The following is a 57,671-nucleotide window of genomic DNA, read 5'->3' as shown; positions in this document are numbered from 1 at the left end:
ACTCGTCAGAGATTGAGGCGAAATATCGGGATGATCTTTCAAGGGCATAATCTTCTTAGATGTCTTACCGCTGAACAAAATGTTCAAATTGGTTCTGACTTATTAGCCAGTTTTACTTATGAAGAACGTAGAGCTCAAGCAAGACAATGGTTAGAGGAAGTTGGTTTGCAAGAACATATGAGCAAACTTCCTCATGATTTGTCAGGTGGACAGAAACAAAGAGTTGCTATAGCAAGGGCTTTAGCTGCTAGACCTAAACTTTTATTGGCCGACGAGCCAACGGCTGCTCTTGATAGTGCCACTGGAAGGGAAATTGTGTCTCTTCTTAAGCGTTTGGCATTAGAGCAATCATGTGCAGTATTGATGGTTACACATGACCCTCGAATACTTGATGTAGCAGATCGTCTCTTAAAGATGGAAGATGGTAGGTTGTTGCACTTTCTTGAGTAGGGTAGAAAGATAATTACATTTTAAAAATGTCTAAACGAAGAAATCTCAAGAAAGAAAAGCAGGAGAGGAATCGTGCTTATGCCAGAAAATTTAAAAAACGTAAGCTTCGCTCCCCTGGTGAAGGAGCAGGTAATGGAGTCACAGGCACAGCAAATAATGGCGGTGCTGCAGACTGACTAGATCGCATCGATTTTAAATTAATTGCTATATATGCGTTAACTTAATAGACAAGAGATATTTCTCGGCCTTAATTTCTTCCATATTTAGGATGTTTATAAGTGTTGTTATACCTACATATAATCGCCTCCCCATACTTCAGAAGTGCTTAATAGCACTTGAGAATCAAGTATTTTCCTCTGATATAAAAGGTTATGAGGTCGTATTGGTTGATGATGGCTCTACAGACGGAACATCATCTTGGCTTAGGGGGAATTTAACCAAGTTTCCTCATTTGAAATTACTAGAGCAACTGCATGCTGGCCCTGGACAAGGTAGGAATAAAGGTGTAGAGAATTCGCTTGGTGATGTGATTATTTTTATAGATAGCGATTTGGTTGTGACTGAATCTTTCATTGATTCTCATTCGCGCAGCCTTATCAATACATGGAATAAGAGAGGTGATCGTTTCTGCTTTACTTACGGGGCAGTTATTAATACTTCTAATTTTGAATATCCTACTTCAGAACCTCACAAACTACGTGATATTTCTTTTGCCTATTTTGCTACTGGTAATGTTGCCATAGATAAGAATGTTCTAGAAGCGGCAGGATTATTTGACCCTGCTTTTAAACTCTATGGTTGGGAAGATCTTGAGCTGGGAGAAAGGCTTCGAAGGATGAATGTTGAATTGGTCAAATGTCCTAAGGCTGTTGGTTATCATTGGCATAAAGCATTAAGTATTGACCAGATTCCAAGTTTAATTCGAATAGAACATGAACGAGCAAAGATGGCATTGGTGTTTTTTCGAAAGCATCCCTCTAGAAGAGTTCGTTTTATAATTCAATTCACTTTGTTTCACAGATTTATTTGGGAAACTCTTACACTATTTGGGTTAATTAACACCACCAACTTAAAACCTTTACTTCAATACTTGATTAGGAAAGGCTATCCAGGATTAGCCATGGAGATCTTACGCTTGCCTCTTAATTTAATAGGTGTCAGAGCAATTTATCGTGAAGCATATTCTCAAGGGCTGCATTGATTCAACCTTTTTGATAGATTACCCAAGTACATAAACTCCGCACACCTGACTGTTTCGGGTGATCTAGGTTGATCTGACTCTTCAGTTCAGCATAATGTATCCCTGTCAGGTGGAGGCCAACCCGAAACTTTAAAAATGGCTGTCGTAACTCTTTCAGAGATGATGGAAGCTGGTGCTCACTTTGGTCACCAGACAAGAAGATGGAACCCTAAAATGTCTCGTTACATTTATTGTGCGAGAAATGGGGTTCACATCATTGATCTCGTAAAAACTGCTGTTTGTATGAACAGTGCTTATAAATGGACAAGGAATGCTGCCAAAAGTGGTAAGAGATTTCTTTTTGTAGGGACAAAAAAACAAGCATCAGAGGTTGTAGCACTAGAAGCTAATAGATGTGGAGCTTCTTATGTAAACCAGCGATGGCTAGGGGGAATGCTCACTAATTGGACCACCATGAAAGCACGTATAGACAGGCTAAAAGACCTGGAAAGAATGGAATCTAGTGGCGCAATTGCAATGAGGCCTAAAAAAGAAGCTTCTGTCTTGAGACATGAACTTGAACGACTCCAGAAATATCTAGGAGGCTTAAAAGGGATGAAACGCTTGCCTGACGTTGTTGTTCTTGTTGATCAGAGAAGAGAAACAAACGCTGTTTTAGAAGCTCGTAAACTAGATATCCCTTTGGTGTCAATGCTTGATACAAATTGCGACCCAGACCTTTGTGAAGTTCCTATTCCTTGTAATGATGATGCTGTCAGATCAGTTCAACTCATTCTTGGCCGATTGGCAGACGCTATAAATGAAGGACGTCATGGCTCCAATGAGCATAGAGGTGGGCAAAGACTAAAGTAGTAGCATTTAGATAAAATCTTCTGCTACATAAGCCTGCTTTCTAAAATATTAAGGTCGTCAACTTCCCCTTTAATTCATTCATCATTCTTTTAAAAAACAATGCCTGACATAACAGCAAAATTAGTTAAGGAACTTCGTGACAAGACTGGTGCTGGAATGATGGATTGCAAAAAGGCTTTAGTCGAATCGGATGCTGATATGGAGAAAGCTGTTGAATGGTTGAGACAAAAAGGTATTTCTAGCGCAGAGAAGAAATCCGGCCGAGTTGCAGCTGAAGGTGCTATAGGCAGTTATATCCATACAGGTTCAAGAGTTGGTGTTTTGCTAGAGCTAAATTGTGAGACTGACTTTGTCGCAAGAGGAGAATTGTTTCAAGGTCTGCTTAGAGATATCTCAATGCAAATTGCAGCGTGCCCAAATGTTGAATTTGTAGCTGTTGACGATATTCCTGTTGAAGTTTCGGATAAGGAAAAGTCAATAGAGATGGGCCGTGATGATCTGTCTGGCAAGCCTGATCAAATTAAGGAAAAGATTGTAGCTGGTAGAATTTCTAAGAGGCTAAAAGAACTAGCTTTAATAGAGCAACCTTTTATTCGTGATACTTCAATCACTGTAGAGCAACTCGTTAAGCAAGTTGCTGGTCAGATTGGTGAAAATTTAAGAATCCGACGCTTTACAAGATATACCCTAGGAGAAGGAATTGAAACTGACCAATCAGATTTTGCTGCAGAGGTTGCTTCTATATCCTCAAAATAGTTTTGAATATAAATCGTAATCGAGTGGCTAACCTTGACCCCTTTGAACAATTAGGATTACTACGTCAAAAAACATTAGCTTTAAGACCTACTATTTACCGCCTTTACGCTCTTTATTTGCAAATTCTTAGAAATATATTATCAAATGTGGTTAGAGAGGCTGTTCTTGAAATAGTTACTTCAGGATCTAATGAAATTACAACCCTTCCCTCAAAGGAATTACAGGAGTCATTCCAGCAAAAGATTGACGAAATCGTTTCTAACATTATTTCTCTATTAACCATTGAGCAATTGTCTGATTTCGCCAAAAGTCTAGAACTAGAGAACAATAACTATCTGGAGACGATTAAAGACCAGTTGTCTACCAACATAGGCCCTAACTATAGAAATAATCCACGGACAGGTGATTGTTCAGATTCTATTGAACTAGGTCTTTCACTTCCAATTAATGAGCAATTAAATATAGAGCGCTGGAATGACCAGAAAGCTACATCACCTCTTGGTACTTCAATTCATTTGGCTTTTGACCCCAAAGTAGAGAATGACAAGGAGACGGTAGATACAAATATAGATGATCTAAGTTATCAAAAAGCTCCAGTTACTTCAGAAAATCCAAAGACTAATATCGATTTCTTAAAATCAATATTCTCTATGGCAGGCGATGCTATCTCATCCATTAAACCATCCACCCAAAACATTGTTGAACCAGATTCTCGGGAAACACCATTATTAGATACAGAGATTTTAAATACTAATATTTTACTTCCAGAAACAGCGGAAGACCTATTTTATTGGATTAATTCTATTGACTCAGCACTAACAACAAGATTAAAAAATCTTTCACACGCAATAAACATTGAACTATTGAGAATTGGCTTGATTAATAGTTTTGTTCCTATAACACTTTTAGAAGGTGTTCTTGCTGGCCAAATTCAGTCTCTTCATTCTCCTTCTAATATTCTGAGACTTAGGTTGCCAATACAGGACAATTCTTTAGATACAATAGTAGATATTCAATGTATTTTTATTCGTCCATCGGAACTTGAATTTGACCATTTTAAATTAAGAAAATGTAGAGATAGTTTCACAAATGAACTTGTCAGATTAACGAAAATGGTGAAACAACAACGTTATTGGTCTAAACGTTCATTGGTTAATGAGGTCAGAGAAAATTGGTGGCAAAAATCAAACCAGCCTAGATCCCTTAATCAAATTAAGGAACCATAGACTTTATCTCTGATCAAGTTCTTAAATGGATAAGGTCATTGCAGCAGGCCTTGACATTAGAGTCTGAGAATGGCTTCCGTAATATTCATGGAAGAAAAGAACGATTTAATACTTTTGTAGCACGAGAGCTCATTTCATTAGATTCAAAACATCTACCAAAAGAAAAAATAGATTTTTTGATATCTTTATCAGAAGGTTTTGAAGCTTATGATTCTAGCCCTGAATCAGCCAGACGCAGGCTAGTAATAGATACAAGAAAGGCACTCTATAGTCTCTCAAAGGTATTTGACCCTCCAACAACTATAAAGCCTCCAAAACTGAGATTACCAAATCAAAAAGACTATTCCAACGTAGAAATTAATGTTAAAGACTCTACACCCTCTTTAGACTCAACACTTTCAACGGTAAAGGGAATTGGGTCCAAAACAATTGAATTGTTAGCCAGCCTGGGAATTTTTACTATACGGGATTTATTAGTACACTACCCTCGTGATTATGTTGATTATTCTCAATTAAAACGAATTTCTTCTTTGGAAGCTGGTGAAACGGCAACTATTGTTGCTTCAATTCGACGAACAAACTATTTTACTAGTCCTCGGAACCCAAACCTTTCAGTTTTGGAATTGCTTATTCAGGATTCTACAGGACGAATTAAATTAACTAAGTTTTTTGCAGGGCGTAGATTTAGTAATCGGGGTTACTTAATGAAACAGGTTAGCCAATATCCTACTGGGTCAACAGTTGCTGTGAGCGGTCTAGTTAAAGAGGGATCTTATGGTAAATGTTTTATAGATCCTATAATTGAGGTTTTAGAGAATCAAGGCACTTCTATAAAGTCAAAGAGTATTGGTAGATTAATTCCTATTTATCCACTTACAGAGGGGCTTACAGCAGTACGAATTAGAAGAGTTTTTGATTTAGTGTTGCCCTTTGCTGCTTTCTGGAAAGATCCTCTCCCTCAAGAAAGAATTAGTCATCACTCTTTGATGTCTATTCAAAATGCAATGAATCAAATTCACCAGCCTAATAATTTGGAATCCCTAAATGCTGCTAGAAGAAGAATAGTATTTGACGAATTCCTCTGTCTTCAATTAGCTCTTTTACGCAAGAGAAATCTTTTTAGAAAAAAGCCCGCCCCGCAATTAAAAAAGGTCAATCAGATTAATAGTTTAACTTCACAATTTTATTCTTTACTGCCTTTTAGTTTTACCAATGAGCAGAAAAGAGTGCTCCATGAAATTGAGTCAGATCTCGAATCCTCTGAACCCATGGCAAGGCTACTTCAAGGCGATGTTGGTAGTGGAAAAACAGTAGTAGCTATAGCTGCATTACTTTATGCAGTAGATTCTGGTTGGCAAGGAGCATTAATGGCACCTACTGAGGTTTTGGCGCAACAGCACTACAAGAATCTCTGTAAGTGGCTCCCTCAACTTCATGTAACAGTTGACTTAATTACTGGGTCAACTCCCAACTCTCGACGCAAGCAAATATTAGATGACCTTTCTACCGGTGGTGTCAATATAATCGTAGGTACTCATGCTTTAATCGAAGACTCAGTATCATTCTCTAGGCTAGGGTTGGTTGTTGTTGATGAGCAACACCGTTTTGGAGTGTATCAACGTGATTTGTTATTAAGGAAGGGGCTTCAACCTCATCTATTAACGATGACCGCGACACCAATCCCCAGAACACTTGCCCTATCAATACATGGTGATTTAGATGTAAGTCAGATCAATGAAATGCCACCAGGTAGGGAAAAGATTAAAACAAGTATGCTCCAATTCTCTCAACGGAACAAGGTTTTTGACCTTATAAGGGCACATATAAAAAAAAGGCACCAAGTATATTTTGTCCTTCCTCTAGTTGAGGAATCAGAGAAAATTGAATTAAGGTCAGCTGTTGACGTCTACCATGAACTGTCCAATGATCTTTTCCAAGAGTTTAATGTGGGTCTCTTGCATGGTCGCATGTCAAGCCTAGATAAAAATTCCACTATAAATAGTTTTGTTTCTGGTGAAGTAGATATTCTTGTATCAACAACTGTTATAGAAGTTGGTGTAGATGTTCCAAACGCTACACTAATGGTTATAGACCATGCAGATCGGTTTGGTCTCGCACAGTTACATCAACTACGTGGTCGTGTCGGGCGAGGGGCAAGCTTTTCTGAATGTATTCTTATTGATTCTGGCAAAAATAGCGATTCAAGAAAAAAATTAGAATATTTAGTTGGTTCAACTGATGGATTTGAGATCTCTGAAATTGATCTTCGTATGCGTGGTCCTGGTCAAGTATTAGGAACTAGACAGTCTGGTCTTCCTGATTTTGCATTGGCTAACTTGGTAAATGATTCTCATGTACTTGAATTAGCCCGTAAGGAGGCTCTTTATATCCTTAACAGTGACCCTGAACTTAATTCATACAAACTATTAAAAGATAACTTGGATTTACACTGGAAACGGTTTCTTGGCAACTCTCAACTAAATTAATTGTTTTTCCACAACAACGAGTCTCATATGCGACTCGTGCATCCAACTTTTTGTGGTTGGTATCTTTGGACTTTTTTATTCTTCGCTTTTACATTTATGTTTGATCTAGTGATTTTATGTTTTAACTCCTTCCAAATTTGATAGTGCTTGGAATTGCAAGGGTTTTAGTATTGAAAATTATTCGATTGAAACCTAGATTTACTATATAATTCTAGGCTCATATCATATAATTATTTATATCTACAGCTATTTATAGGGTTTCGTTTTTAGTAAAGCGAGATTACATTTGTGGAAAAACTATGTATTTTGTGGAAAGTCTTCATCTAGGGAAGTTAATTTAGTGCTAAGACCTTGGCATCAGATACCTATCTCTGCCTCTAAAGATCCTCTGGTAGAAATACCATTTAGATTATTGCGTTTAGAGCCTCATCCATATCTTTCTTTAGGTGCTCCTTACGCTAACGGATCCTCTCCGTGGAGACTGAGGTCCAAGGTTATTGATAGGTTATTTTTAGCCCAAGATCTTCTAAAAAATACCAATTCTGAGCTTCAACTTGCTATTTTTGACGCCTGGAGACCATTGGCTGTACAAAAATTTATGGTTGAATATTCGATTCAAAGAGAATGTCTTAACCAAGCAATTTCTTTTTCAGATAGTAATTATTCATCGAAATATCAAGAAATAGTTGATCAAGTTCAAAAGTTTTGGGCACCACCAAGTACTAATCCATTAACACCACCCCCACATAGCACTGGCGCAGCAATTGATATCACATTAGCTACCTCTAATGGTCTTCCTATTGACATGGGTGGGGCTATTGATGAGATTGGAGACATTTCAATGCCTAATCACTATTCACAATCAGCGAAGACTAACCCTAATTCTATCTCAGCAACTTGGCATTCCAGAAGACTTTTATTGCACGAGATGATGAGCAGCGCTGGTTTTGTACAGCATCCAAATGAATGGTGGCATTTTAGTTATGGAGATCAACTATGGGCATGGAAAAATAATTCAGCAAATGCCTTTTATGGCTCCTTGTCTTTTAGTGATAGTAACTCCATTATATTTTGATCTCCTAGTTCATTCATATGGTCACCGAAACTAATTTCTTTTTTAGAATTCTTCCAACTAATAAAGAGAGGCTTAAGTGTTTCTTCTAGTGATGTCAAAGGCATCCTTTGAATAAAAGGCTTCGCAAGCCTTTGCAAGTTCGGACTACCACCAAGCCATAGTTGATATTGATCTAAGCCACTACCTACCAAAGCTAGTTCCGCCATGTATGGCCTGGCGCATCCATTTGGACAACCTGTCATACGAAATAGCAACGTCTTTTGAATCCTCAGGTCAGAAAGCTGGGTGTTTATACGATCTAAAATTTCTGGCAGGATTCGCTCAGCTTCTGTAACAGCTAAACCACAAAGTGGTAGAGCAGGGCAGGCTAACGCATGCCTTTGAATAGGTTCAGGTGAATCAGGTTTAATAATACCAATATTGCTTAATTCCTTTTTAATAGATGACCTTTGATAACTTCCAATATTGCAGAGTAGTAGATCTTGATTAGGTGTTAGCTGAATATCTAATTTAAATTTATTAACAAGTTTACAAATGGCTTTTTTATACTCTCCACTAAGTCTACCTGATAAAAGAGGTATGCCTACAAAATATAGATCATGAGATTGTTTATGCCAACCAAGATAATCAAGTAATTTAGAGGTTGGTTCTTTCCTTAAACTTTTTATAGGGTACTTGAAGTAATTATTTTTTAGTTTGTCAATAAACCACTCAATGCCTTTGTCATTAATTAGATACTTCATTCTCGCATGTCTTCTTACCTTCCTGTCACCATAGTCTCTTTGGAGAGCAAGAATAGATTGAACCAACTCGAGCACATATTCTGCAGATACGAAACCAATTGGTTCAGCAGATCTTGCAAAAGTCTCTTCGTTATTATGTGTACGCCCCATTCCTCCGCCAACGTAAACATTGCAGCCTATAAGTTTATTTTTCGCATTAGTAAAAACAACCAAACCAATGTCTTGAGTTAGTAAGTCAACCGAATTATCACCAGGAACTGTAACTGCACATTTAAATTTTCTAGGTAAATAAGTTGATCCGTATAGTGGTTCTTTAATGTCTCCACTATAGACACCTTCCTTATATTGATTCTTTCTTACTTTTTTAACTTCATTAGAAGGGCTTATTTTATAGCTTATATCTCCGTCAACCCAAAGCTCGAGATAAGTTTTCTCAGCGTATGAGGGGCTAAGTACATCTGCAATTTGATTTGCTAAACGTCGCGCAACTGGGTAGTCACCATATGTAAAGGGCGCTGCTGGGGCCATTACATTTCTGTTTATATCACCGCAAGCCGCAAGTGTTGAACCCATTGATCTAATAATTGTTTCGATCACAGTTTTTAGGCTTTCTTTCTTAATCCCATGCATTTGGAATGCTTGTCGTGTTGTTGCTCGTAGAGTTCCATTGCCTAGCTGATCTGAAAGATGGTCTAATGCCACAAATAATTCCGGAGGTATATGCCCGCCTGGGCTCCTTAGCCTCAGCATCATTTGCCAGTCTTTCTCAACTCCTTTTTGCCTGGTATCTCTATTGTCCTGCTGATAACTTCCATGGAACTTTAAAAGTTGTACAGCATCGTTACTGAAATGATCACTATTGTTTTGTAATTCTGTTCTAAGGGGCTCTTTTAAGTAATCACTATCTGCTTTGAATTGTTCAAATTTAGTTCTGTCTTGACCATTGGCAACACAAGGAGAGAGAGGCGAATCGTCGATATCAGGCAAACTTAGTGCTTCTTTAGTCACGAAATACTTTTTTAAACACCTTAGCTAGAACAATCATACTTTTTTAACTCATTGTTCAATAAAGTGTGATATCTATCTACTTCTTTTCTCTGTGTCCACTTTTTTGCTTGAGATTGGAACAGAGGAGATGCCACCTGAGTTTGCCAGGTTGGCGCCTTCTCAACTTCATGAAATAGTGGTAAATGATCTGGCTCAGAAAAGACTTTCCCATGGACGTGTTATTTGTACAAGTACTCCAAGAAGGATCTCCTTAATAATTTCTGATCTGCTAGATAGAGCAGAAGATTTTTCTGAAGACAGGAAAGGGCCGCCTTCGACACAAGCCTTTATAAATGGGGTTCCCTCGCAAGCTGCTATTGGATTCGCAAAGAAATATCAGATCCTTCCAGAGGATTTAGAAGTTAGGGAAACTTCTAAAGGAGCTTTTGTTTATGCGAAAATTCTTGAGAAGGGTCTCCCTGCCTCTCAACTTTTAGTTGATTTAGTCCCTTCATGGGTAAACAGAGTGCAAGGAAATAGATTCATGAGGTGGGGAAGTGGAGAAACCAGATTCTCCCGACCCATTAGATGGATTGTATGCTTGCTCGACTCAGAGAAACTACCTATAACCCTTATAGGAACTGATCCACTAATTATTTCAGACAATATTTCTAGACCTCACCGCCTCTTCGATCAACCCGTAACTATTAGTTCTCCTAATAAATATTTAGAACTTTTAAGAAGTGTTGGAGTCTTAGTTGTTAGAGAAGAAAGGCAGAAGCTTATTAATTCTCTGATACAAAATGCTTCAAATGAACTTAAGGCTAACCCTGACCTTTCTTTAGATCTATTGAATGAGTTAACAGACATTGTAGAATTCCCTTCTTTAGTAAAATGTAGCTTTAGTGAATCTTTTTTAAGACTTCCTCCGGAAGTTTTAACTACAGTAATGAAGGTTCATCAGAGATATATACCCCTCTATTTGAAGAATATAGAAATAGACCCTCTAGCATTAGTTTCAGAGAAGATATTGCATCCATCTTTTTTATGTATTTCTAATGGTTTGTCAGCCGGGGAAAATACAATTCGCCAAGGTAATGAAAGAGTCCTAAAAGCACGTTTTGCCGATGCAAGGTTCTTTATTGATCTTGATTTATCAATTCCTAGTATTCAACGAAATGATCAACTTAAGAGAGTTACCTTCGCTAGTGGGCTAGGCTCACTTTATGACCGCGTTGAAAGGATTGTATGGCTTAGTAATAAGTTAAGTACCATCTTAAATATTAGTAAAAGTGACTCTCTTCATCTAACACGAGCAGCACAACTTTGTAAGCATGACCTTGTTAGCCAAATGGTAGGAGAGTTCCCAGAGCTGCAAGGTTTAATAGGCGGAAAATATCTTCTTTCAGAAGGTGAGCCTAGGGATGTTGCATTATCAGTCCTTGAGCATTACATGCCGCGGAGTTCTAATGATGATCTTCCTCAATCACATATTGGATCTCTACTGGCCATTCTTGATAAGCTAGAGCTTCTTGTTAGCATTTTTGCTAAAGGAGAGCGCCCTACTGGTTCTTCTGACCCTTATGCATTAAGGAGATCAGCTAATGGTGTTTTGCAGATTTTATGGAATAAATCCATCTCTCTAGATGTATATCAAATGCTTAATCTTTCAGTTAGTTATTGGAGAGAATTATTCCCAAACTTTAATTTCAACAGTCATCAGCTTCTAAATGAATTAACTAGTTTTTTCCGTTTGAGAATTATTAGCCTTTTGGAAGAATCAGGAGTAGATTCCGATATAGTTCAAGCTATAGCAGGAGAGTCGATCTCAATCGAACGTCTACTACGCGATCCTAATGACATTTTGGTTAGAGCAAAAGTCTTGACAAATTTACGAAGTACTGGTGATTTAAGTGGTGTACAATTTGTGGTTACTCGAGCTAAACGTTTAGCTGATAAAGGCACACTCCCTCTTGATATTCTTAGTGCTTCTGATGTAGTTGACACTTCTTTGTTTGAGAAAAATAGTGAATCAGAGATGCTAGATGTAGTTAATAAACTTGAACCTTTTGCAATATGTACATCTAGTACTCGTTATGAGCAACTGGCTACTGGCCTTAAAGATGGTAAACAGAGCTTATCTAATTTCTTTGATGGTGAACAAAGCGTACTTGTTATGACAGAAAATATACCTCTTAGAAATAACAGGTTAAATCTTTTGTCGATATTGAGAAATCAAGCTAACGAACTTGCAGATTTCGACTTAATAAATTAAACCAGTTATTTTAACTGACTTTCTGAGGGGTGTTTTTGACTTTTATTCCCCCTTTAATTGTGCTAACTGCAAGCATCTTTTTAACCTCTTCTTCATCTCTAACAGCGCTTGCAACTGGCTTATACGATTTAGGTGCTAACGCTCTTCCCCGTAGAACTGAGCCAAGTGTAAGGAATGTTAGTTTTAATTGCTGCCAAGGCTTCATTGCTACAACGGTCTTATAAAGATAGCTGTCAAAAGTTAATCTTTGTACGTCCATGTCATCACACATTTCTACAAAAGCTTCTCTTGCTCCATCATTTGAATAAAAAATATTTTGAAGTATTTCAAGAACCTTATAAGTAGTTCCGTATTTTTTATCCCACTTTTTAAGATATTTTTTTAGATCTTGTTCTGTTGGTATCTTGGCTCCATTTTTACTAGCTTCTACTATTTCTTCTGCACACATTCGCCCACTTTTAGCTGCAAAATAAATTCCCTCCCCAGAACTTTTGGTTACATAACCAGCTGCATCTCCAACTAGAGCCATCCTTCCAACGACTCTTCTTGGGCGAGGGTGCTCTGGTATTGGGTGAGCTTCAACTTTAATGACTTCCCCATTAACTAGCCTTTTTTGTGCTCTTTGCCTTACACCCTCTTGAAGACTTTTTATTAACGACTGATTCTTTTGCATTGTTCCTGTCCCTACTGCTACATGGTCATATTTAGGGAAAACCCATCCATAGAAGTCTGGAGATACATCCGTACCAACGTACATTTCAGCTAAATCTTCGTAATATCCCATTTCTTTTTTGGGGAGCTTTATACGTTCTTGAAAGGCGATTGCAACATTGTAGTCACCAGCATCCATCGCCTTGGCTACTCGACTATTGGCCCCATCTGCACCAATTATTAGATCTACTTCTAATTTTTTGTTTTCTCCGGTTGTCTCGCCATTAGAAAAATCAGAATATGAAAGGGTATATGGTCCTTGTTTGTTAGTTCCTGTCTCTATTTTAGTGACCAACCCATTTATTAAGGTCGCTCCAAGATCAGCTGCACGATTCCTCATAAAGGCATCCATTACTTCCCTTCGGCACATGCCTATATATTCATTATCATTTTCGCCATAGACCTTATCTAAGCTTATATTAACTTCTCTATTAGAGGGTGAAATCATCCTCATATTTCTAACCTTCCTGTCAATAATTGAATCAGGCAAGTCAAACTCTGAAACCATGCATAAAGGGATTGCTCCTCCACATGGTTTGGCGTTGTCCAATTTTCGTTCAAATATCCATGTCTTAATCCCTGCCTTTGCAAGAATTTCTGCTGCACAGGAACCACTTGGCCCACCACCGATAACTGCTATCCTCAACATCTTTTGAATTAAAGTTTGAATCTTATTTAAAACTTACATCTGTATTTGGATTTGCGCGCCATCTAATGGTCAAGACCGTTACGATCGAAACATGAATTTTTCTTTTAATTGTGACTCGGGCACAACCAGCTCGAAATAAAAACTTTGACGAGATTCCACTCGCACAAAGATCTAAGGCTGTCAGGACTAATGATTTAATTACTAGAAAAATTGTTTTTACAACATTTTTGTTAGTTGGTACCTTCACATTATTTTTTGGAACTAACCTTTTATCTATAAGAGATTATTTTTATAAGCAAATAGGGCTTGAGCGTCAGATAGACGACGATCGACTGCTTGGTCATTATCCTTACCCTGAGGCAATTAGCGAAGACTTGAGGACAATTTATCCAGGTCTACAAGTCCATAAAGATACATATACTGCTTTACTGAATATGAGAGCAGCCGCTGAAAGGGATGGAATATACCTCATTTTTTTAAGTGGATACAGATCTATAGACCTTCAGAAAGAAATATTTTATGACAATAAGTCTTTGAGAAATCAAGTCGCGGTTGAAAGAGCCAGAGTATCAGCTCCTCCAGGGTATTCAGAGCACAGTACTGGCTATGCAATTGATATTGGGGATGCCACTATGAGATATACAGATTTTGAAGTTGAATTTGAGCAAACACCAGCCTTTAGATGGCTACAAGAAAATGCAGCTAGATATCACTTCATACTTTCTTTCCCAAAAGGAAATTCCCAAAAAGTAAGTTATGAACCTTGGCATTGGAGATTTGAAGGTACTGTTGAGGCTCTTGAACAGTTTAAGAAAGCCAATCAGCAATTATTTTCAGAGATTTCCAATATTGATTAGAACTTTTTCTTAAGTTACCCACTTTGAGATATTGTTTCGCACTAGGCCTTTCTTTTAATTCTTTTTAGGCTTTTAAAATGAATTCAAAAAGTCAATCGATTCGCAATATTGCAATTATTGCCCACGTAGATCATGGTAAGACAACTCTTGTCGACGCACTCCTATCTCAATCGGGGATTTTTCGCGACAACGAGGCTGTACCGACCTGTGTAATGGATTCAAATGATTTAGAACGTGAACGGGGAATAACCATACTTTCCAAAAATACTGCAATTACATTTAAGGACACCCGAATAAATATTGTCGACACACCAGGTCATGCTGATTTTGGAGGAGAAGTTGAAAGGGTTCTTGGAATGGTAGATGGTTGCTTATTGATTGTTGACGCCAATGAAGGACCTATGCCGCAAACGCGATTTGTTCTCAAAAAAGCACTCGAAAAAGGATTGAGACCAATTGTGTTTGTTAATAAGATTGATCGCCCAAGAGTTGATCCTGAGATAGCTGTTGATAAAGTTTTAGACCTTTTCATTGAATTAGGGGCTGATGATGACCAGTGTGATTTCCCTTATCTCTTTGGAAGTGGTTTGGGAGGATTTGCAAAGCCGGATATGCAAACTAAAAGTGACAATATGATTCCTCTGTTTGATTCAATAATTAGACATGTCCCCCCCCCTGTGGGAGATAAAGACAAACCACTTCAGCTTCAAATAACTACTCTTGACTATTCAGATTTTTTAGGACGAATTATTATTGGAAGAGTTCATAATGGCTATATAAGAAGTGGTCAAAAAGCAAGCTTAATTAAGGAGGATGGATCTATAAAACATGGCAGAATATCTAAATTACTTGGATTTGAGGGCTTACAACGAATTGAGAAAGAAGAGGCTATTGCAGGAGATATTGTTGCAATTGCAGGATTTCCAGATGTAAATATTGGGGAAACGATAGCTTGCCCTGACGAGCCCAAAGCCCTCCCTTTAATCAAGGTTGATGAGCCTACATTGCAGATGACTTTCGTTGTTAATGATTCTCCATTCGCAGGGAAAGAAGGTAAGTTTGTAACAAGTAGACAATTAAGAGAAAGACTTTACAAAGAACTACTTACAAATGTTGCACTCAGAGTTGAGGATACAGATACCCCAGATAGCTTTGCAGTATGTGGTAGAGGTGAGTTGCATTTAGGTATTTTAATAGAAACAATGAGGAGAGAAGGTTACGAGTTTCAGGTCTCTCAGCCACAGGTTATTTTCAGAGATATTGATGAATTAACTTGTGAACCTTTTGAGACTCTTGTGTTAGATGTACCAGAGGAATCTGTTGGTATTTGCATAGAAAGGCTGGGCGAACGAAAAGGGGAGATGCAAAATATGTTCAATAGTAATGATGGAAGAACTCAGTTGGAGTTTGTAGTTCCTTCTAGAGGCTTAATTGGTTTCAGAGGAGAATTTATAAGAGCAACAAGAGGAGAAGGAATTATGAGCCATTCATTCTATGAATATCGACCAATGATAGGTGAATTTGAATCTAGAAGAAATGGAGTCTTGATTTCTTTTGAAGAAGGTGTTTCTACTTTCTATGCTTTAAAGAATGCCGAAGATCGAGGTCAATACTTTATTTCACCTGGAACAAAAGTGTATAAAGGAATGATAATTGGAGAGAATAATAGACCTCAGGATCTAGAGATTAATATTTGTAAGACTAAGCAATTGACAAACATGCGGTCAGCAGGAGCCGATGAACTTGATACTCTTCAATCACCTATTGATATGAATTTAGAAAGAGCCTTGGAGTACATTGGACCAGAAGAAATGCTTGAAGTAACACCAGACTCTATACGACTTAGGAAAAAAGTAATGAAAAGAAGAAGTAAGTAAATATGATTGATATAAACACTGAACATATTTTTAGTAAAGATAAGCGTTTTGATGATGCTATTAGTCTCTTTAATTCTCAAGATTGGTACTCTGCACACGATCTTTTAGAAGAACTTTGGCATGAAAGTAATGGTATGGAGAGAGTAACTCTTCAAGGGATCCTACAGATTGCAGTCGCACAACTACATTTAACTAGAGGTAATCATAAGGGTGCAACAATTTTATATGGTGAAGGTTTAGGAAGATTAAAAAGGCTAGGCCTTCCAGATTTCGATTTAGATATTAATAGACTTTGTATTATTGTAGAGTCTAGATTAAGGCTTCTCCAGTCAGAAGATAATCCAGATAAAGTTTCTATTCCAGTGATTTACAGAAAGTCTCACAAAGACTCATCAAAGACAGATTTAAGTTTATAATTATTAAATGAATAACCTCATCAATTAGACGTCATCAGTTAATCAATTATGAGCCTACAGCTGAAGGATGTTTCAAGATCAATTTCAGGAAGAAAGGTAGTTAATAATATCTCTTTAGAAGTTACTCCAGGGGAGGTAGTAGGGCTATTAGGGCCTAACGGCGCAGGGAAAACCACTAGCTTTAATTTGATTATTGGATTTCTTCGTCCGGACTTTGGTCAGGTCTTTTTAGAAGGCAAAAAAGTGACCCAATTATCTATGCCTTCTAGAGCAAAGCTTGGAGTAGGTTATTTGCCTCAGGAGGCAAGCATTTTCAGGCAGCTTACTGTTCATGAAAACCTCGATATAGCGCTATCACAAGCTGGAATGAGCACTTCTTTATCGCGTATTCGTAGAGAAAAGATTATTGAAGAGTTTAATTTATCTGGATTTCTTCATCGTCGAGGTTATCAGTTGTCAGGAGGAGAACGACGACGATGCGAAGTTGCTAGAGCTGTAGCATTGGGACCTAAGGGACCTAAGTATTTACTCCTCGACGAACCATTCGCTGGTGTAGACCCTATGGCAGTAGTTGATTTACAAATCCTTATCGAAAACATAAAGTCACGAGGTATGGGAATTCTTATTACTGACCATAATGTTCGGGAGACTTTGGCAATCACTGATCGCTCATACATACTTAGTGAAGGTAAAATATTGGCATCAGGGTCTTCGTCTGAAGTATCTAATAACTCATTAGTTAGACGTCATTACCTAGGAGAAAAATTTAAGCTTTGAGCTATTTTAATAAGCCAATCTCTAGAATAAATAACTATTGGCCTTATCTTATTAAGCCTTTTGTTAAGCAATGGCGAAAACTTCCATTGTTAGATCGATGGCTTTTAGGTGAATTAATACCCCCCTTATTATTTGCAATATCTGCCTTTACAGTTGTTTCCCTTTCTGTAGGCGTGATGTTTGATCTGGTAAGGCAAATAGTTGAATCTGGGTTGCCATTTAATATTGCAATTCAAGTTTTTCTGCTAAGAATACCAGGATTTCTTGTGTTGTCTTTCCCAATGGCTATGCTTATGGCAACTTTATTGGCCTATAGCAGACTTTCATCTAATAGTGAGTTAAAAGCCCTTAGAAGTCTTGGAGTATCAACAAAGCGCATGATTGCTCCAGCAATGGCTCTGGCACTGTTAATAACATCAATAACTTTTATCTTCAATAATAGTATTGTTCCTATATCTAATCGTAATTCAGAATATATTTTACAAAATTCACTGGGCAAAGCCATATCTAATCAAATAGGTGAAGATATTATTTTTTCACGCAAAGGCCGTATTGATGGCCTTAAGGATGAAAAGAAAAGAAAGAGTCTTACACATTTATTTTACGCAGGAAAAATTGATAAGAATAAGATCTCAAAGTTAACCCTGCTTGATTTTTCTAAGAAAGGTTATACCCAAATGATTGTTGCTAATAAAGCCTTATGGAATGAATCAAAAGGCATTTGGGATTTTATTGATGGAATGATGTTGACACTTTCTCCAACAGGAAATACCACTACAACTAAGTTCCAAAGTTATTCATATCCATTGGGTACAGGGCCAATAAAAATAGGATCAATACCCAAAGATGCAAATGATATGACTGTCTCAGAAGCTTTAAAAGCTGAACAATTATATCTGAAGAGTGGAAATATTAAAGAAGCTAGGAGAATGAGAGTGCGTATTCAAGAGAAATTTACCCTGCCAATGGCTTGTATAGTTTTCGGGTTGATAGGTAGTACTCTAGGAGCGAAACCAAGTACAACGACAAGTAGGAGCCAAGGCTTTGGGGTAAGCGTGTTCTTGATTCTTATATATTATGTTCTGAGTTTTAGTTTTAGCTCATTAGGTGTTAGCGGTGCCTTAACTCCATTCTTTGCCGCTTGGACTCCAGTTTTTCTTTCCTTAGCAGGCGGCGCTTTTTTACTTAAAAAAGCAAGTTGAATAAATTGATTTTTTAAGATGCAAAGATTCTTATGATATTCCTTTCACATTTCTCTAATTTAGGTGACCCAGTTTTATTAATGGCTTTCCTAGCCTTTGTACTAATTCTGGTTTCTCTTCCTTTTTCATTTTGGTCACTTAGTAGTAATTCAAATTCAAGCCTAGTAAGACTTTTAATAGGTGTTGCTAATCTTGTTCTTGCTTTTCAATTATGTACGAGATGGTTCTTGTCTGGACATTTCCCAGTTAGCAATCTCTATGAATCACTATGCTTTTTGACATGGACGTCTACATTGGTTCAATTAATTATTGAGCGAAGATACTTAAATCCAATAATACCAGCAATTTTAACTCCTTTTTCCTTACTAACAATTTCTTTTGCAAGTTTTGCCTTGCCGGGAGAACTACAAATTGCCGGACCTCTTGTCCCGGCTTTAAGGTCAAGTTGGTTGGTTATGCATGTAAGTGTAATCATGTGTAGTTACTCTGCATTATTATTGGGATCACTATTGTCACTTGCAGTACTTATATTATCTAATTCTAATGAGCTACAAATTCGAGGCTCTTCATTAGGAATTGGAGCTTATAGAACTAGTAATTCAACTAAGTCTGGCTATGTAAATTCTCGCAGTCTCCAACAATTATTTAGTAATGAAGAAAATTTAGATAATCTTAGCTACCAGACAATAACAGTTGGATTTTTATTATTAACTTTAGGATTGGTTAGCGGAGCCGTATGGGCAAACGAAGCATGGGGATCTTGGTGGAGTTGGGATCCCAAAGAAACCTGGGCGCTAATATCATGGTTAGTTTATGCTGCATATCTTCATGCTCGCATTACTAGAGGTTGGCAAGGCAGAAAGCCTGCTATGATTGCTACCTTTGGCTTTCTTATAATTGTTATTTGTTATATAGGTGTAAACTTATTGGGGGTAGGCCTTCATAGCTATGGATGGTTTTTAAGTTAAATAACTTACTCTTTTTTTAGCCTAGGTTTGTATATTTAATTAATTCATTGTGGCCGCTTACTTTCTCTTATACCTTTTATCGCTTGAGCATAGTCTGGCTGATTGAAAATGCCTGAGCCGCTAACTATTGCATTTGCGCCTGCTTCGATAACTTTCCAAGCATTGCCAGCTTTAATACCTCCATCTACTTCTATCCAAGGGTCGAGTCCTCTCTCTTGGCAGATAGTTCTCAAATCCCTGATTTTGTCAACTTGATTCTCTATAAAGCTCTGACCTCCAAATCCTGGGTTAACACTCATTATTAAAACTAAATCACAGAGTTCCAAGCAATATTCGAGAGTATCGATTTTTGTCCCAGGGTTGAGTACAGCCCCTGCTTTTTTCCCAAGGTCCTTTATCTGAGCAAGGTTCCTATGCAAATGTTGACATGTTTCAACTTGTACGTAGATATGATCTGCACCTGCTTTGGCAAAATCTGCAACATATTTTTCGGGTTCAACGATCATTAAATGCACATCTAATGGTTTTTTTGTAACAGGTCTAAGAGCTTCGACTATCAAAGGGCCAATAGTGATGTTTGGGACGAAACGTCCGTCCATCACATCTACATGTATCCAGTCTGCACCTGCTTCATCAACTGCCTTGACTTCTTCTCCTAAGCGTGAAAAGTCAGCTGAAAGAATGGAAGGCGCTATTGCAAGGGATTTCATTTTTATCGAACTTAGATATTTCTTTTAGATTCTATTAATTCAAGTCATTTTATTGAATGATGTACCTCCACTGATAAAGTTGTCCCCGCCTACCACCTAGAAATTATTTGGCACATGCAAAATTTAAGGTCATATTTTTGATCTCTTTTGCTAGTCCACTCTAGGTTCTTTAAGCAAAATTCCTACCTGCATTGTTTTACCAGTGGATCGCACATTAATTCAAGAAATTCTCGAGGTTGTTGAACAGGCAGCCATAGCATCTGCTCGGCTTACCGGCTTGGGTCAAAAGGACGAGGCAGATGCAGCAGCTGTCGAAGCAATGCGCAACCGCATGGGACAAATCCAAATGCAAGGTCGAATTGTTATTGGAGAGGGCGAAAGGGACGAAGCCCCCATGCTTTATATAGGAGAAGAAGTCGGGAGTGGAAGTGGCCCTGGAGTTGATTTTGCTGTTGACCCTTGTGAAGGAACTAATCTATGTGCAAATAATCAGAGAGGCTCAATGGCTGTATTGGCTGCCTCAGATAGAGGAGGACTCTTTAATGCTCCAGACTTTTATATGAAGAAACTTGCTGCTCCTCCAGCGGCAAGAGGAAAGGTTGATATCAGGAATTCTGCGACAGAAAACATCAAAATACTCTCTGAATGCCTTGGTTTGAAAGCTGAAGAATTAACAATTGTTGTAATGGATCGTGCAAGACATAAGGAACTTATCTCTGAAATACGTTCAACTGGTGCAAGAGTTCAGCCCATTTCTGATGGTGATGTTCAGGCTGCAATCGCTTGTGGATTCGCTGGTACAGGTACTCATTGCCTTATGGGTATAGGAGCTGCACCAGAGGGTGTAATCTCAGCTGCTGCCATGAGAGCACTTGGAGGGCATTTCCAAGGACAACTTGTATATGATCCAGCTATAGCTATGACAAGTGAATGGGCAGACTATACAAAAGAAGGCAATATTGAACGTTTAAATGAGATGGGTATAACCGATATAGACAAAATTTATGAAGCAAACGAATTGGCTTCAGGTGAAAATGTTGTTTTTGCTGGAAGTGGAATTACTGACGGTTTGCTTTTTCATGGCGTTAAGTTTGAAAATGATTGCACTCGAACTAGTAGCCTTGTAATAAGTACCCTTGATAATACTGCCAGATTTACAAACTCAGTATTCATCAAAGATGGTGCTAAAAGCATTGCTTTGAACTGATCCGCTCTTAATTATTTGGTAATTGCTTTATGAACATTGCTGTTGTCGGTCTTAGTCATCGGACAGCACCAGTTGAAGTCCGTGAAAAGTTAAGCATTTCTGATGACAATATACCTTCAGCTTTTAATACATTAAATACAAACGACCAGATTATTGAGGTATCTATTCTTAGTACTTGCAACAGACTAGAGATATATTCATTTGTCAAAAATTCTGATAATGGAGTTAAGGCAATTAAGGATTTCCTTTGCAAACACTCAGGATTAGGAATTGATGAATTAGACCCTCATTTGTTCTCTTATGACCAGGCCGAAGCAGTTAAACATGTGATGAGAGTCGCTGGAGGCTTAGATAGCCTTGTCTTAGGAGAAGGTCAAATCCTTTCTCAGGTCAAAAAGATGGTTCGGCTTGGACAAGAGAATCACTCGATGGGACCAATCCTCAATAGATTACTTACTCAAGCTGTCAGTACAGGCAAAAGAGTTCGCAGCGAGACCAATCTTGGTACAGGTGCTGTTTCTATAAGCTCTGCAGCAGTAGAACTTGCCCAATTGAAATTAGGACAGTCAGAAGGGAAGGACGAATTAATGAGCTTGGAGAGAGAAAAGGTCTCAATAGTTGGAGCTGGAAGAATGAGTCGACTTTTAATACAACATTTGCAATCAAAAGGTTGTTCAAAACTAAAGCTTATTAATAGGACATTTCAGCGCGCGGAGGCCTTAGCCTTAGACTTTCCTGATGTAGATATTCATTGTCAATTACTGGATGATCTTGATGAATCACTAAGAAACTCAACCTTAATCTTTACAAGTACTGCAGCTGAGAATCCAATAATAGATGCCGCTCGTTTAAAAGAAGTTGTAAGAGATGAAACCCTTCGTTTGATAGATATTGGTGTTCCAAGAAACATATCCTCTGATGTTAAAGGCCTTACAGGATTTGAAGCTCACGATGTAGATGATCTACAGGAAGTTGTTTCAAGAAACCAAGAAGCTAGACAGCAAATCGCCCTAGAAGCTGAAGCTCTAGTAGATGAAGAAGGAAGAATCTTCCTAGAATGGTGGGCAAGTCTTGAGGCTGTTCCTACTATTAACCTTTTAAGGTCCTCACTAGAGTCTGTACGTAAGGAAGAACTTCAAAAAGCTCTCAGTAGAATGGGTCCCGATTTTTCAGCTAGGGAAAGGAAAGTAGTTGAGGCATTAAGTAAAGGCATAATAAATAAGATTCTCCACACCCCTGTAACGAACCTTCGGGCCCCTCAAACAAGTTCTAACAGGAAAATATCGTTAGAAGTTATTGAAACCCTTTTTGAATTAGGTGTTTCGGAGTCCGAATAGGACTTATTTTTTGTTGTTTTTTCCTCTGCTAGTGAGATGACTTTTTGGACTGTCTCCCTTTATGGTTTTAGAGGACCATCTTCCATTAGGTTTGCACTACAAACGCATTCTATTTGGTCGTAATGAAGCGTGTCCTGGCCATTATCCTTGGTGGAGGTAAAGGGTCACGCCTTTATCCATTAACAAAAATGAGGGCAAAGCCTGCTGTTCCGCTAGCAGGTAAGTATCGCTTGATCGATATACCCATCAGCAACTGCATTAATTCAAACATTCACAAGATGTATGTATTAACTCAGTTCAATAGCGCTTCACTTAATAGGCATATTTCTCAGACATATAATCTAAGCTCACCATTCGCCCAAGGTTTTGTAGAAGTACTTGCAGCACAACAAACCCCAGAAAGTCCTTCTTGGTTCGAAGGCACTGCTGATGCAGTAAGAAAATATCAATGGATCTTTCAGGAATGGGATGTTGATGAATACTTGATCCTTTCTGGAGACCAGCTATATAGAATGGATTACAGTCAATTTGTTAATCATCACCGAACTACAGGTGCAGATCTTACTGTAGCCGCACTTCCTGTTGACTCTAGCCAAGCTGAAGCATTTGGTTTAATGAGAACAGATGGAGAAGGGAATATTAAAGAATTTAGAGAAAAACCAACAGGTGATTCCCTTAAGGCTATGGCTGTAGATACATCTAGGTTTGGTCTAACTGCTCAAAGCGCTAAAGAAAGGCCATACTTAGCATCTATGGGGATATATGTTTTTAGTAGAGCTACTCTTTTTGATCTTCTAAACAAACATCCGAATTATAAAGACTTTGGCAAGGAAGTTATACCCGAAGCTCTTAACCGTGGAGATGTATTGAAGAGTTATGTCTTCGATGATTATTGGGAGGATATAGGAACTATTGGCGCATTCTTTGAGTCAAATCTTGCACTTACTCAACAGCCAAAGCCCCCTTTTAGCTTTTATGATGAAAAATTTCCTATTTATACAAGAGCTAGATATTTGCCTCCATCAAAATTGGTAGATGCACAGATAACTGACTCTATTGTTGGTGAAGGATCCATTTTAAAGGCTTGTAGCATTCATCATTGTGTATTGGGCGTCAGAAGTCGAATAGAAAGTGATGTTGTACTTCAAGATACCCTAGTTATGGGTTCCGATTTTTACGAATCAGGAGAAGAGAGAATTGCCCTAAGATCTGGTGGGGGAATACCTCTGGGAGTCGGTCAAGGAACTACTGTAAAAAGAGCAATTCTTGATAAAAACGCCCGTATTGGTGAGAATGTTGCCATTGTCAATAAAGATAATGTAGAAGAAGCAGATCGCCCTGAAGAAGGTTTCTATATACGTAATGGCATTGTTGTTGTAGTAAAGAATGCAACCATCTCTGATGGAACAATAATTTGAAGATTGTTTTTTGGGTATATCAGCTCGATTTATTTAATTTGGGAGGCTTTATTCATTTTTGTATTTACAGATGGATGGTTCATTCCTGACATTTACCAAGAATAACCAGCAGATTCTCATTGCATTGGTCACACTATTCAAAGTAAAAAAATCTCTTATTCATGTCCAAGGCTCATTTTGGTTTAGTTGGTCTTGGCGTTATGGGAGAAAATCTCGTACTTAATGCTGAAAGGAATGGTTTCTCTAGTGTGGTTTATAACCGCACTTACTCCAAAACAGAGTCTTTCTTGCTCGGTCGTGGATTAGGAAAGTCGATATCAGGAGCAAAAGATCTTAAGGAATTAGTAAATAAATTAGAGCGCCCTAGAAGAATATTGATGATGGTTAAGGCTGGCCCTGCTACTGATGCTGTGATAAGTCAAATATCTCCTTATCTTGAGGAAGGTGACCTACTAATAGATGGTGGTAACGCACTTTTCTCAGACACAGAAAGACGAGTGGAAGAATTAGAAAGTAAGAGCTTTGGCTATATAGGAATGGGTGTTTCCGGAGGGGCAAAAGGAGCTTTAGAAGGGCCAAGCATGATGCCTGGAGGAACAAAATCTTCCTATGAATCAGTAGAGCAATTGCTAACTAAAATGGCAGCACAGGTTGATGATGGCCCTTGTGTTAGCTACATAGGCCCTGGTGGTTCAGGACATTTTGTCAAAACAGTCCACAACGGAATTGAATATGGTATCGAGCAGATACTCGCTGAGTCATATGACTTAATGAAAAGAATGTGTGGAATGACAGGTGATCAGATGGCTGACGTCTTTGCATATTGGAATAGCACAGAAGAACTGTCCTCTTATCTTGTTGAAATTACTGAAACTTGTCTTCGCACTAAAGATTCAGTTGACGGCACGGATCTTGTAGAAAAAATCATGGATAAAGCAGGGCAGAAAGGTACAGGACTCTGGACTGTAATTAGTGCTTTGGAGTTAGGTGCTTCCGTTCCTACAATTTATGCATCACTAAATGCACGAGTGATGAGTTCTCTTAAATCTCAAAGAGTATATGCATCGACTTTACTAAAAGAACCTTTAATTGGGAGTTATGAACTTGGCACTCCTTCAGATGGGATGTCTCCAATAATGGATGCAGTAGTATTGTCAACAATTGCTAGCTATGCACAGGGTATGGAGATAATGCGCATAGCTTCCCATGAATATAATTATGACCTACATATGCCTTCGATAGCTCAGATATGGAAAGGTGGTTGCATCATCCGTTCCAGGCTTCTAGTTCATATACAAAATGCTTTTCAAAAAGATCCTCAATTAAAAAACCTTTTATTAGATTCCTGGTTCCTCAATCAAGTTGACAAACGAATTGCTGGATTGGCAAAGGTGGTCTCATATGCATCACAGGCAGGTATACCAGTACCTTGCTTTAGTAGCACACTCGATTATATAAATAGCTATCGAACTTCGCGCTTGCCTCAAAACCTAGTTCAGGCTATGCGTGATTGTTTCGGCTCTCATACTTATGAACGGACAGATAAGGAGGGTTTTTTCCATACAGAATGGTTGAATTAATTAGACCCAATGGCTAGTTACAAAATTGATATTGCAGAGAATAAAGATCAAGCTGCTCAACTTGCAAGCCAACTTATCTGCAACCATATACGTTCTACTCTCACTCACAAAGAACGTTGTCAAATAGCACTTTCAGGAGGGTCAACTCCAGCTAAAGCTTATACTCTGCTAGGACGTGAACCTATCCCTTGGGACAGAGTAGATGTTTTCTTGGGCGATGAACGTTGGGTAGGATCTGATGATGAATCTAGCAATGCTCTTATGATTCGACGTACGCTTCTTGCTAGTCAACCAGGCTGCAACGCATCATTTTATCCAGTTCCAACTCTTGAATATCAAACACCTGAGGAGAGCTCTTTAGCTTTTATCAAGATTATTAAAACAATTTGCCAAGGTAATCCACCAGTTTTCGACTTGATTTTACTTGGACTTGGAGAGGATGGTCATACAGCTTCCTTATTCCCCGGTTCTCAAGCCTTAGCTGAAAAAAAATTATTTACTGCAGTTTCTGTAGGCAATGCTAGAAGGCGCATTACCCTAACGGCACCTGTTCTCTGTGCAGCTAACAAGGTTGTGTTCTTGGTCACTGGTCAATCTAAGCAAATTGCCCTTAAACGATTAGTTGACCCAACTGAACTACCCTCTAGAACTCCCGCAAAGCTGGTTCAACCAAATTCTGAAATACTCGTCCTTGCTGATGCTGATGCAGCTACACAGATTTAAATTACATCTTTTATGACTACTCTCTTGTGATGATTCCACCTGCTCGTCTAAGGTAGGGAAAGAGCTTTCTGTTATTTCAATAATCTCAATATCAGAAACATTTCCATTTAAAGAATGGACTCCTTTGAATGACACTATCATGGGGGGTATGAGCGACGCGTCATGTAGCTCAACTCCGGATGGTCTTTTAGTAAAAGGTTGCCTAGTAGAGGAAAATGGAGGCTTTGTAAGTTGTAGGTCTAGAATTCTATTTAAACCTATTGACTTGTCTATGTATGAAGGCATTCAGATTGAAATTGATGCAGAGGGTCAGACCCTTAAATTTGCAGTAAATTGTAACGACAGCTTTCTTCATGCCTCTTCTTTGTTTTTTGACCGTATTAGATGGGTCGCCGAGGTTAAAACGAAAAAGTCTGGTACTACACGAATTAATATTCCCTTTCACAATTTCCAGCCTACTTTTAGGTCAGAACCTTTGTCTTATAATCCGAAGTTTCGAACTGATGCGATTAATCAACTACAGTTATTATATTCAAAATTTGGTATGCCTGGTAAGCAGAACAATACTTTTATGCCCGGTCCTTTTAGAATCCTTTTGCGATCATTAAATGTCTACAACTGATACCTCTACTCATAATTTGCTGAACCAGGTAGCCAAGGCTGCTGATCTTTGCCTAATTCCTTGGAGACATTCTGTTGTTGACAAATCGTCTAATACCAACAACGGTAACTCGTCTTCTATTGATTTAATTTTACATATAGAAAATCGAAATATAGAAGGAGAACGCGTGCCAGAAGAAGATATTGATTTAGAAATTTTTAAAAGTGGTCTTGATTTAAGCATTACTTTGGCTTGGAGTTATTACGAACAAAGACCTATCCTTTGGCATGGTCAACATTCTGTTTGGATGGACGCTGGGACTGGTAAGCAGTGTGATGCTCCATCTTATAGTGCATCATTCGAGGCTTTTGTAAGGAGAGTTAGATCTCTCCTAATACCAGATGAAAACCATTAATATCATGGTTGATCAGTTACAGCACCCTTGCTTGAACTGCTAACTAAACGCGCATATTTACCTAGTATTCCAGTCTTATATTTAACTTCTGGTTTTTCCCATAAAGTCCTCCTTTTTGAGAGCTCCTTTTCATCTACTTCCAATTGAATCAACTTTTTGTGCGCGTCAACAGTAATCATGTCACCTTCTTTGACTAGGGCTATATTCCCTCCCACTGATGCTTCTGGTGCTATATGTCCCACTACCAAACCATAAGTACCACCGCTAAAACGTCCATCTGTTATTAGAGCAACCTTATCCCCTAGGCCTTGTCCAACTATGGCAGAGGTTGGTGCTAACATTTCTCTCATTCCGGGTCCTCCTACAGGGCCTTCGTTTCTAATAACTATTACATCTCCTTCTTGTATCTGTTCTTTTAAGATTGCGTCGAGACAGTCTTCTTCACTTTCAAATACTTTTGCTGGACCTTTCAACACTGGGGTCCTAATCCCACTTATTTTGGCTACGCATCCTTCGGTTGCGAGATTTCCTTTTAAGATTGCTAGATGTCCTTTTTTATATATTGGCTTTGTGATTGGAGATATCACATTTTGGTTCGCTGGTGGCTCTGAAGGGATATTTTTTAAGGACTCATCGATAGTTATACCTTCAATAGTTAAACAATCACCATGTAATAAGCCCGCATCTAAAAGCAGCTTCATTACCTGAGGTATTCCACCAGCTTTATGTAGATCTACAGTGACATATTTGCCACTTGGCTTTAAATCACAAATCACAGGTACCTTCTGTCGAATTCTTTCAAAATCATCTATGCATAAGTCCACTCCTGATGACCTAGCAATAGCTAATAAATGTAATACGGCATTTGTCGACCCGCCAACAGCCATGACTACGGCAATAGCATTTTCAAATGATTTCTTGGTTAGGAGGTCTAAAGGACGTATATTTTTTTCAATTGCATCTACCAGGACTTTGGCACTACGCTCAGCACTCTCTATTTTTTCCTTATCTTCAGCAGCCATTGTTGAGCTATAAGGCAAGCTTAATCCGAGCGTTTCTATTGCTGCGGACATGGTATTAGCTGTGAACATTCCTCCACAACTTCCTGCTCCAGGAATACAATTCTTTTCTACAGCAATAAGTTTATCTTCAGTAATCTTTCCACTTGTTAATTGCCCAACGGCTTCAAATGCACTTACTACTGTTAAATCACAACCGTCTAATTTCCCTGGTTTAATTGTCCCTCCATACACGAAAATTGCGGGTATATTCATTCTTGCCATGGCAATCATGGCTCCAGGCATATTTTTATCACATCCTCCTATTGCAAGAACACCGTCCATGCTTTGAGCATTACATGCTGTCTCTATTGAATCGGCTATAACCTCTCTTGAAACTAGTGAATATTTCATCCCTTCGGTCCCCATAGATATTCCATCGCTAACAGTTATTGTGCCAAACATTTGTGGCATAGCGCCTGATACTTTTGTTGAGGCTTCTGCGTGTAGGGCTAGGTTATTTAATCCAACATTGCATGGTGTAATTGTGCTGTACCCATTAGCAATACCAATTATTGGCTTGTTAAAATCATTATCATTAAATCCAACCGCTCGGAGCATAGCCCTATTTGGTGATCTCTGAATTCCTTGGGTGATTGCACTGGATCGAAGCATAATTGTTTTGATTTTCTGTTACTTATATTTTATTAAGCCTTTTATTCTTGCTCTCCAAGCTCTTCTAGTTGTCTTCGAACATCAGCTATAGCTGTATTTAATTGTTCCACTCTTTTCTCAAGGTTTTCATTTCTGTTTGTTCCTAGGTTGGAGGAGGAACTATCTAACGCTTCAGAACCATCTTGAATTCGAGGGGCATAGAGCATTGCTTTCTGCTTTCTTGCTTGTTGTCGTCTATCTGCTTCTGAGAAAAGCCATAAAGCAAGTCCTGCTGCTCCTAGTACAGCTCCACTTATCAAGGACCCCAAGGTGCTTGATGTTGACTCTCGATATCGATTCATAATAAATGTCATCTATGAACAGTCTAATGCTGCTCTGTCATTCGTGTATTAAGTCGCTCCAGTGGATTGCCAATTCCAGGAACCAATTCATTTGTTTCTGTTATCTCAGGATCAATACAAGCTGCATATATTGTGAGTTCAGGGAATAACTCTCCAATATCTTTAAGACCTTGACTTGAGGCTACAGCAGTAATAACTCTTATCTGTACTTGCTGTATTCCTTGCTCTTTAACTAACTTTAAGTTTGCCAATAGGCTTTTCCCAGTACAAATTTGATCCCAATAGAGAATTACGCCTGCAGTATTTTCTATAGAATTTGGAATTTTTCCTATGCATAAGGTCGAATTTGGGATCAGTTCCCTTGCGCCCTGCCAAAGCTCAAAACCTCCGGGCATATTTGGCAACACATAAATTGGAATGGCCTGATCAACGAGCAAGCCTTCAGTTTGCCCTCTCTTTGTAATAATTTTTTCTTTTTTGTATGGTATCCAGTCTCTTATTGCTTCGTAGCTCAACCATTTGCCAATCTGCGCTAAACCCGCTGCGTAGATAGGAGGAGGTGTTGATTCGATCCTTAGAATTGACAACCAATGACTTATCAAAGGGTGTGGAGGGATAACTACACGTAGTGTCATTGACATGATCTTTTGTGCTTATTTGCAATAACGTGAATAAATAAACTACTAGCTTTGTGCTCTATTTATCTTCTATGCCAATAAAAAAAATGCTTTTACGTCTTTTCAAAACCTTTGTTGTTGTCTTTTTGTTTATGAGCTTTTTTATCTCAGGTCAATTGGTATGGGCAAAACGACCACCTGAAATTCGAAATCAGGATGATTTAAATATTAGTCAAGACATGCACGCTCAAGACCTAAGTGGACGGGAATTTGTGAAATTTGATCTTCGTGGGATTAATTTCAAGGATAGTGACCTCAGTGGAGCAGTATTTAATAACAGTAATTTGACTAACGCTCAATTTAATGGGGCAGATATGCATGATTCCCTTGCTTATGCAACTAACTTTGAAAACACCGACTTATCAGATGCAAATTTGACAAATGCTCTTTTAATGGAAAGTACTTTCGTTAATACAAAGATTGATGGAGCCGATTTTACTGATGCGGTCTTAAGTCGGATACAACAAAAGCAACTTTGCTCTATCGCGAGTGGTACAAACTCAAATACAGGCATAGATACTGAATATAGTCTTGGTTGCTAATAAGTACTAGATCATCTGTTATGTCAAAACGTCTCCCTGTAACAGTTGTTACTGGCTTCTTAGGTTCAGGTAAAACGACTTTATTACGCTATCTTTTGCGAAATAGTAATTTAAGACTTGCTTTCATAATTAATGAGTTTGGAAGTGTTGGCCTTGACGGTGATCTCATTAAAAGTTGTGGGATTTGCCCAGAAGATGAAATTCAGGAACGTCTTGTTGAACTTAATAACGGATGTTTATGTTGCACTGTTCAAGAAGATTTTTTGCCCACAATGGAGGCATTGCTTTCAAAGTCAGATAGTTTAGATGGAATTATTGTCGAAACTAGTGGTCTTGCGTTGCCAAAGCCATTGCTTCAAGCACTCGACTGGCCAGAAATTCGTACAAGATTATTCGTAAATGGCCTTGTAACAATGGTGGACTCAGAAGCATTGTCTTTTGGATCCCCGGTAAGTGACTTACTTGCTTTGCAAAAACAGCGTGATGCAGATGACAGTATTGATCATTTAACTCCTGTTAACGAATTGTACGAAGACCAACTTAAAGTTGCCGATTTGGTTTTGCTTTCTCGATCAGATCTCTTGTCAAAGAATACTTTAGAAAGTATTAGATTAGAAACTTTAAAAAAGGTACGAGATGGTACTCCCATTTTACCTATCAGTAATGGTCAGATAGATCCTTCAATTATTCTTGGGATTAGAAATTCTGATTCCCTCCCGAATTTCTTTGATAATAAAAATAATCATGATGATCACTCGCATCTTGATGTTTTTAGTAATCATATTAGGTTAGAAACAGACATTGATATCTCTATTTTTCAGGAAAAAATAGCTCCATTAGTTTCTGAATTTCAAATTTTGAGATTAAAAGGGCGTATCTGGGTTAAAGGTAAAATCCTTCCTCTACAAGTTCAAATGGTTGGATCAAGATTTGATAGTTGGTTTGAGAAAGCTCCTAGTCAATCATGGCAACCTAAACAGTCTGGAATAGATATTGTCGTTTTAAGCCTCAAGGATGGAATAGAAGACTCTTTTACTAAAAGCCTTTCTCAATAGCTCCTCTTTTAAACAAAAATTGGAATTTATATTACTTTTTGCTTGCATAAACTTTCAAAACCTGTGAACCTTTATAAGAAAATTATTTTTCATTTAGCTCTCTCTGGATTCTCCTAATTGAACCTTTCTATAGCTAAAACCAAAGAAATTTCCGAAAACTTGGAAAATAGTTCAACTCTTAACTGGATTACCTGCTCAAATTGTGGTGGTAATGGTTATATGAAAACCAGTCCGAATTGCTATCACACTTGTCTACCTTGCCTAGGAAGGGGTCTTGTAGAAGACGATCGTTAGATAAAACTTCATTTTATTGATAAAACAAACTGAAGACCTATCTTTATCAATGACTCCCACAAGAAAATTTGGGAATCCATAAATTACTTTTTTATTTTCAGTAAGTGCCGAACTTTCAAGCAAAGGTATTTGTTAGCCTACGACCCTCAGTCTTAGACCCAGCAGGAGAAGCTGCTAAGTCTGCAGCAACAAGGCTTGGCCTTCAAGGGATTACAAGTATAAGAATAGGTAAAGCGATTGAGCTGAATATTTCTGCACCTTCTGAAGAGGAAGCTAGAAATACTGTTGAAACTATTAGCGATAGGCTACTGGCGAACCCTGTAATAGAAAATTGGAGCTTTGATCTTAATCAAATAGATCCTTCCATACCTGGCAAGAACTTATGACTATTGGCATTGTCGTTTTTCCAGGATCAAATTGTGATCGTGATGTTAAATGGGCTACAGAGGAATGCCTCGGCATACCAACAACTTTCCTTTGGCATGAGACAAGAGACTTGAGTCACCTTGACGCAATTGTTCTTCCTGGAGGCTTCAGTTATGGTGATTATCTAAGATGTGGAGCAATTGCCCGCTTTGCTCCTATTCTTGAGTCCCTACTTGAATTTGTAGATAATGGAGGAAAAGTATTAGGGATATGCAATGGCTTTCAAATACTCACTGAACTTGGAATATTACCTGGAGCATTAACTAGGAATCAAAACCTTCATTTTATATGTAATTCTATTGACTTATCGATTTCAAGTCATAGGACTGATTGGTTTGCGAAATACCAACTTGGTGAAAATATTAGACTTCCTATAGCTCATGGAGAAGGCCGTTACCATTGCAGCCAGGATGAAATAAAAAAACTAGAGGATGAAGATTCGATTGCTATTCGCTATAAAGAGAACCCTAATGGTTCAATAAATGACATAGCTGGTATTACCAATAAAAAAGGTAATGTTTTAGGAATGATGCCACATCCTGAAAGAGCAACAGACCCTGTTCTTGGCTGTATTGATGGAGCCAGAATTTTACAGAACTTGATTTCTAGCTAGTACTTATTTTATCAATGGCATTTATTTCTTAGTGAAGAGACTGAAGCAGTCAGCCCCTCACTATTTTCTCTATTAGGCAGTTACTGATGTTTTTGGCTCTAATGCTCCTTTCCCATAAAGGTCAGCATAGTAATTGGTGCTTTGTTGCTTGATTTTGCTTGCGTGACCTGCACACCAGAATTGTTGATAGCGGTCAAGGCAAACTTGTTTCATGTATTTACGTGCTGGCTTGTTGAAGTGTCTTGGGTCAAAATTAGTTGGATCTGCAGCCGCAGCCTCTCTTACAGCTGCAGTAAAAGCCAACCTATTATCAGTATCAATATTCACTTTTCTTACACCATTGCGTATACCCTCTTGAATTTCTTCTACTGGTACTCCATATGTTTCAGGAATTGCCCCTCCAAATTTGTTTATCATATCTAGCCATTCTTGAGGCACTGAACTAGAGCCATGCATCACTAGATGAGTGTTTGGAAGAGCTTTATGTATTTCAGCAATTCTGCTAATTGCTAATACTTCACCTGTTGGCTTTCTTGTGAATTTGTATGCTCCATGGCTTGTTCCAATAGCTATAGCCAGAGCATCAACTTTGGTTTTTTGAACAAAATCAGCAGCCTCCGCTGGGTCTGTAAGCAACATATCTTTTGATAGCTCACCTTCAAAACCATGGCCATCCTCAGCCTCACCTTTTCCAGTTTCTAATGATCCAAGGCATCCAAGCTCACCCTCAACACTGACTCCAACTGAGTGGGCAAAATCAACTACAGTCTTTGTTACTTGTACGTTGTAGTCATAACTTGCTGGTGTTTTTGCATCTGCTTCTAAGGAGCCATCCATCATCACTGATGTGAAACCATTTATTGCAGCTGAGTAACAAGTTGATGGCTCATTCCCATGGTCTTGATGCATTACTACTGGAATATTTGGATAAGTCTCTGTTGCAGCGATAATTAGATGTCGGAGAAATATCTCCCCTGCATAACTTCTTGCTCCACGAGATGCTTGCAAAATTACAGGGCTGTCAGTTTCTGATGCAGCTTCCATAATCGCCTGAACTTGTTCAAGGTTGTTCACATTGAAAGCGGGTATTCCATAGCCGTTTTCGGCTGCATGATCAAGAAGAAGTCTTAGTGGAACGAGAGCCATTTTGATTAAATGTTCAGATATAGACCCTGCCTGGAATCAGCCAAGGTCAAATTGACCAGGACTTTAGAAGATAAAGGTAGGAAATGTCACGCATTAAATAAATAAAGATCGTTCTTAGCTGCAAAAGTTATCTTTAATAAGTGTTCTGAATTCGCAGATCTTTATATTCGTCTCAAAATAATTCCTCACGAGACGAAGGTGAGATCCTTTTTGGCAAAGCTATTCTGATGGTTTTGAACTGCCTTTTGACCTGGAGATAAGAACCCTTTTTTGCACCTTTTATGAACTTCTGCCTAATTTTTAAGAAATTAGTGCCTTAAAGCACTTTCATATGAATAATCAACTTGCCATCCCTCGCCTTTCTACCAAACTTTTTTAAAAATTTAGTTAGAAAGAATTTTTTTCAATACTAACCAAACCAATAAAAAAATTAGGGATTATAGTCAGGAACTCATGTTATCTTACTATTCTATTTTCAACTTCTTAAGTACAGACTAAGTTTGTATAATCTGAACCTCAAATGAAATAATTTTCTTTAGTATTTGATTCTTAAGCAAAATCTGATCTTATTGGAAAGCAATCTAACCCTGTCAAATAATTATTAGATCAGGCTATTCATACTCATATCAATAGAATTTAGGTTGGATTCTATTATCTTGTCACATACTTTTTGGCTCTCTAGTCCTTCCATAAGGCCTGGTATAACTGGAGTTTTCATTTTAATACTTTCACACCACCGGTCATGTATCCTTTTAACTGGTGCTATACGCCCATCATCCCATGTTTTCGAAAAGCAGAACTTTTTTTTAGGTTGGACTGATTGGAGTTTCGTTTCATTGTTTGATAACCAGAGGCCAAAACCATGAACGTAGTCTTTCTGATTGTCACTGCCAAGTATTAGTGTCCCTTCGCTTCCGTAAACTTCTAGCCAAAACCCTCTTCCTTCTTTAGAAACTGCTGACAGAGTTACTTGTGCAGGAATTATGGACTGAATAGAATTAGATTTGAGTTGCAACTGAGCAAGACAGATATCCTCGCTAGTTACAGGTTTTAGTTCAGAACTATTGCTAGCTGGCCTCTCTTTTATAGATGTTGATAATAGACTGGTTACAGACGTCGTTGGCCCAAAGAACCAATGAAGAATGTCAAAAGCATGTGTTCCTAGGGCTCCAATTACACCTCCTCCTTTTTCTCTTTCTGAATACCAATTCCACTCTCTTTTCTTGTTTGCTCGACTACCCATTAACCAATCTAATTTTATAAGCCAGGGTGTTCCTATTGTATTGTTAGAAAGGAGTTCTTTTGCTTGTTGGAAATGTGGTACTGCCCTATATTCAAAGTCAACAGCAACAGTAAGTCCTTTAGATATAGCTAATTTTTGAAGGTTTATTATCTGTGAACTGTTTAGTGCTATTGGCTTTTCTAAAAACAAATGTTTACCAGCATTTAGAGCTTTGATAGCCAGCCCATAGCGTGGCTCGGGTGGTGTTGCAATTATTATTGCTTCTATATTTTTATCTTCAAGAAGTAAATCCCAATCAGTGTAGCCTGGGATACCATACTGTTCGCTTGCAATAGTTAAGCGATCAAGCCTAGGGTGCCATAGCGCAACTGGCAGCATTAAATCACTTTCATTTAAAGCCTTTAAGTGAACTTTCTCACCAAACCCTAAGCCAGCAATTGCAACCTTAATCTTATTCTTCGTGGATTCTTCTATAATCATTTTCTAACCGAATTTATTGCATGATTCCTCTATTATACTTTGTGTAAGACGATCATAAATTGATTCTTTCCAATAAGTTTTTTCTTGCCTTATCCCATCTATAACAATATCCTTATATCTTTTTCTTGAACAATCTATAGACATAGTGTAATATATCTCTCTTAACTTATTATTGTTATCATCCTCAGCTGGTAAATATTTAGTATTTACAGATATATAACCTTGGTGATCTTCCTTGATACTTAGGCTGTCCCACCATTGTCTTCCGTTTTTAGCGCTTTCCACTTCTACCCAGTCTGGACTTATCGCTTTTACTTTGACTACATTTAAATTAAAAATAAACAATGCTAATAGACATGGTATTAGGAAGGGAGAAAGTATTCTCTTGACTAAATTATTCATCTAGAAGCTTTTACTTTCTCTTTTCTCTATAGCCATGAAGCCTAAGTAGAACTCCTAATGTTTTCTTTAACTGGGTGCGAGGTATTATCTTGTCAACAAATCCATGGTCAAGCAGATATTCTGCTGTTTGAAAATTATCAGGTAACTTTTCTCTAAGAGTTTGCTCAATTACTCTTCTTCCAGCGAAACCTATTAATGCTTTAGGTTCTGCAAGGATTAAATCTCCAAGCATAGCAAAACTTGCTGTTACTCCACCTGTTGTTGGATGAGTAAGTAGAGGCATATATAGCAATTCAGCTTCTCGATGCCTTTCTAAGGCCCCTGAGATCTTTGCCATCTGCATTAGGCTTAGCATCCCTTCTTGCATTCGTGCCCCTCCAGAAGCGCAGACAATTAATAATGGAAGCTTTTGATTAGTTGCTTTCTCGATAAGCCTGGTGATTTTTTCACCAACTACAGATCCCATAGATCCACCCATAAAACGGAAATCCATAACGGCAAGTGCCAAAGGAATTTGCTCTACTTGGCATACACCTGTAGTCACACCATCTTTCATTCCTGTACTTGACTGACTTTCTCTTAATCGATCTGCATATGCTCTTCTGTCTTTAAAACCAAGTGGATCTACAGGACTTAGATGTTTGTCTGTACTTTTGAAGCTATTTTGATCCGCTATTAGCTTAATGCGTTCGTCACTATTTATTCGATTATGGTGACCGCAATTACTGCATACATTTGCATTCTCTAGGAGGTCTTTCCTATAAACAACTTGACTGCATTCCGGGCATTTGCCCCATAGGCCATCTGCTTCCTCTGCCTCTTGGATGACCTTCCCAACAAACTGGTCTTTTCTTCTAGCTGCAAACCAATCAAATAAAGACACAATAGTAAGCTTCTTTGATTAAATATATTTTGATTATCTTACATCTTTGCGTTTTAAAATTTCGACTTTACCATTAATCAAATATTTATTCGTTATTTTGCTTTGCTTTTTTCTTCTATCATTCTGTGAATTATAGGTGTAAGTATTAATTCCATTGCAAAACCCATTTTCCCTCCATTGACTACAATGCTTGTAGGACTTGACATGAATGATTCATTAATCATTCCAAGTAGATATTGAAAATCTATACCCCATTTTTCTCTAGCTCCTTTTCTGAAATGTATTATTACAAAACTCTCATCTGGAGTTGGGATATTTCTGCAAATAAAAGGGTTAGATGTATCTATCGTTGGTACACGTTGGAAGTTAATATCTGTACGGCTAAATTGTGGGCAAATATGATTTATATAATCTGGCATTCTTCTTAGAATAGTATCAACAATTGTTTCTGCTGAGTAACCTCTTTCTGCGTTATCTCTATGTATTTTTTGTATCCATTCTAAGTTTGTAATAGGTACTACTCCAACCAGAAGATCAGCGAGGGATGCAACGTCATAACCATCTCCAACTACACCACCATGTAGACCCTCGTAGAAGAGTACATCAGTTCCCGTTGGGATCTCTTCCCATGGCGTAAATTGCCCTGGACTTAGTTCAGTCCCTAGTCTGGCATTGTGTTCATCGGCTTCTTCTTGGCTGTGAAGGTAATATCTTTTTTTCCCACCTCCTGTTTGACCATATTCCTTGAATAATTCTTCCAGTTTGTCAAACAAGTTTGCCTCAGGTCCAAAATGAGAAAAGTTCTCTCCTTTTGCAAGCGCATCTGCCATCGCTTGTTTCATAGGGTTCCTTTCAAAGCGGTGATAACTATCCCCTTCCACAACTGCAGGTACTATTTCCTCACGAGCGAAGATATGCTCGAAGGCTCTTTTGACTGTGCTTGTTCCAGCTCCTGATGAACCAGTTACAGCTACTACTGGGTGACGCTTCGACATCGACGCTAAAGAGATTTACTTAATAATTTTCGCAGGTCGTCTGTCACTCTGATTATTTTTATTAGACAGTTATTGATCTTGTTATTTATGCAGCTGCAAGACTCATAAGAATTTGCTCCCCCATTTCCCTGCATCCAAGCACCTTTTTGCCATTAGTCATAAGATCTGATGTTCTATAACCATCTTTAAGGACCTTATCTATCGCATTCTCTAGGTCATCAGCTGCGTTGTTCTCTTTTAGACCAACCCTTAACATCATTGCTGCTGAAAGGACCATGGCCATTGGGTTGGCGATATCCTTATTTGCTATATCTGGAGCTGATCCATGAACTGGTTCAAAAAGTCCAGGACCTTCAAGTCGTAATGATGCGGAAGGAAGCATTCCAATTGAACCAGTCAACATAGCTGCTTCATCACTAATAATATCTCCAAACAGATTGCCAGTTAGAATTACATCAAATTGGTCTGGTTGTCTTATAAGTTGCATTGCTGCATTGTCTACATATAAATGATTTAATTCAACTTTTGGAAAGTTGTAGCTTAGTTCTATTACTCTTTCTCTCCATAATTGGCTTACATCTAAAACATTGGCTTTATCTATAGAACATAGTTTCTTTTTTCTATCGGTAGCAAGTTCAAATGCAACTCTGGCAATCCTATCTATTTCCATTGTTGAGTAGGTCATAGTATTAAAAGCTCTCTCACCATTCTCACTTTGTAATCTTCCTTTTGGTTGCCCAAAGTAGATGCCGCCTGTTAGTTCTCTTACCACAACAAGATCAACATTTTGGACTATCTCCTGCTTTAGAGAACTTTCACTAATTAGTGCTGGCCAGACTTTTACTGGCCTAATATTTGCAAATAATCCTAGACCTGATCTTAAATTAAGTAAACCAGACTCAGGCCTTTTTTCTCTGGGTAGAGCATCATATTTTGGGCTGCCTATTGCTGAAAGTAAGACAGCGTCACTGCTCTTACAGGCTTTTAAAGTTTCTTCTGGCAACGGATCATTATATTTATCTATAGCTGAACCACCTATTAGTTTTTGTTCATATTCAATTCCAAAGTTATATTTCTGAGCTACATAATCTATTGTTTTTGTTGCCACATCCATTATTTCTGGACCTATTCCGTCGCCTGGTAATAAAACAACATTGTATGTTTTCATCTTTAAGGATCAGTAAGGTAAATAATTTCTAAGAGATTAACCTCTATGTGATTTTGTCAGATCCCTTATTGATTTAGCAATTTCAGGGAGTTTTTTGAAATTTGCTGAACATCTCAGCCATAGCTTATTTGGCATGGCTGGGAAGCCACTTATGACCTCACCAGGAGATACATCTGCATGAACACCACATTTTGAACTCGCTATAACACCGTCCCCAATGGATACACGATTTCCTACACCAACCTGTCCAGCAAGAATTACTCCATCTCCTAATGAGGCTCCTCCTGCAATTCCTACTTGAGCTGCCATAGCGCAATTTCTTCCTGTTACGACACCATGGCCAATTTGAACAAGGTTATCAATTTTCGTACCTGAACCAATTCTTGTTTCGCCAACAGATGGTCTATCTATTGTGGATCCTGCTCCAACCTCCACATTATCTTCAATAACAACAATTCCTATTTGTGGCATTTTTCTCCAGCCATTTTTGCTTGGGATAAACCCAAAGCCTTCTGATCCAATAACAGCATTTGATTGAACAGTACAATTATTGCCGATATTTGTATTTTCATGGATTACAGCGTTTGCATGTAATTCACCCCTGATTCCTATCTGTACATTGTTGTAAATGACAACCCCAGGACTAATAACTGTTCCTTCTCCTATTTGACAGTAATCACCAACTGTTACATTTGCTCCAATTGAGACTTCCTTCCCAATCTTCACATTTTTTCCAATGACTGCAGTTTTATGAATTCCTATAAGAGGCTGTGATTGAGGATGAAGATACTCTAATGTTTCTGCAAAGGCTAATTTTGGATCTCTGAATGATGCCCAGGCAATCCCCCTGGAATTAGCTATATCTATCAATTGATTATTGTTAGGAAGCAATAAAGCAGAAGCATTTGTTGAACTCATGTGACTTAATAGATAACTATCATTCTCTAAAAAGCTAATTTCATCTGGATTAGCAATATCTATTGAAGATGCTTTAGTTATTTCCGGGTCATCTCCAAAATTAAAATCTTGAATATGTGCTTCTCCAATTTTCAGGAAGTCAATTAATTGGCTGAATTGCATGGTTTTTCGTATGAAAGATTTGACTAGAATTTCTACGTGAAGAGGTCGCTTGTCAAAACTAGGACATCTCTATGAATGACAACAGGTGAATTCTTATTATTTGTTGGATTATTAATTGAATTTCCTAGAGAATCACTACTTAATGAACTAATACCTCTAGCCAACTCTTTCCCTTTTGAGTTAATTAGTTTGACTGGTTGGTTGGCAGTAAACTCACCATGTATTTGCCTTATTCCTACAAGAAGAAGTGATGCTCCATTATTTTGGATTGCTTTACATGCACCTTCATCGACTTCTATAGCTCCCGCTGGATCTAAAGCATGTGCCAGCCAGCTTTTTCTATTTCCTATAGGTTTTGGACTTGGGTGAAATACCGTCCCACCTCTAGAGCCCTGAAGAATATTAGATAATGTTTCTGGTTTTCTTCCGTCTGCAAGATGAACTTTTATACCACTTTCAGTGGCTATTCTTGCTGCAACAAGTTTTGTCTTTATTCCTCCAGTACCCCAATTAGTTGGCTTTTGAATGGTCGATTCAATATCTTTTAATTGGTTTGGATTAAGAACATCTGTTATTGGCTTTGCTTCATTACTAACTTTTGGGTCTGTTGAATAAAGACGATCTATGTCGGTTAATAGAACTAATTGATCAGCATTAATGGCTGTAGAAACAAGCGCAGATAATGTATCATTATCCCCATATAGTAATTCCTCATTAGCTATTGCGTCATTTTCATTGACTATTGGAAGTACTCCCCAATCTAAAAGTCTTTTTAGAGTCATTGAGGCATTCCTATAACAATTACGTGAGCTAAAGTCCGAACGGGTTATTAAGATTTGAGCCACTTTGTACCCAAAAGTTGCCATATATTCTTGATATAAGTCCATAAGGTGTACTTGGCCAACAGACGCAGCAGCCTGTAGATCATTAATGTTATTAGGACGATCTTTAAAGCCAAGTTGAATACATCCCAGACCAACGGCTCCACTGGATACAATTATGTGTTGATCACCTCTGGCTTTAGATTCTGCTATACAGGAACAATAGTTATGGATTATTTTTTTTGTCGATAGCTTTTCTGTTCCTCTAAGTAAACTTGTCCCTATCTTTAATACCCAGAGTGTCATGATATTATTTTACCAAATACCTTTGCAATTTTCATTTCTAAATTTTGTAAATTAGTATCTTTAGACATCTCACCTTTATTGCCCATCGGCTTTACAAGTATTGTATAGATTCCAAGTCGGTTTCCAGCGAGAATATCTGTAAACAGTCTGTCTCCTACTATACCTATACTTCTTCTTGTGACTTCTAAATTCTTTATTACTTTGAGTATAGATGACCGTCTAGGCTTTAGTGCTCCATAAGTAAAGTCAATATCAATTTGTTGTGCAATAGTTTTAATTCTTTCTTTAGAAGGGTTATTGCTTACAAGATGTAAGTGAAAGTATTTTTTTGCTTCATCAACCCAGTCTATTACTGATTGATCTATCTTAGTCTCCTTCCCTCCTATAAGAGTTCCATCTACATCTAGTAGAAGTACCTTTATGTCTCTATCGGAAATTTCCTTTGGGGAGATCCTAGTAATAATAATTTCAGAATTCCAGTTTGGCTTTGGCCAATAATTAACCATATTATTAGTTATCTCTTTCTTCTAGCTCACTTTCAATTAATGGCTGAATTTTATCAAACTCATCCCCTTCTACCACAGTAGCTTGACCATCTTCAAGTTTACCAACTACAAAAAATGGGTCTAGTGGAATGTATAGCCCGTATTCTTCTTCTTCTACCTTAAAACTAACTAGCAATTCGTAAGTTTCTGATTCATCATCGAAATCTTTTTCCTCTAGCTCTTCAGGCTCTGGTTCTTCTAATTCACCAGAAACAGTTAGTGTTACAGCTGATCTTATAAGTCTTAGGTCATGTTCTTGTAGTACGACATCAGCAACTTCTAATACAGGTTCCTTTTTCTCTATTGTTTTAATGAGTTCAGGATCTCCTTCATCTAAAAGATGGAATAGACACACTGGTGTGTCAACAGGTGTTAGGAGAACATATTCAATATTATTAATTGGAACAATTTGTTCTAGAAAACATAAAAGCTCACTGTTATTACTGTCTCTTACTAATAGAGTTGGAACTTCACTGCTTTGTTGACTTTTTGAATCTGACATGAGTTTTTAGTATCCTAGGAAAAAATTAGTTGATTGAAGTTTGATTTTCAGTTTTTCAGAAATTCAAGCTCTGGACCTTCTGTTAGCCATTGCTCGAGAAGTAAAGCTGCTGCTGCGCTGTCAAGTTTCCCAGAGCGATCATTTTGAAGTTTGAATCTTTGGCCAGCCTCCCAGGTGCTGCTATGTTCGTTTACCCAGGCTAATGGCAAATTAAGCTCTTTTGCAATATTAATTCCATAGGTATAGCAATAGGATGATTGTTTAGTCTCTTTCCCCAAATCGCTAAGAGGCAAACCGATAATTATGCCCCTGACATCCCTTAAATCGCAAAGTTGCCTCAGCTGAGTAGCTTCATTATTGAATGTAGTTCTTTTTATTGCTTCTAGTTGGGTAATTGTTATACCAAGGGGGTCACAGCCTGCAATCCCTATGCGTCTTTTACCTACATCCAGACTTAGTACAGATTTTGATATAGCAGGCAACACAATTTCAGTGAATGTTTCTTAATGGTGATGGTAATGGAGGGCTTTGCGGTCTAAGTTTTTTTAGCATTGAATCTATACCTATTTGTTCTGAAAATAATTGTTTGAATTCTGCGCGTTTTAAAAGTGTCTTGCCAAGTATTACTTTCTCATCTATTAATTGCCAAGAAATATCCTTAAATAGTTGGCCTAGCTCAATATCATCTGAAGAAATATCAATATAAAGCTCTTTTTCTCTTCTTGCCAGATTATTTAAAATAATAGATAATTCTATTTTAAGACGACTATCCCAGGCAACGTCTCTAATTAGTTTAAAAATTTGCTTCTCCTGTGAAAAATAGTGAGGAATTAGCGCTGCTATTGCTTTTCTATACTTACCTTCAGATGAAATTAACACTCCATTTACCGAGGATTTGTTGGTCAGTATTTCCTTTGAATCTCTATCTATAATTTGTCTTATATGAACTGGTTCGCTTGATTGAGCTAGTCTCCAAACGTCCAGATAGTTTGTCTTATTGATTTGTTCCCATTTTATTGATGCACTAGAGTTGTTTTGTGTGATTTGGTTTTGTAGGGTATCTCCTTCTTGAGAGGGCTTCCAACGATTTATATATTTTAATGGTTGAAACCCATTATATCTTGCATTTGTTAATTCATCACTATTAGCTGTAGAACATATCGTTAGCCAATTTCTTACATTTAATACTTTGATCTTCAATGCATTATCGAAGAGAATTCTTTTAATGCTTCTTGTTTGAGGTTCTTTAAGGGAACTATTTAGAGTAGGTTCTGAAATCGCCCAGCAAGTTCCCTTTATATTCACAGGTATAAGTGCAATATATCCAAGAACTTGATTCGACTGTATAGCTACTAGACAACTTGGTTGCTTAGCTGGAAGTAAGTTGGGAAATCGTTCTTCTATCCTTGCAATTAACCCCTTAAAAACCATTAGTTGAAGCCACTGAAATGTGTCTCCATCTTTTTCCATGCCTATGGATGGAAGGTGGTTGAAACTTAAAAACTCAACAGTAATAGGTTTTGTATTATCGTCTTGCACTTTGGTATGGATGCTTAGTTAAATCTATCTATTTTTAGTCCTTTTGCTTGCATTTTCTAATAAGGTCTAAGAATTAGTATAGGTGTTTTTTCATCACCATTACCAGCTGGGTTTGATATAAGCGCTTTTTCGAGTAAGGGGTTAAGCTTTTTGTTACTTGAAGCAAGAACTTTTACTCTGCCTAAGTCATTTGCGTCTACTACAGCAATATTAATTCCAAGTTTTTTATAGGCCTCATCACAAAATCTTTGCGGTTGATTGGGACCTAGAACAATTGTTTGATCATATGGAGGAGTCGTTCCGGTAATGTCGTCAATTAACCTTGCCTGTTTACCAGCTAAATTATAGAAGTAGCCTTTAATTCTGAATAATTTCAATAAAGCTCCAATAATCCATGCAAATGTAACTCTAGAAGGACCTACCTCATTGATTAGTGATTGCATCCCACACGCTGTTGCAAGGCTACTTGTGGGATGAAAAAATCTACAAAGAATTTTAGCTAAATTAGATGGTTCTATAGTGGCTGGATGAAAGTAATTGCCTTGAGTAATTGATAGAGGTGTTTCTCCTATTATTATAATATCGGAAGGGTTAACAATGTTTTTAGTATAGGTTTTAATGACTTCTATGGGATCATCTAGGACTCCTAGTATATGTGTTTTTACTGGAAGAATTCTGGAGTATCTGTTTGCAATAAATGATTTCTCCGTATTCTTAGTAAGAGTCGGTTTAGTTATAGCTAATGAGAATCCAGACCTATTAGCATTTCTTCCTGAAGGACCATAATCAATCCAAAAGACATCTACCCAAGCTAAGGACACATGTGATGTAAGATCTGCAAAACTTGGATCGGTTATATTAAGAGTAAAGTCAACTTCAGTAGATGAATTGCTTTTTACTATATAAGCTTTCCAGTTATAATCGGATCTATTATTCATATCATTATGCTTTGGAATTATCTTAATTTCTTTTGTAAGTGCGCTTAGGTCTTTTTCACCATATAAGCTAAGTTTTAAGGATATTTCAGGTATCATTAACTCTATTCTTTTGTACTTATTCTCTATAAGGAGAGTTCCTGATATAAATATATTATTCGATGCATGGATTACATTATATGTAATCGGAGTTATTTTAAGGTTTGACTTCTTTCTAAAGTTATGATTTATTTCCAAAAATAGAAAAAATACAAGTAGAGAGAGAATTAAAGGCATATGTTTATAGCTTTAGGGGAACTTAAGATTTTTATTTACGAGGGTCAGTATATCCATCCTTAGAGGCATCACTATTATATTCATTAAAGCTCTTTATTGAAATAGTAAATTCTGGAGGCTCCAGACCAGTTGCTTTGCTGATCGCTGAATTAATGGTTTCAATTGAAACCTGACCTTCATCATCTAAAATTACTTGCCCCTGGCCATTAATTACAACAACTTGCGGAACATTTCCATGCCAATAATAAGATGCATCTTCCGGGTTATCTGAAGTTCTATCTTGAAATTCGTCGGTTGTTAATGGTATTAAGTCAATAGTTGAAGTCCATAAGAGTTTAAGTCCAGATACAACTGGAGCAAACTGCTTACTGTCGGCATTATCGTCTAAATAAAATATTAATACACTAGTCCGTTTGTTTTCCAATGATTGTTTTAGTGTTGAGGCGGGAGGAACAAGTGAACCATTACCTGCATAGATTGGAAATATATTACCGTCAAAACTATTTGTATCTCGTGCTGCATTGAGTGGATTGACTAATGTAAATATAAAAATAAAAAGAGTTAGAACGAATGTTATTGGAAGCTTAATTAAGTTCATTTCTTAAGTAGTTTATAAAGAAAGTTTATCTGGATAGAGATCTACCCATCCCTTGAGCTATTCCTTTGCCAACTAAACCAATGGCACGACCAAGTACGTTAGTTAGTAGTATCACCATGAAATTACCTATATATTTTACCAGGGATTGTATCTGCGGAGCCAATGCATCTCTTGCTTCTACTAATAACGTAACTTGTTTTTGGAGCCAACCCAGTTCCCTTAATTCTTTATCTCGTAACTCTGTTAATATATAAGATTCAATAGAGCTTTGGTTGATACGGTAGAGAAGTCTTTTACTTTCGTATAAATGAATAGGACGAGTAAATAGACTTTGTATTCTAGATTGCGAATTTAATTGATTGCGAAGACGTTCAAGTTCTCTTGTAGAAATAAGATTTGAAGTTAGCAAATATTGTCTAAGGTCTGGCCAAATTGATGCTTGATTAAGAAGCTCTGAACTAATAATTTCAGCTGTTCTTATAAGCCAATTAGTTAAGATCATTTCCGTTCTTATAACTGACTTTGGGTGATCGTAGGGAAGGTATTGGTCATCAACTTTTAAGGATTCATTTAAAATGAGGGTTTGAACAATATTTTTAGGACTAGGCATATCCTCATCAATCTCGTCTAATTCAGTTAGTTTCTCTAGACGATCTCTTAATAGTACAGAGTTTCCTTCATATTCTATTGTTGTATAAGGTTCTGCTATTGAGCGGATAGCCTCTTTGCGAAGGTTAAGTTGAAATGAATTCCAGGTATCTATTATTTTAGACTCATTCTTATCCAGGGAAATTAACCGCAATAGTAACTTTTCTAGTTGAGTAATCAATTCCAGTAAAAGTGTTTTTTGTTTGCATTCAGTAATTGCCTGTAAGGCAAATATAGTCCCTGTAGAGTTTGATAAAGGATCACTTACTGATTTTCTCAGGCGAGTTATTATGAGTTCTATTACAGCCTTCGAATCCCTTTGGGGGAGTACTATATCTGCTACAAAATTATCGTATATATAATCAATATCTGAAGTTAATTTAGCTGAAATATCACTTATTGGCATGTTATGAATTGGTCCCCATACCCAAATTAATATGTTTTTTGCGCTATTTAGTTCTCTCTTCCTACCGTTTATGGCTATACGCAGAAAGGGGTTTATGGGTAGAGGGCTAAGAATTGGTTCCAATTGAGCAATTTTCATATCAATTTGGTCTATCCCTTGTTTCAAAAGATACTGACCTATACCAATTGATCTTTTCCTAGTGCTATTTATTGGATTCTGAGCTTGTTTTAATTGAAATACCCTCCCCCCTTCTAGAATTGTTGAAATAGAGTCAACTAATGTCTTTATATCTGGATCTTGGAGTATTCCATCACTTTCAAAATTCAAAATTTCATTAGGAGGTATTGATGTTTTACTTGGCAGTAGAAGAAGTATTGGCGATGGTGCCCATCTTTCGGATAGCGTCCTTAGCTCAAATCTAATCGTCGATGGAATTACTACATTATCAATTGCCCATATAACAAGAGCTGGAGCTTTAGTTAAATTTTCTTGTCGCAATATAATCTCATTGGATTTATTGGCAGATTGCAATTGAGCTGCTAAAGACTCCCCAAGCAAGGATGGAGCTAACAACAAGATTTGTTGGTATCCACCTTCGGTCAATTTCTTTTCTATATAGTTTTCCATAACTTAACTAGCTTTTACCTAATCTTCCAGTCCTAAATCAATAGAAATCGCCTATTAGCTATTCTTATTTCTTTTAGGCTATGTTTTTTGCATTAAAAGGTTGGTCTTGAAGGTCAATATTTAACAAGACCTTTATAGCTTCTTCTAAAGAAAATTTGTTGTCATAAAGCGCTCGACCTACTATAACACCAGTAACACCAGCCTTTTCTAGCGTTGTCAATGAAATTAGGTCAGCTAGAGAGCCTATCCCTCCAGAAGCTATTACGGGTGCATTTGAGACTTTCGCAACAGAGGTTAAACTTTTTAAATTTGGACCTTCTAAAGTTCCATCAGTAGAAATGTCTGTTGAAATAATTGCAGCTATTTTCGCGTTGGAAAATTGTTTTATAAGGTCTTCAGTTCTCACATCGCTTTGTTCTATCCAGCCTCTAGTTGCTACTTTGCCTTCCTTTGCATCTATTCCTAATACAATTTTTTTCGGAAAAGCAGAGGCTAGGTCCTCTACAAGCCTTGGATCCTCTAATGCTGCCGTACCAATAATCACTCTATCTATTCCATAATCTAATAATTCTTTAGCCCTTTTACTTGTTCTAATCCCTCCTCCTATTTGTATTGGGATAGATAGGCTTTTAGCTATTTGTTTGATTACATCATCATTAGATGAAAAACCTTGCCTTGCAGCATCCAGATCGACTATATGCAATCTGCTTGCACCCATGTCTTCCCATCTAAGGGCTTGACTTACAGGATCGCTGTTGAATTTAGTTACCTTATTGTAATTACCTTGAACTAGCCTTACACAATTGCCTTCTAGTAAATCTATAGCTGGGATAAGCTCCATATTGAAAAAGTATCTTTTATTTATCCTCCACCTGAATGTGTATTTTGTGGAACCCTCGGCACGCTTCAATAGATATGTTCACTTGCGTTAATGCTTTGAAAATTCTTGTAATGGGCGGTACTCGCTTTGTAGGTAAAGCCATAGTGGATCATTTACTAATAGATAAGCATGAGATCACTCTCTTTACTCGTGGGAACAATCCTTACCCAAATGGAGTACGTCATATTAAGGGTGACCGCAAAACAAGTGATATAGATAAATTAGAAGGATTAAAGTTCGATGTAATAATCGACTGCTCTGGCAGAAATCTTAGTGAGACGGAAGATGTAATTGCCAAAACAGGCTACCCGGAGCATAGATTTATATATATAAGCTCAGCAGGAATTTATTCTTATTCGGAATCTCTGCCAGTAGAAGAAACAAGTCCCATCGACCCTAATAGTAGACATATAGGGAAAGCAGAAACAGAGAGTTGGTTGAAAAATGAGGGCATACCTTTTACGGTCTTTCGTCCTACTTATATTTATGGTCCATCTAATTACAACCCTATTGAGAAATGGTTTTTCGACCGGATTACCTATTCACAAATTATTCCTTTACCAGATCAGGGAATGGGGCTTACCCAACTTGGACATGTTGCTGACTTAGCAAGGGCAATTAAAGTTAGTTTGGATTATAAGATTGCTGAAAACAAGATATACAATTGTAGTTCTGCTAAAGCTATTACATTTAAAGGCCTTGTTTACGCAGCTGCCAAGGCTAGTGGAAGTAATAAAGACGAACTACGGTTATGTTCATTTAATACATCTAAACTTGACCCTAAAGCAAGAAAGGCTTTTCCTCTAAGGTTGCCACATTTTTTTACAGATACATCTCTAATTCAAAGAGAGTTAGATTGGAAACCTATATATAGTCTTGAAAGAGGGTTAGAGGATAGTTACTTAAATGACTACACCTTACTTGTTAATAATAAACCAGACTTTACTTTAGATAATACTTTATTTTAGAACTAGAGTATTTGAAGGCTGAATAAATTGAGAGTGTCAATGAAATCCAGTAGGCAGTTAAACCAAAATCAAAAACAATATCAGAGATTAATACTGGTAATTTAAAAGGGAAGAGCAAAAATACTATAGAAGTAAATTGCAATAAAGTCTTTAATTTTGCTGAGTTAGATGCTGGTTGACCTATATTATTAGTAGATCTTGACTCTGTAATTAATAATTCTCTAGTAACAATAATCCAAAGGGACCAAAATGGAATTATCGATTGCTGATTTAACCATAAAAAAACAGTAAATATTACAAGTTTATCTGCTAATGGATCAAGCTTTGCTCCAAAAACAGTTCCATTACCTTTTTTCCTGGCGAAATATCCATCTAGTACGTCTGTTATTCCAGCTAATATAATAAGTATCCATGTTAACAATAGATTTTGGTAAATTAAAGTAGCTAGAATAGGTATGCAAACTATGATTCTAATTGATGTTAATATATCTGCAAGACTTATTGATTTTGGTAGAATATAATTCATTAGTTAATAATAATGTTTTTTGAAGAAGACTAAAGTTAATTATACTATAAATATAGTATAAGATGTGAGCTTAAGCTTTGACCTTTAGACTATTACACTATTTGTGTAATTTCTATTAGCAATTGATTTTGCTATTCATTTGTGCGAATATTAATACTGTATTTAGTTGTTTTTCAGATGACAGCCTTCCTATTGATTACTCTGGTAGGATCTCTCGTAGCGATGTACTTTATAGTCCGTAAATTGGAACAAAATTAATTCTGCGTACATTCCAAATAAATACTTATCAAAAATCTTTCAGCATAAACATGTTTAGCAGGCAAATTCACTTAAAGGCAGGTGACGACCTCAGAGCTAGTATAGAAGAATATGGCCGGCAAAAAAAAGAGTCTGGTTTCGTAACTGGTATTGTTGGTAATCTTTCTGCAGTTGCATTTCAATGTCCCGGAATTGATGTTCCGACGATAAAAAAAGGTAATCTTGAAATTATCACATTAAATGGAACCTTTACACCCAGCAATGTACACCTCCATCTAAGTTTCTCGGATTCCGACTGCAAGGTCTGGGGGGGGCACCTTGAATTAGGGACTATAGTATTAAAACAAGCTGACATTCTATTAACTTCCTTAGATCATGGAGTAAATAGTTCCACAATTAAAGGTGAAAAAAACACTAAAGAAACTTTCAGACTAGAAATTGCAGTAATTCCCGATTGTCCATGGTCTAATCGTGCTCTAAGAATGATTAAATCAAGTAATATCGCTTATAGGGTAACGGAAGTTAATAGTGATGACTCATTTAAACTAGTACAATCAAGGAGTGGTAGTTCAACTTTTCCCCAAATATTTATAGATGATGAATATATTGGTGGCTATGAGGAGTTTAATCAAATCATTAAATCAGGAAAACTTTTTTAATTCTATGAAAGTAGATAACTTTTATAAGTATTCTAGAAGATACTGGTCAGACAAACCATTGTGGTGCCAGCCATGGAGCATCATAATAACAGGTATATTATCACTGTTATTATGCTGGCTTCTTACTAGTAATATAATACTTATATCACTATTGACACTCTTAATAACTTTATGGTGGTTTACTTTTTTAGTAATAGCACCTATACAGTATTATGAATATTTAAATAGTAAATAATTTAATAATTCATATGGACCGTGATTTTAATATTAGAACTATACAAAACAATGATATTTTAAAAATTACTGAATTAGCTAAAGAGGAAGGCTTTGCACCTGGTATTGGAGACGTAAACATATATAGAAATACTGATCGACAAGGCCTATGGGTTGCATGTCTGAATGACAGTTTAATAGGGTCCATTGTAGGAGTAAAATATAATTCATTTTATGGATTCATAGGCCTTTTTATAGTTGATAAACAATTTCGTGGAAGAGGATTTGGCTTAGCTCTTTGGAAGCACGTATTACTTAAACTTTCAAATTTAGATTGTATAGGATTAGAAGCTGCTCCTGACAGAATTGATGATTATTCCTCTTGGGGTTTTCAACCTTCTTCTAGGACCACCAGATGGGAATATATCGGAGATGGTAAACAATCAGGAATACTACATTCTTCAACTAATACTAAAGGTCTAATTTTACTTCAAGACTCAGAGATTACTGAGGATGTTATTCAGAATTACGACATGAATAAGGAACCTACTCCTAGGCCTCACTTTTTGTCAGATTGGCTATTTAATAATAACTCGAGTAAAGTTCTGGCATTAACTAACTCCCAAGGTTCCTGTGTTGGGTTTGGGCGTATTCGTAAATGCCTTTTAAAGAAAGGAATAGGTTGGCGAATTGGCCCATTGATAGCTGATACCCCAGAGCTGGCTTCTATTTTACTTAAAAGTCTTTTACTTCGACATCCAGGGGTGATACTAATTGACACGCCAGGTTTAAATCCATTAGCAGATAACTTAATGAAAGAGCTAGGTTTTAAATCCTTATCTCATACAATGCGAATGTACAAGGGAACCCAACCTTCAGTTTCTATGAAAGAAATTTATGGTTTAGCATGCCTAGAACTAGGATAGTTAATATAAATATTAAACAGGAACTAATAAACTAGATATTTCTTAGATTTTTCTTTTCATGACTTAGCTCTTCTTCAAGTTGATTAATTAGCTTGCTTACTAACGATTGGAACTCTGGCTGACAACCTTTAAAAGCTGCCTTATGTCGTATATGTTCATTACGTGTTCTTAGATCAGTTAGCATTAACTGTAGAGAATCTATTTTTGCGTTAGTTTTCATCTGTTTAACTTATTTGTAATAATATAATCTTATAGCTAAAATTCTTCAATTGATTGTTGCATTGTTAATCGCTTATTATTTGGACTACTTGTAATTTCTATAATCTTACCTATAGATTCTTTTGTTTGTAATGCCTCTATGCAAGAGGATGCTACAAGTCTTCTAGGTATAGAACCTTCTTCCTGAGTATTTTTAGAACTGTAAAGAACACACTCGTCTTTTATATTCTCTTCATCTTCATTTAATCCACCTGGCCTAATTACTGTCCAGTCTAATTGGCTATTTTCAAGAGCTCTTTCACCTATTCGTTTGAATAGGAGAATAAATCCAAATAGATTTAATGGATGTATTAATTTTCCTGAGCATAAGGAACTTACAAGAATGATCCTCTTTAAACCAACTCTTTGACAGCTTTCAACTTGCTGTTTGACGGCTCTAGCGTCAATCTTACAAGGGCCAGTTAAGTCAGCACTAGGTCTGGCTCCCGTAGCGATAATTAAGGCATCACAATCCCTAAGAGCATTGTCAAGTTTGGAAGGATTGAATAATGAGACATTACACCTTTCTTTATTTTCAAGACTTTTAGGAAGTATTGAAGAATTTCGTACTAGAAGTTTTGTCTGAAATTTCTTCTTAATAGCTTCTTCTGCTATCCGATAACCAGTTTTTCCTGATGCTCCGCTAATTGCAACTTTCATCATTTGCTTAGTAATACTTTGATTATAAGACTTTAATAGAAAATATCATACTTTTATCGTCTTGTTTATGCTTTCTTGGTTATGACAGCTTTATCTCTTTTGGGATATAGCTGTTTACACAAGGAACAAACCATGCCATTACAGCCTCTAGCAGTACAATACTCTCTTCCATAATATATTATTTGCAGATGGAGCTTATTCCATAATGACTTTGGAAATATCATTTTAAGGTCGGCTTCTGTTGTTTTAACGCTTGTTCCTGAAGTTAATCCCCATCTTTGTGCTAAGCGATGAATATGTGTATCTACCGGGAAAGAAGGTACGCCAAATACTTGAGATATAACAACACTAGCAGTCTTATGTCCTACACCAGGAAGAGATTCTAATTTATTTAAACTATCTGGAATTTTTGAAGAGTGAGATAGGATAAGTTTCTCAGCTATTAGATATGCATATTTTGATTTTTGTTTAGCTAGGCCTAATTGCTTTATGTATGAATATATACCATCTATCCCTAGAGAATGCATTAGTTGAGGGGTATATGCAATAGGAAATAAATCCTCAGTAACCTCATTTACTTTCTTATCAGTGCTTTGTGCACTAAGCATTACTGCTATTAAAAATGTAAAGCTATTAATATGCCTAAGAGGTATTTTAGGTGATGGGTATAGTGACTCTAGCTTCTTAATAATTATATCTGCTCTTTGACGTTTATTCATATAAAAAGCTATTTAATCTTATATTTATCATACGGATTCACCTTTGGTCACTTTTATAAAGAAAAAAGAAAGAACACCAACAATAGCTTTTCAGAAGGTTGCTTTAGAATTACATTATACCTATTAGACGTAAGTCTAAATTTACTAAATTCTAAAAAAATAGAATAGTTGACTGATATTCACCTACATATAAACAATCTTAGCCACTACTATGGCAGTTCAAGTCAGACTATACCTACCTTACGATCAATAAATTTATCACTTATTAGAGGCGAATTACTTGGTATTTTAGGCCCATCAGGTTGTGGCAAAACCACACTCTTGCGACTGATAGCTGGTTTAGAGTCTCCATCACAAGGAAATATTTGTATTGAAAATAGAATAGTTTCTTCTCCAGAGCATGTTCTGCCAACTGAACGTAGGGGCATAGGAATGGTTTTTCAGGATTACGCATTATTCCCACATCTAAATGTATGGAGAAATGTCTGTTTTGGGCTATCCACAAATAGCGACAAAGCTAAGGCTAATTGGTTACTAGAACTCGTTGGGTTGATTGATTTGCGAGATAGTTACCCTCATCAACTATCTGGTGGACAAAAACAAAGGCTAGCCTTAGCAAGGGCACTTGCTCCAGGCACTTCATTACTGCTTTTAGATGAACCTTTTTGCAGCTTAGATGTAGAGGTAAGACATAATCTTCGCAATGTACTAACTAGTGTACTTAGATCCTGTTCAGCTACAGCAATATTAGTTACTCATGACCCACATGAAGCCTTAGGCATTTGTGATCGAGTGGCGGTATTAAAGGATGGCTCTTTACACCAGTGCTCCTCCCCTGTCGATATGTTACAAAAGCCACTTACATCCTTTGTAGGTAAATTTGTCTTTCAAAATAATATAGTAAATATACACTCAAATGGTAATAGTTTCAATACACCATATGGTTCGATCATTGCTCAATCTCATCTTTTTAAATCACAGCCAAATGTCCTCATGTTTGATGAAAACTCCTTATCTATATCATTAAATCCCTGCGGTAAATGTACGATTATAAGCAAAGAGTTTCGAGCTTCTCAATGGATTTGTAGAATTCAGGATTCTCAAAATATACTTAGGGTTTCAGTAACATTGGATGCTAATATTAAGATAGGAGATAAATGCGACCTCAAATTTATTAATGGTAAATATGCTTTTCTTTATCCAGGCTGTGTTTCTTGTATTCTTAAAGCAAATAATTAGCTAGTTACCTTCCGCAGATACATTTCCCTCCCTTCCAGTTAGAGCATTTTCTTTTTTTACATTGCTTCTTCTTTAATTTATAGAAAGCATTACTGCTTTGATCAAATTTATCTCTCAGACTATCTAAGTGTGTCATGTAACTGCTGAATAAAAGCAACTGATATTCATTCTCATTTTACAATAAGGTCATCTTTTACTAGTAGAAACTTCTTTTTATATATTTATCTTGTATCATTTGTATGTATCAAGAATATTCAAAGCCTTAGTCCCTTTACTCATGGAGACTTGACATGAATGACATCAGCATGAATACATCGACAGTAATGTCAGGGCCTTCTGGAAGAGCAATGGCTCAACCTATGGAGACTTCCTTAGTCGAAGCTCTCTATCAACATTTGACAATGGAAAGAAATTCTAGCGCGCAATATTTTGCTATGTCACTCTGGTTTGCGGAAAGAGAATTAAGAGGTTTTGCTTCATTTTTTAAGCATGAATCACTAAGTGAGCAAGAGCATGCTTCTAATTTTGCTAATTATTTAATAGCCAGAGGACAATCAGTTGTTCTTCAGGATATAGCAGCACCAAATCAGCAATGGGAGTCTATTGAATCAGTAATATGTCATGCATTTCAGATGGAAGCTGATGTAACTAGTTCATTACATCAATTGTATTCTCTAGCGGAGAGGGCGACCGATACAAGATCTAATGTTTTTCTTGATCCAATTATAGAAAGTCAAACTAAATCTGAGGATGAATTCGCCCACATTTTGGGAAAAGTAAGATTTGCCAATGAGCAACCACCAGCATTATTAATCATTGACAATGAATTGTCTACCAACTGATAATTTACTAATGCCAGTTTAATGGTCTTTTACATATCTCTAATAAAAATAATTTTGATAAATTACCTTCCTCAGTAGTACTCTTAAAGCCTTTAGTTACAGCAATCAATTCATCTTTTCTAGAAATCAGTCTATCTATCTCTACATTTAATCTTTTTATTAGGTATACATCTTTAGCTGTCTTGAGCATTTTATTGATTATGTCGTACCTATTTCTTATATATTCCATTTCTCGACATAAGCTTGCAATCAGCGAGTCAGATGTAGCTAAAGAGACCTTCATTTTAAATACTCAGTGGGGCAGCTTCTACAAACTCTGGGGCTAGGCTAATAGTACTTTCTCCAGAGGGGACTACTAATAAATCAGCAGACCTTAATCGACTAATCAGGCGGGTAGAAGTAACTCGGGTAGACCCAATTAACTCACCAATCCTTTCGTGAGTTAGCCTGAATGGCAATTGACACCAGTTACCACATCTTCTTCCCAATCGATTAACTAATAAAGCCAATAGAGCTTGAAGTCTTTGTTCTGCGTTGCCTAAATGTCTAATGCGAAGTAATTGAAGAGTCCATTCATTAACTGGGTCATATCCGTTTGCTTCTAGAGAGTCGGCATCACTTTTAAAGCAGAGAGGTGTCAAAGCCTCAACGCAAATACCTTCACTGCAGAGTCTTGCTGTTCTGAGTTGATCTCCAGATTGAAGAAAGGCCAAAGTCATTCCTTCTGTCTCTTCACATGGACAATAAACTCGAGCAATTCCTTCTATTACCTCAAGGCAAGAACCTTCAGAACGCGAAGACGGGTCAATGAGTACTGTCTGCCCTGGCGTCATCCTTACTTTTGGGACTGGCCCATCAGGAAGAAATCTGTAATTCATTTAGATAACAACGCTGCAATTGAGAATCGCTCTCAACCCTACATTAATAAGATTCCTTTTTGCAACCGATTCTCAATTGCATGACCTTTATTGAGAGTTTGCGAAGATATTTACCATTAATATGTAACTTTTTATACGATATTTGGGGAGAAAGTTCGTTTTTGAAGACTTTGAAAAGGTTTCTCCTGAAAATATTTTATGGAATAGAGCTAATTGGTATGTCCAAAAAAAAACCCACTCAATAAATGAGTGGGTGTGTTGCTTAGTTGAAAACCATAAATTATGGCTTTTGACTTTTAAGGATAAATTCGTTTGAAATTTATCCAGCTGTTATTTTGGCGTTCTCCATATTGTCAAACGCTTTACCTACACGCTTAAAGTCAAATCCCATTCCTCTAAGGGCATGCCATAGGTGTCCTTGAAGGTAGAAGAATCCAAGGAAGAAATGAGAGTTAGCAAGCCAAGCTCTTGCAGTATGTACATCTGCAGGTAAGTCAGATGCTGTATCTGCAAAGTATGGTGCGAAATCGAATTGAAGTTTTAGAACTTCACCATAAAGGTCTGTTGGATAAACAGTTGTATTTGTTGAACACCAGAAGGCTGCAACAAATGCACAATATGCAACACCAGCTAATGAATAAGAGAGGATTGACTCTGCTGATAAAAGTCCTTTTCCTTTAAATTCGGTGTATTCACCAAATTGCTTGGTAGCAATGTGGAATGCTCCACCAGTAATTAGGAAGAATGCAAGGAATGCATGACCACCCATTACGTCTTCCAGGCTAGATATTGATAGGAAATCAGCTTGGTGATTCCATACCATTCCAAGGTCTAGGTTGTAATCAACAGTTCTAGTAATACCTTTGGCAGCATCATAAATTCCATGAATTCTTGCCCATTCAACGAACTGAATGTTGCCTAATCC

61 protein-coding genes (2 of these 61 cut by a window edge) are annotated in these 57,671 nt (G+C 37.3%); 32 read left to right on the top strand and 29 right to left on the bottom strand.

Features of this window, described 5'->3' with window-relative positions; all coding sequences use genetic code 11:
* The 8 genes from P9211_RS04940 to P9211_RS04910 form a co-directional block, all read left to right on the top strand.
* A protein-coding gene (locus P9211_RS04940) for a DevA family ABC transporter ATP-binding protein (protein WP_012195565.1) crosses the window boundary here: on the top strand, window positions 1–450 show its 3' portion. The gene continues 306 nt to the left of window position 1, outside the view; 450 of the gene's 756 nt are visible here — the last part of the coding sequence; the start codon falls outside the window, past its left edge; its stop codon occupies window positions 448–450.
* A gap of 26 nt (window positions 451–476) precedes the next feature.
* The gene (locus tag P9211_RS09755) at window positions 477–626 is read left to right on the top strand and encodes a hypothetical protein (RefSeq protein WP_012195564.1); all 150 of its coding nucleotides are present in this window, start codon (window positions 477–479) and stop codon (window positions 624–626) included.
* A 92-nt stretch (window positions 627–718) separates the two neighbouring features.
* The gene (locus P9211_RS04935) at window positions 719–1,651 is read left to right on the top strand and encodes a glycosyltransferase family 2 protein (RefSeq protein ID WP_012195563.1); all 933 of its coding nucleotides are present in this window, start codon (window positions 719–721) and stop codon (window positions 1,649–1,651) included.
* 135 nt (window positions 1,652–1,786) lie between these two features.
* The gene (rpsB, locus tag P9211_RS04930) at window positions 1,787–2,503 is read left to right on the top strand and encodes a 30S ribosomal protein S2 (RefSeq protein ID WP_012195562.1); all 717 of its coding nucleotides are present in this window, start codon (window positions 1,787–1,789) and stop codon (window positions 2,501–2,503) included.
* 99 nt (window positions 2,504–2,602) lie between these two features.
* Window positions 2,603–3,259 carry a translation elongation factor Ts gene (gene tsf / locus P9211_RS04925; protein WP_012195561.1) on the top strand — a complete coding sequence of 219 codons (657 nt, stop codon included), beginning with the start codon at window positions 2,603–2,605 and terminating at the stop codon, window positions 3,257–3,259.
* Window positions 3,260–3,282: 23 nt separating this feature from the next.
* Window positions 3,283–4,485 carry a hypothetical protein gene (locus P9211_RS04920; RefSeq protein WP_012195560.1) on the top strand — a complete coding sequence of 401 codons (1,203 nt, stop codon included), beginning with the start codon at window positions 3,283–3,285 and terminating at the stop codon, window positions 4,483–4,485.
* Window positions 4,482–6,971, top strand: coding sequence for an ATP-dependent DNA helicase RecG (recG, locus tag P9211_RS04915; protein WP_049750862.1), 2,490 nt, complete (start codon window positions 4,482–4,484; stop codon window positions 6,969–6,971). Before P9211_RS04920 ends, recG begins: the two co-directional genes overlap by 4 nt.
* 340 nt (window positions 6,972–7,311) lie before the next feature.
* Window positions 7,312–8,046, top strand: coding sequence for a M15 family metallopeptidase (locus tag P9211_RS04910; protein ID WP_012195558.1), 735 nt, complete (start codon window positions 7,312–7,314; stop codon window positions 8,044–8,046).
* On the opposite strand, the gene P9211_RS04905 is transcribed toward P9211_RS04910, so the two are convergent.
* Complete coding sequence (locus P9211_RS04905; protein ID WP_012195557.1) at window positions 8,001–9,797, bottom strand: NADPH-dependent assimilatory sulfite reductase hemoprotein subunit; 1,797 nt, start codon at window positions 9,795–9,797, stop codon at window positions 8,001–8,003. The two genes, P9211_RS04910 and P9211_RS04905, sit on opposite strands and share 46 nt — an antisense overlap.
* Window positions 9,798–9,888: 91 nt before the next feature.
* On the opposite strand from P9211_RS04905, the gene glyS reads away from it, so the two are divergent.
* Complete coding sequence (glyS, locus tag P9211_RS04900) at window positions 9,889–12,051, top strand: glycine--tRNA ligase subunit beta (protein ID WP_012195556.1); 2,163 nt, start codon at window positions 9,889–9,891, stop codon at window positions 12,049–12,051.
* A 10-nt stretch (window positions 12,052–12,061) separates the two neighbouring features.
* Here the strand turns inward: glyS and chlP are convergent, their stop codons facing one another.
* Window positions 12,062–13,411 carry a geranylgeranyl reductase gene (gene chlP / locus P9211_RS04895; protein ID WP_012195555.1) on the bottom strand — a complete coding sequence of 450 codons (1,350 nt, stop codon included), beginning with the start codon at window positions 13,409–13,411 and terminating at the stop codon, window positions 12,062–12,064.
* 110 nt (window positions 13,412–13,521) lie between these two features.
* Here chlP and P9211_RS04890 point away from each other — a divergent pair, with 110 nt between their 5' ends.
* The 6 genes from P9211_RS04890 (at window position 13,522) to ccsB (ending at window position 19,508) form a co-directional block, all read left to right on the top strand.
* The gene (locus tag P9211_RS04890; protein WP_012195554.1) at window positions 13,522–14,268 is read left to right on the top strand and encodes a M15 family metallopeptidase; all 747 of its coding nucleotides are present in this window, start codon (window positions 13,522–13,524) and stop codon (window positions 14,266–14,268) included.
* 77 nt (window positions 14,269–14,345) lie between these two features.
* Window positions 14,346–16,145: a translational GTPase TypA gene (typA, locus tag P9211_RS04885; RefSeq protein ID WP_012195553.1), complete on the top strand. Its 1,800-nt coding sequence runs from the start codon at window positions 14,346–14,348 to the stop codon at window positions 16,143–16,145.
* Window positions 16,146–16,147: 2 nt separating this feature from the next.
* Complete coding sequence (locus P9211_RS04880) at window positions 16,148–16,561, top strand: DUF309 domain-containing protein (protein WP_012195552.1); 414 nt, start codon at window positions 16,148–16,150, stop codon at window positions 16,559–16,561.
* A gap of 48 nt (window positions 16,562–16,609) precedes the next feature.
* A complete protein-coding gene (gene lptB, locus P9211_RS04875; RefSeq protein WP_012195551.1) occupies window positions 16,610–17,338 on the top strand; it encodes an LPS export ABC transporter ATP-binding protein in 729 nt (242 codons plus the stop codon).
* The gene (locus P9211_RS04870; RefSeq protein ID WP_012195550.1) at window positions 17,335–18,540 is read left to right on the top strand and encodes an LptF/LptG family permease; all 1,206 of its coding nucleotides are present in this window, start codon (window positions 17,335–17,337) and stop codon (window positions 18,538–18,540) included. Before lptB ends, P9211_RS04870 begins: the two co-directional genes overlap by 4 nt.
* Before the next feature lie 32 nt (window positions 18,541–18,572).
* Entirely contained in the window at window positions 18,573–19,508 is a 936-nt protein-coding gene (gene ccsB, locus P9211_RS04865) for a c-type cytochrome biogenesis protein CcsB (RefSeq protein ID WP_012195549.1), read from the top strand.
* 44 nt (window positions 19,509–19,552) lie between these two features.
* Here ccsB and rpe read toward each other — a convergent pair whose 3' ends face one another.
* On the bottom strand, window positions 19,553–20,218 hold the full coding sequence (rpe, locus tag P9211_RS04860) for a ribulose-phosphate 3-epimerase (protein ID WP_012195548.1): 666 nt from the start codon (window positions 20,216–20,218) through the stop codon (window positions 19,553–19,555).
* Between the two features lie 202 nt (window positions 20,219–20,420).
* Here rpe and glpX point away from each other — a divergent pair, with 202 nt between their 5' ends.
* The 7 genes from glpX to P9211_RS04825 all read left to right on the top strand — a co-directional run bounded on the left by glpX (window position 20,421) and on the right by P9211_RS04825 (window position 27,499).
* Entirely contained in the window at window positions 20,421–21,425 is a 1,005-nt protein-coding gene (gene glpX / locus P9211_RS04855; RefSeq protein WP_012195547.1) for a class II fructose-bisphosphatase, read from the top strand.
* Window positions 21,426–21,454: 29 nt separating this feature from the next.
* Entirely contained in the window at window positions 21,455–22,762 is a 1,308-nt protein-coding gene (locus P9211_RS04850; RefSeq protein ID WP_012195546.1) for a glutamyl-tRNA reductase, read from the top strand.
* Between the two features lie 122 nt (window positions 22,763–22,884).
* Window positions 22,885–24,180 (top strand): glucose-1-phosphate adenylyltransferase, encoded by a 1,296-nt coding sequence (locus P9211_RS04845; protein ID WP_012195545.1) that lies wholly within the window; start codon window positions 22,885–22,887, stop codon window positions 24,178–24,180.
* Window positions 24,181–24,341: 161 nt separating this feature from the next.
* On the top strand, window positions 24,342–25,760 hold the full coding sequence (gene gndA, locus P9211_RS04840; protein ID WP_012195544.1) for an NADP-dependent phosphogluconate dehydrogenase: 1,419 nt from the start codon (window positions 24,342–24,344) through the stop codon (window positions 25,758–25,760).
* Window positions 25,761–25,769: 9 nt separating this feature from the next.
* Complete coding sequence (gene pgl, locus P9211_RS04835) at window positions 25,770–26,483, top strand: 6-phosphogluconolactonase (protein ID WP_012195543.1); 714 nt, start codon at window positions 25,770–25,772, stop codon at window positions 26,481–26,483.
* Between the two features lie 73 nt (window positions 26,484–26,556).
* A complete protein-coding gene (locus P9211_RS04830) occupies window positions 26,557–27,105 on the top strand; it encodes a CIA30 family protein (protein WP_049750861.1) in 549 nt (182 codons plus the stop codon).
* Window positions 27,092–27,499, top strand: coding sequence for a hypothetical protein (locus P9211_RS04825; protein WP_012195541.1), 408 nt, complete (start codon window positions 27,092–27,094; stop codon window positions 27,497–27,499). Before P9211_RS04830 ends, P9211_RS04825 begins: the two co-directional genes overlap by 14 nt.
* Window positions 27,500–27,501: 2 nt before the next feature.
* Here the strand turns inward: P9211_RS04825 and ilvD are convergent, their stop codons facing one another.
* From ilvD to P9211_RS04810, 3 genes are read right to left on the bottom strand one after another with little or no spacing between them, the layout of a single operon-like run.
* The gene (gene ilvD, locus P9211_RS04820) at window positions 27,502–29,172 is read right to left on the bottom strand and encodes a dihydroxy-acid dehydratase (RefSeq protein WP_012195540.1); all 1,671 of its coding nucleotides are present in this window, start codon (window positions 29,170–29,172) and stop codon (window positions 27,502–27,504) included.
* A 41-nt stretch (window positions 29,173–29,213) separates the two neighbouring features.
* Complete coding sequence (locus P9211_RS04815) at window positions 29,214–29,513, bottom strand: hypothetical protein (RefSeq protein ID WP_041391121.1); 300 nt, start codon at window positions 29,511–29,513, stop codon at window positions 29,214–29,216.
* A 23-nt stretch (window positions 29,514–29,536) separates the two neighbouring features.
* Window positions 29,537–30,148 (bottom strand): uracil phosphoribosyltransferase, encoded by a 612-nt coding sequence (locus tag P9211_RS04810; RefSeq protein WP_225866188.1) that lies wholly within the window; start codon window positions 30,146–30,148, stop codon window positions 29,537–29,539.
* A gap of 89 nt (window positions 30,149–30,237) precedes the next feature.
* On the opposite strand from P9211_RS04810, the gene P9211_RS04805 reads away from it, so the two are divergent.
* The 4 genes from P9211_RS04805 to purQ all read left to right on the top strand — a co-directional run bounded on the left by P9211_RS04805 (window position 30,238) and on the right by purQ (window position 33,120).
* Window positions 30,238–30,732: a pentapeptide repeat-containing protein gene (locus P9211_RS04805; protein WP_225866187.1), complete on the top strand. Its 495-nt coding sequence runs from the start codon at window positions 30,238–30,240 to the stop codon at window positions 30,730–30,732.
* 20 nt (window positions 30,733–30,752) lie between these two features.
* Entirely contained in the window at window positions 30,753–31,787 is a 1,035-nt protein-coding gene (gene cobW / locus P9211_RS04800; RefSeq protein WP_012195536.1) for a cobalamin biosynthesis protein CobW, read from the top strand.
* 398 nt (window positions 31,788–32,185) lie between these two features.
* Window positions 32,186–32,467, top strand: a complete 282-nt coding sequence (gene purS / locus P9211_RS04795; protein ID WP_012195534.1) for a phosphoribosylformylglycinamidine synthase subunit PurS — start codon at window positions 32,186–32,188, stop codon at window positions 32,465–32,467.
* A complete protein-coding gene (gene purQ / locus P9211_RS04790) occupies window positions 32,464–33,120 on the top strand; it encodes a phosphoribosylformylglycinamidine synthase subunit PurQ (protein ID WP_012195533.1) in 657 nt (218 codons plus the stop codon). Before purS ends, purQ begins: the two co-directional genes overlap by 4 nt.
* Before the next feature lie 72 nt (window positions 33,121–33,192).
* On the opposite strand, the gene fba is transcribed toward purQ, so the two are convergent.
* From fba to hisA, 16 genes are all read right to left on the bottom strand, one after another.
* Complete coding sequence (gene fba, locus P9211_RS04785; RefSeq protein WP_012195532.1) at window positions 33,193–34,266, bottom strand: class II fructose-bisphosphate aldolase; 1,074 nt, start codon at window positions 34,264–34,266, stop codon at window positions 33,193–33,195.
* 601 nt (window positions 34,267–34,867) lie between these two features.
* Window positions 34,868–35,989: a Gfo/Idh/MocA family protein gene (locus tag P9211_RS04780; protein WP_012195531.1), complete on the bottom strand. Its 1,122-nt coding sequence runs from the start codon at window positions 35,987–35,989 to the stop codon at window positions 34,868–34,870.
* 3 nt (window positions 35,990–35,992) lie between these two features.
* Window positions 35,993–36,391 (bottom strand): hypothetical protein, encoded by a 399-nt coding sequence (locus P9211_RS04775; protein ID WP_012195530.1) that lies wholly within the window; start codon window positions 36,389–36,391, stop codon window positions 35,993–35,995.
* Between the two features lie 10 nt (window positions 36,392–36,401).
* Window positions 36,402–37,274, bottom strand: a complete 873-nt coding sequence (gene accD, locus P9211_RS04770) for an acetyl-CoA carboxylase, carboxyltransferase subunit beta (RefSeq protein ID WP_012195529.1) — start codon at window positions 37,272–37,274, stop codon at window positions 36,402–36,404.
* Window positions 37,275–37,366: 92 nt separating this feature from the next.
* The gene (locus tag P9211_RS04765) at window positions 37,367–38,269 is read right to left on the bottom strand and encodes a phosphoribulokinase (RefSeq protein WP_012195528.1); all 903 of its coding nucleotides are present in this window, start codon (window positions 38,267–38,269) and stop codon (window positions 37,367–37,369) included.
* Between the two features lie 85 nt (window positions 38,270–38,354).
* Window positions 38,355–39,437, bottom strand: coding sequence for a 3-isopropylmalate dehydrogenase (gene leuB, locus P9211_RS04760; RefSeq protein WP_012195527.1), 1,083 nt, complete (start codon window positions 39,435–39,437; stop codon window positions 38,355–38,357).
* Window positions 39,438–39,473: 36 nt separating this feature from the next.
* Window positions 39,474–40,517, bottom strand: a complete 1,044-nt coding sequence (gene lpxD, locus P9211_RS04755; protein ID WP_012195526.1) for a UDP-3-O-(3-hydroxymyristoyl)glucosamine N-acyltransferase — start codon at window positions 40,515–40,517, stop codon at window positions 39,474–39,476.
* Between the two features lie 32 nt (window positions 40,518–40,549).
* Entirely contained in the window at window positions 40,550–41,644 is a 1,095-nt protein-coding gene (gene proB / locus P9211_RS04750) for a glutamate 5-kinase (RefSeq protein WP_012195525.1), read from the bottom strand.
* Window positions 41,641–42,150 carry a YqeG family HAD IIIA-type phosphatase gene (locus P9211_RS04745; RefSeq protein ID WP_012195524.1) on the bottom strand — a complete coding sequence of 170 codons (510 nt, stop codon included), beginning with the start codon at window positions 42,148–42,150 and terminating at the stop codon, window positions 41,641–41,643. Before P9211_RS04745 ends, proB begins: the two co-directional genes overlap by 4 nt.
* A 4-nt stretch (window positions 42,151–42,154) precedes the next feature.
* On the bottom strand, window positions 42,155–42,691 hold the full coding sequence (locus P9211_RS04740; RefSeq protein ID WP_012195523.1) for a DUF3727 domain-containing protein: 537 nt from the start codon (window positions 42,689–42,691) through the stop codon (window positions 42,155–42,157).
* Window positions 42,692–42,738: 47 nt separating this feature from the next.
* The gene (gene ruvX / locus P9211_RS04735) at window positions 42,739–43,176 is read right to left on the bottom strand and encodes a Holliday junction resolvase RuvX (RefSeq protein WP_012195522.1); all 438 of its coding nucleotides are present in this window, start codon (window positions 43,174–43,176) and stop codon (window positions 42,739–42,741) included.
* Window positions 43,177–43,180: 4 nt separating this feature from the next.
* Window positions 43,181–44,230 carry a hypothetical protein gene (locus tag P9211_RS04730; RefSeq protein ID WP_012195521.1) on the bottom strand — a complete coding sequence of 350 codons (1,050 nt, stop codon included), beginning with the start codon at window positions 44,228–44,230 and terminating at the stop codon, window positions 43,181–43,183.
* Window positions 44,231–44,286: 56 nt separating this feature from the next.
* Window positions 44,287–45,441 (bottom strand): hypothetical protein, encoded by a 1,155-nt coding sequence (locus P9211_RS04725; RefSeq protein WP_012195520.1) that lies wholly within the window; start codon window positions 45,439–45,441, stop codon window positions 44,287–44,289.
* A gap of 31 nt (window positions 45,442–45,472) precedes the next feature.
* On the bottom strand, window positions 45,473–46,039 hold the full coding sequence (locus tag P9211_RS04720) for a thylakoid membrane photosystem I accumulation factor (RefSeq protein ID WP_012195519.1): 567 nt from the start codon (window positions 46,037–46,039) through the stop codon (window positions 45,473–45,475).
* Window positions 46,040–46,064: 25 nt separating this feature from the next.
* Window positions 46,065–47,720, bottom strand: a complete 1,656-nt coding sequence (locus tag P9211_RS04715) for a DUF3685 domain-containing protein (RefSeq protein WP_012195518.1) — start codon at window positions 47,718–47,720, stop codon at window positions 46,065–46,067.
* A gap of 73 nt (window positions 47,721–47,793) precedes the next feature.
* Window positions 47,794–48,561 carry a 1-(5-phosphoribosyl)-5-[(5-phosphoribosylamino)methylideneamino]imidazole-4-carboxamide isomerase gene (hisA, locus tag P9211_RS04710; protein WP_012195517.1) on the bottom strand — a complete coding sequence of 256 codons (768 nt, stop codon included), beginning with the start codon at window positions 48,559–48,561 and terminating at the stop codon, window positions 47,794–47,796.
* Between the two features lie 35 nt (window positions 48,562–48,596).
* Between hisA and P9211_RS04705 the strand changes: the two genes are divergently transcribed.
* Window positions 48,597–49,568 carry an NAD-dependent epimerase/dehydratase family protein gene (locus tag P9211_RS04705; RefSeq protein WP_012195516.1) on the top strand — a complete coding sequence of 324 codons (972 nt, stop codon included), beginning with the start codon at window positions 48,597–48,599 and terminating at the stop codon, window positions 49,566–49,568.
* Here the strand turns inward: P9211_RS04705 and P9211_RS04700 are convergent.
* Window positions 49,543–50,094 (bottom strand): CDP-alcohol phosphatidyltransferase family protein, encoded by a 552-nt coding sequence (locus tag P9211_RS04700; RefSeq protein WP_012195515.1) that lies wholly within the window; start codon window positions 50,092–50,094, stop codon window positions 49,543–49,545. The genes P9211_RS04705 and P9211_RS04700 overlap by 26 nt on opposite strands.
* Window positions 50,095–50,402: 308 nt before the next feature.
* Between P9211_RS04700 and P9211_RS04695 the strand changes: the two genes are divergently transcribed.
* The 3 genes from P9211_RS04695 to P9211_RS04690 are packed head-to-tail and all read left to right on the top strand — an operon-like array spanning window position 50,403 to window position 52,150.
* A complete protein-coding gene (locus tag P9211_RS04695; protein WP_012195514.1) occupies window positions 50,403–51,011 on the top strand; it encodes a PCC domain-containing protein in 609 nt (202 codons plus the stop codon).
* Entirely contained in the window at window positions 50,947–51,246 is a 300-nt protein-coding gene (locus P9211_RS10010) for a DUF6737 family protein (RefSeq protein WP_343205484.1), read from the top strand. The genes P9211_RS04695 and P9211_RS10010 overlap by 65 nt, the downstream gene beginning before the upstream one ends.
* A 13-nt stretch (window positions 51,247–51,259) precedes the next feature.
* Window positions 51,260–52,150, top strand: coding sequence for a GNAT family N-acetyltransferase (locus P9211_RS04690; RefSeq protein ID WP_012195513.1), 891 nt, complete (start codon window positions 51,260–51,262; stop codon window positions 52,148–52,150).
* A gap of 31 nt (window positions 52,151–52,181) precedes the next feature.
* On the opposite strand, the gene P9211_RS04685 is transcribed toward P9211_RS04690, so the two are convergent.
* From P9211_RS04685 to P9211_RS04675, 3 genes are all read right to left on the bottom strand, one after another.
* Entirely contained in the window at window positions 52,182–52,370 is a 189-nt protein-coding gene (locus tag P9211_RS04685) for a hypothetical protein (protein WP_012195512.1), read from the bottom strand.
* Window positions 52,371–52,405: 35 nt separating this feature from the next.
* Window positions 52,406–53,068, bottom strand: a complete 663-nt coding sequence (locus tag P9211_RS04680) for an SDR family oxidoreductase (RefSeq protein ID WP_041391119.1) — start codon at window positions 53,066–53,068, stop codon at window positions 52,406–52,408.
* 65 nt (window positions 53,069–53,133) lie between these two features.
* Window positions 53,134–53,787, bottom strand: a complete 654-nt coding sequence (locus tag P9211_RS04675) for an endonuclease III domain-containing protein (RefSeq protein ID WP_012195510.1) — start codon at window positions 53,785–53,787, stop codon at window positions 53,134–53,136.
* 168 nt (window positions 53,788–53,955) lie between these two features.
* Here P9211_RS04675 and P9211_RS04670 point away from each other — a divergent pair, with 168 nt between their 5' ends.
* Both P9211_RS04670 and P9211_RS04665 read left to right on the top strand, forming a co-directional pair.
* Window positions 53,956–55,026 (top strand): ABC transporter ATP-binding protein, encoded by a 1,071-nt coding sequence (locus P9211_RS04670; protein WP_012195509.1) that lies wholly within the window; start codon window positions 53,956–53,958, stop codon window positions 55,024–55,026.
* Between the two features lie 290 nt (window positions 55,027–55,316).
* Window positions 55,317–55,868: a ferritin gene (locus P9211_RS04665; RefSeq protein ID WP_012195508.1), complete on the top strand. Its 552-nt coding sequence runs from the start codon at window positions 55,317–55,319 to the stop codon at window positions 55,866–55,868.
* 7 nt (window positions 55,869–55,875) lie between these two features.
* Here P9211_RS04665 and P9211_RS04660 read toward each other — a convergent pair whose 3' ends face one another.
* The 3 genes from P9211_RS04660 to P9211_RS04650 form a co-directional block, all read right to left on the bottom strand.
* A complete protein-coding gene (locus P9211_RS04660; protein WP_012195507.1) occupies window positions 55,876–56,151 on the bottom strand; it encodes a hypothetical protein in 276 nt (91 codons plus the stop codon).
* 1 nt (window position 56,152) lies between these two features.
* A complete protein-coding gene (locus tag P9211_RS04655) occupies window positions 56,153–56,746 on the bottom strand; it encodes a helix-turn-helix domain-containing protein (RefSeq protein ID WP_012195506.1) in 594 nt (197 codons plus the stop codon).
* Window positions 56,747–57,065: 319 nt separating this feature from the next.
* Window positions 57,066–57,671, bottom strand: partial view of a chlorophyll a/b binding light-harvesting protein gene (locus tag P9211_RS04650; protein ID WP_012195504.1) — the 3' portion only. The gene runs 453 nt beyond the window's last position; only the last 606 of its 1,059 coding nucleotides appear in the window; its start codon lies beyond the right edge, outside the window; its stop codon occupies window positions 57,066–57,068.

The sequence above is a fragment of the Prochlorococcus marinus str. MIT 9211 genome, from assembly GCF_000018585.1.
Lineage (GTDB): Bacteria > Cyanobacteriota > Cyanobacteriia > PCC-6307 > Cyanobiaceae > Prochlorococcus_D > Prochlorococcus_D marinus_B.
Note: the sequence above shows the minus strand (reverse complement) of the source record. Positions and strands in the feature narration are given on the sequence as shown.

Coding starts and splice junctions, on each gene's coding strand:
- P9211_RS09755 (WP_012195564.1), top strand. CDS start 477: ATGTCTAAACGAAGAAATCTCAAGAAAGAAAAGCAGGAGAGGAATCGT.
- P9211_RS04935 (WP_012195563.1), top strand. CDS start 719: ATGTTTATAAGTGTTGTTATACCTACATATAATCGCCTCCCCATACTT.
- rpsB (WP_012195562.1), top strand. CDS start 1,787: ATGGCTGTCGTAACTCTTTCAGAGATGATGGAAGCTGGTGCTCACTTT.
- tsf (WP_012195561.1), top strand. CDS start 2,603: ATGCCTGACATAACAGCAAAATTAGTTAAGGAACTTCGTGACAAGACT.
- chlP (WP_012195555.1), bottom strand. CDS start 13,411: ATGTTGAGGATAGCAGTTATCGGTGGTGGGCCAAGTGGTTCCTGTGCA.
- typA (WP_012195553.1), top strand. CDS start 14,346: ATGAATTCAAAAAGTCAATCGATTCGCAATATTGCAATTATTGCCCAC.
- P9211_RS04880 (WP_012195552.1), top strand. CDS start 16,148: ATGATTGATATAAACACTGAACATATTTTTAGTAAAGATAAGCGTTTT.
- lptB (WP_012195551.1), top strand. CDS start 16,610: ATGAGCCTACAGCTGAAGGATGTTTCAAGATCAATTTCAGGAAGAAAG.
- ccsB (WP_012195549.1), top strand. CDS start 18,573: ATGATATTCCTTTCACATTTCTCTAATTTAGGTGACCCAGTTTTATTA.
- rpe (WP_012195548.1), bottom strand. CDS start 20,218: ATGAAATCCCTTGCAATAGCGCCTTCCATTCTTTCAGCTGACTTTTCA.
- P9211_RS04850 (WP_012195546.1), top strand. CDS start 21,455: ATGAACATTGCTGTTGTCGGTCTTAGTCATCGGACAGCACCAGTTGAA.
- P9211_RS04845 (WP_012195545.1), top strand. CDS start 22,885: ATGAAGCGTGTCCTGGCCATTATCCTTGGTGGAGGTAAAGGGTCACGC.
- gndA (WP_012195544.1), top strand. CDS start 24,342: ATGTCCAAGGCTCATTTTGGTTTAGTTGGTCTTGGCGTTATGGGAGAA.
- pgl (WP_012195543.1), top strand. CDS start 25,770: ATGGCTAGTTACAAAATTGATATTGCAGAGAATAAAGATCAAGCTGCT.
- P9211_RS04825 (WP_012195541.1), top strand. CDS start 27,092: ATGTCTACAACTGATACCTCTACTCATAATTTGCTGAACCAGGTAGCC.
- ilvD (WP_012195540.1), bottom strand. CDS start 29,172: ATGCTTCGATCCAGTGCAATCACCCAAGGAATTCAGAGATCACCAAAT.
- P9211_RS04815 (WP_041391121.1), bottom strand. CDS start 29,513: ATGAATCGATATCGAGAGTCAACATCAAGCACCTTGGGGTCCTTGATA.
- P9211_RS04810 (WP_225866188.1), bottom strand. CDS start 30,148: ATGACACTACGTGTAGTTATCCCTCCACACCCTTTGATAAGTCATTGG.
- P9211_RS04805 (WP_225866187.1), top strand. CDS start 30,238: ATGCTTTTACGTCTTTTCAAAACCTTTGTTGTTGTCTTTTTGTTTATG.
- cobW (WP_012195536.1), top strand. CDS start 30,753: ATGTCAAAACGTCTCCCTGTAACAGTTGTTACTGGCTTCTTAGGTTCA.
- purQ (WP_012195533.1), top strand. CDS start 32,464: ATGACTATTGGCATTGTCGTTTTTCCAGGATCAAATTGTGATCGTGAT.
- fba (WP_012195532.1), bottom strand. CDS start 34,266: ATGGCTCTCGTTCCACTAAGACTTCTTCTTGATCATGCAGCCGAAAAC.
- P9211_RS04780 (WP_012195531.1), bottom strand. CDS start 35,989: ATGATTATAGAAGAATCCACGAAGAATAAGATTAAGGTTGCAATTGCT.
- P9211_RS04775 (WP_012195530.1), bottom strand. CDS start 36,391: ATGAATAATTTAGTCAAGAGAATACTTTCTCCCTTCCTAATACCATGT.
- P9211_RS04765 (WP_012195528.1), bottom strand. CDS start 38,269: ATGTCGAAGCGTCACCCAGTAGTAGCTGTAACTGGTTCATCAGGAGCT.
- leuB (WP_012195527.1), bottom strand. CDS start 39,437: ATGAAAACATACAATGTTGTTTTATTACCAGGCGACGGAATAGGTCCA.
- lpxD (WP_012195526.1), bottom strand. CDS start 40,517: ATGCAATTCAGCCAATTAATTGACTTCCTGAAAATTGGAGAAGCACAT.
- proB (WP_012195525.1), bottom strand. CDS start 41,644: ATGACACTCTGGGTATTAAAGATAGGGACAAGTTTACTTAGAGGAACA.
- P9211_RS04745 (WP_012195524.1), bottom strand. CDS start 42,150: ATGGTTAATTATTGGCCAAAGCCAAACTGGAATTCTGAAATTATTATT.
- P9211_RS04740 (WP_012195523.1), bottom strand. CDS start 42,691: ATGTCAGATTCAAAAAGTCAACAAAGCAGTGAAGTTCCAACTCTATTA.
- P9211_RS04725 (WP_012195520.1), bottom strand. CDS start 45,441: ATGCCTTTAATTCTCTCTCTACTTGTATTTTTTCTATTTTTGGAAATA.
- P9211_RS04720 (WP_012195519.1), bottom strand. CDS start 46,039: ATGAACTTAATTAAGCTTCCAATAACATTCGTTCTAACTCTTTTTATT.
- P9211_RS04715 (WP_012195518.1), bottom strand. CDS start 47,720: ATGGAAAACTATATAGAAAAGAAATTGACCGAAGGTGGATACCAACAA.
- hisA (WP_012195517.1), bottom strand. CDS start 48,561: ATGGAGCTTATCCCAGCTATAGATTTACTAGAAGGCAATTGTGTAAGG.
- P9211_RS04705 (WP_012195516.1), top strand. CDS start 48,597: ATGTGTATTTTGTGGAACCCTCGGCACGCTTCAATAGATATGTTCACT.
- P9211_RS04700 (WP_012195515.1), bottom strand. CDS start 50,094: ATGAATTATATTCTACCAAAATCAATAAGTCTTGCAGATATATTAACA.
- P9211_RS04695 (WP_012195514.1), top strand. CDS start 50,403: ATGTTTAGCAGGCAAATTCACTTAAAGGCAGGTGACGACCTCAGAGCT.
- P9211_RS10010 (WP_343205484.1), top strand. CDS start 50,947: ATGATGAATATATTGGTGGCTATGAGGAGTTTAATCAAATCATTAAAT.
- P9211_RS04690 (WP_012195513.1), top strand. CDS start 51,260: ATGGACCGTGATTTTAATATTAGAACTATACAAAACAATGATATTTTA.
- P9211_RS04685 (WP_012195512.1), bottom strand. CDS start 52,370: ATGAAAACTAACGCAAAAATAGATTCTCTACAGTTAATGCTAACTGAT.
- P9211_RS04680 (WP_041391119.1), bottom strand. CDS start 53,068: ATGAAAGTTGCAATTAGCGGAGCATCAGGAAAAACTGGTTATCGGATA.
- P9211_RS04675 (WP_012195510.1), bottom strand. CDS start 53,787: ATGAATAAACGTCAAAGAGCAGATATAATTATTAAGAAGCTAGAGTCA.
- P9211_RS04665 (WP_012195508.1), top strand. CDS start 55,317: ATGAATGACATCAGCATGAATACATCGACAGTAATGTCAGGGCCTTCT.
- P9211_RS04660 (WP_012195507.1), bottom strand. CDS start 56,151: ATGAAGGTCTCTTTAGCTACATCTGACTCGCTGATTGCAAGCTTATGT.
- P9211_RS04655 (WP_012195506.1), bottom strand. CDS start 56,746: ATGAATTACAGATTTCTTCCTGATGGGCCAGTCCCAAAAGTAAGGATG.